General features: G+C 52.5%; 40 protein-coding genes. 18 read left to right on the top strand and 22 right to left on the bottom strand.

What is annotated here, in order from left to right:
- Window positions 1-84: 84 nt before the first annotated feature.
- Window positions 85-1,620: a YjjI family glycine radical enzyme gene (locus tag PsW74_RS01725; RefSeq protein ID WP_063287472.1), complete on the bottom strand. Its 1,536-nt coding sequence runs from the start codon at window positions 1,618-1,620 to the stop codon at window positions 85-87.
- 236 nt (window positions 1,621-1,856) lie between these two features.
- Between PsW74_RS01725 and PsW74_RS01720 the strand changes: the two genes are divergently transcribed.
- The gene (locus PsW74_RS01720) at window positions 1,857-2,339 is read left to right on the top strand and encodes a hypothetical protein (protein ID WP_063287473.1); all 483 of its coding nucleotides are present in this window, start codon (window positions 1,857-1,859) and stop codon (window positions 2,337-2,339) included.
- Window positions 2,340-2,424: 85 nt separating this feature from the next.
- Here PsW74_RS01720 and yghU read toward each other — a convergent pair whose 3' ends face one another.
- Entirely contained in the window at window positions 2,425-3,291 is an 867-nt protein-coding gene (gene yghU / locus PsW74_RS01715) for a glutathione-dependent disulfide-bond oxidoreductase (protein ID WP_063287474.1), read from the bottom strand.
- Window positions 3,292-3,560: 269 nt separating this feature from the next.
- On the opposite strand from yghU, the gene PsW74_RS01710 reads away from it, so the two are divergent.
- The 4 genes from PsW74_RS01710 (at window position 3,561) to PsW74_RS01695 (ending at window position 6,175) form a co-directional block, all read left to right on the top strand.
- The gene (locus PsW74_RS01710; protein WP_082830445.1) at window positions 3,561-4,064 is read left to right on the top strand and encodes a GNAT family N-acetyltransferase; all 504 of its coding nucleotides are present in this window, start codon (window positions 3,561-3,563) and stop codon (window positions 4,062-4,064) included.
- A gap of 105 nt (window positions 4,065-4,169) precedes the next feature.
- Entirely contained in the window at window positions 4,170-4,601 is a 432-nt protein-coding gene (locus tag PsW74_RS01705; RefSeq protein WP_063287713.1) for a carboxymuconolactone decarboxylase family protein, read from the top strand.
- Window positions 4,601-5,476, top strand: coding sequence for an RNA polymerase sigma factor SigJ (sigJ, locus tag PsW74_RS01700; RefSeq protein WP_063287476.1), 876 nt, complete (start codon window positions 4,601-4,603; stop codon window positions 5,474-5,476). The genes PsW74_RS01705 and sigJ overlap by 1 nt, the downstream gene beginning before the upstream one ends.
- A gap of 84 nt (window positions 5,477-5,560) precedes the next feature.
- Complete coding sequence (locus tag PsW74_RS01695) at window positions 5,561-6,175, top strand: LysE family translocator (RefSeq protein ID WP_063287477.1); 615 nt, start codon at window positions 5,561-5,563, stop codon at window positions 6,173-6,175.
- 2 nt (window positions 6,176-6,177) lie between these two features.
- Here PsW74_RS01695 and PsW74_RS01690 read toward each other — a convergent pair whose 3' ends face one another.
- On the bottom strand, window positions 6,178-6,918 hold the full coding sequence (locus PsW74_RS01690) for a class I SAM-dependent methyltransferase (protein WP_063287478.1): 741 nt from the start codon (window positions 6,916-6,918) through the stop codon (window positions 6,178-6,180).
- Between the two features lie 203 nt (window positions 6,919-7,121).
- Between PsW74_RS01690 and PsW74_RS01685 the strand changes: the two genes are divergently transcribed.
- On the top strand, window positions 7,122-8,630 hold the full coding sequence (locus tag PsW74_RS01685) for a malonyl-CoA synthase (RefSeq protein WP_063287479.1): 1,509 nt from the start codon (window positions 7,122-7,124) through the stop codon (window positions 8,628-8,630).
- 225 nt (window positions 8,631-8,855) lie between these two features.
- Here PsW74_RS01685 and PsW74_RS01680 read toward each other — a convergent pair whose 3' ends face one another.
- Complete coding sequence (locus PsW74_RS01680; RefSeq protein ID WP_063287714.1) at window positions 8,856-9,635, bottom strand: glycosyltransferase family 2 protein; 780 nt, start codon at window positions 9,633-9,635, stop codon at window positions 8,856-8,858.
- Window positions 9,636-9,744: 109 nt separating this feature from the next.
- Between PsW74_RS01680 and PsW74_RS01675 the strand changes: the two genes are divergently transcribed.
- Window positions 9,745-10,512, top strand: a complete 768-nt coding sequence (locus tag PsW74_RS01675) for a hypothetical protein (protein ID WP_063287480.1) — start codon at window positions 9,745-9,747, stop codon at window positions 10,510-10,512.
- A gap of 87 nt (window positions 10,513-10,599) precedes the next feature.
- Here PsW74_RS01675 and PsW74_RS01670 read toward each other — a convergent pair whose 3' ends face one another.
- From PsW74_RS01670 to PsW74_RS01650, 5 genes are all read right to left on the bottom strand, one after another.
- Window positions 10,600-11,103, bottom strand: a complete 504-nt coding sequence (locus PsW74_RS01670) for a GNAT family N-acetyltransferase (protein WP_063287481.1) — start codon at window positions 11,101-11,103, stop codon at window positions 10,600-10,602.
- A gap of 29 nt (window positions 11,104-11,132) precedes the next feature.
- A complete protein-coding gene (locus tag PsW74_RS01665) occupies window positions 11,133-11,507 on the bottom strand; it encodes a hypothetical protein (RefSeq protein ID WP_063287482.1) in 375 nt (124 codons plus the stop codon).
- A 167-nt stretch (window positions 11,508-11,674) separates the two neighbouring features.
- The gene (locus PsW74_RS01660; RefSeq protein ID WP_063287483.1) at window positions 11,675-12,007 is read right to left on the bottom strand and encodes a DUF962 domain-containing protein; all 333 of its coding nucleotides are present in this window, start codon (window positions 12,005-12,007) and stop codon (window positions 11,675-11,677) included.
- Between the two features lie 4 nt (window positions 12,008-12,011).
- The gene (locus tag PsW74_RS01655) at window positions 12,012-12,917 is read right to left on the bottom strand and encodes a phytanoyl-CoA dioxygenase family protein (RefSeq protein ID WP_063287484.1); all 906 of its coding nucleotides are present in this window, start codon (window positions 12,915-12,917) and stop codon (window positions 12,012-12,014) included.
- Window positions 12,914-13,276, bottom strand: a complete 363-nt coding sequence (locus tag PsW74_RS01650; protein WP_063287485.1) for a hypothetical protein — start codon at window positions 13,274-13,276, stop codon at window positions 12,914-12,916. The genes PsW74_RS01655 and PsW74_RS01650 overlap by 4 nt, the downstream gene beginning before the upstream one ends.
- A 168-nt stretch (window positions 13,277-13,444) precedes the next feature.
- On the opposite strand from PsW74_RS01650, the gene PsW74_RS01645 reads away from it, so the two are divergent.
- The gene (locus PsW74_RS01645; RefSeq protein WP_063287486.1) at window positions 13,445-14,038 is read left to right on the top strand and encodes a TetR/AcrR family transcriptional regulator; all 594 of its coding nucleotides are present in this window, start codon (window positions 13,445-13,447) and stop codon (window positions 14,036-14,038) included.
- Between the two features lie 16 nt (window positions 14,039-14,054).
- Here the strand turns inward: PsW74_RS01645 and PsW74_RS01640 are convergent, their stop codons facing one another.
- On the bottom strand, window positions 14,055-15,686 hold the full coding sequence (locus PsW74_RS01640; RefSeq protein WP_063287487.1) for a hypothetical protein: 1,632 nt from the start codon (window positions 15,684-15,686) through the stop codon (window positions 14,055-14,057).
- Between the two features lie 345 nt (window positions 15,687-16,031).
- On the opposite strand from PsW74_RS01640, the gene PsW74_RS01635 reads away from it, so the two are divergent.
- Window positions 16,032-17,249, top strand: a complete 1,218-nt coding sequence (locus PsW74_RS01635) for an MBL fold metallo-hydrolase (protein WP_063287488.1) — start codon at window positions 16,032-16,034, stop codon at window positions 17,247-17,249.
- Between the two features lie 48 nt (window positions 17,250-17,297).
- Here PsW74_RS01635 and PsW74_RS01630 read toward each other — a convergent pair whose 3' ends face one another.
- The 7 genes from PsW74_RS01630 to PsW74_RS01600 form a co-directional block, all read right to left on the bottom strand.
- A complete protein-coding gene (locus PsW74_RS01630; RefSeq protein WP_208987782.1) occupies window positions 17,298-18,074 on the bottom strand; it encodes a cyclase family protein in 777 nt (258 codons plus the stop codon).
- 273 nt (window positions 18,075-18,347) lie between these two features.
- Entirely contained in the window at window positions 18,348-20,057 is a 1,710-nt protein-coding gene (gene ptsG, locus PsW74_RS01625) for a PTS glucose transporter subunit IIBC (RefSeq protein ID WP_063287489.1), read from the bottom strand.
- 100 nt (window positions 20,058-20,157) lie between these two features.
- Window positions 20,158-22,710, bottom strand: coding sequence for a phosphoenolpyruvate--protein phosphotransferase (gene ptsP, locus PsW74_RS01620; protein WP_063287490.1), 2,553 nt, complete (start codon window positions 22,708-22,710; stop codon window positions 20,158-20,160).
- Between the two features lie 579 nt (window positions 22,711-23,289).
- The gene (locus PsW74_RS01615) at window positions 23,290-24,330 is read right to left on the bottom strand and encodes an oxidoreductase (RefSeq protein WP_063287491.1); all 1,041 of its coding nucleotides are present in this window, start codon (window positions 24,328-24,330) and stop codon (window positions 23,290-23,292) included.
- Between the two features lies 1 nt (window position 24,331).
- The gene (locus PsW74_RS01610) at window positions 24,332-25,228 is read right to left on the bottom strand and encodes a sugar kinase (protein WP_057464591.1); all 897 of its coding nucleotides are present in this window, start codon (window positions 25,226-25,228) and stop codon (window positions 24,332-24,334) included.
- 319 nt (window positions 25,229-25,547) lie between these two features.
- Window positions 25,548-26,960: an ATP-binding protein gene (locus tag PsW74_RS01605; RefSeq protein WP_063287492.1), complete on the bottom strand. Its 1,413-nt coding sequence runs from the start codon at window positions 26,958-26,960 to the stop codon at window positions 25,548-25,550.
- A gap of 27 nt (window positions 26,961-26,987) precedes the next feature.
- Complete coding sequence (locus tag PsW74_RS01600) at window positions 26,988-27,707, bottom strand: response regulator (protein ID WP_063287493.1); 720 nt, start codon at window positions 27,705-27,707, stop codon at window positions 26,988-26,990.
- Between the two features lie 201 nt (window positions 27,708-27,908).
- Between PsW74_RS01600 and PsW74_RS01595 the strand changes: the two genes are divergently transcribed.
- The 4 genes from PsW74_RS01595 (at window position 27,909) to PsW74_RS01580 (ending at window position 32,140) form a co-directional block, all read left to right on the top strand.
- Complete coding sequence (locus tag PsW74_RS01595; protein ID WP_063287494.1) at window positions 27,909-29,156, top strand: ABC transporter substrate-binding protein; 1,248 nt, start codon at window positions 27,909-27,911, stop codon at window positions 29,154-29,156.
- Between the two features lie 72 nt (window positions 29,157-29,228).
- Window positions 29,229-30,137 (top strand): sugar ABC transporter permease, encoded by a 909-nt coding sequence (locus tag PsW74_RS01590; RefSeq protein WP_057464584.1) that lies wholly within the window; start codon window positions 29,229-29,231, stop codon window positions 30,135-30,137.
- Complete coding sequence (locus PsW74_RS01585) at window positions 30,130-31,017, top strand: carbohydrate ABC transporter permease (RefSeq protein WP_063287495.1); 888 nt, start codon at window positions 30,130-30,132, stop codon at window positions 31,015-31,017. The genes PsW74_RS01590 and PsW74_RS01585 overlap by 8 nt, the downstream gene beginning before the upstream one ends.
- 10 nt (window positions 31,018-31,027) lie before the next feature.
- Window positions 31,028-32,140: an ABC transporter ATP-binding protein gene (locus PsW74_RS01580; protein ID WP_063287496.1), complete on the top strand. Its 1,113-nt coding sequence runs from the start codon at window positions 31,028-31,030 to the stop codon at window positions 32,138-32,140.
- Between the two features lie 159 nt (window positions 32,141-32,299).
- Here PsW74_RS01580 and PsW74_RS01575 read toward each other — a convergent pair whose 3' ends face one another.
- The 5 genes from PsW74_RS01575 to PsW74_RS01555 form a co-directional block, all read right to left on the bottom strand.
- Entirely contained in the window at window positions 32,300-33,532 is a 1,233-nt protein-coding gene (locus PsW74_RS01575) for an MFS transporter (RefSeq protein WP_063287497.1), read from the bottom strand.
- A gap of 213 nt (window positions 33,533-33,745) precedes the next feature.
- Window positions 33,746-34,219 carry a GNAT family N-acetyltransferase gene (locus PsW74_RS01570; protein WP_063287498.1) on the bottom strand — a complete coding sequence of 158 codons (474 nt, stop codon included), beginning with the start codon at window positions 34,217-34,219 and terminating at the stop codon, window positions 33,746-33,748.
- 108 nt (window positions 34,220-34,327) lie between these two features.
- Window positions 34,328-35,365, bottom strand: a complete 1,038-nt coding sequence (locus PsW74_RS01565) for an ABC transporter substrate-binding protein (protein WP_063287499.1) — start codon at window positions 35,363-35,365, stop codon at window positions 34,328-34,330.
- Window positions 35,335-36,720 (bottom strand): sensor histidine kinase, encoded by a 1,386-nt coding sequence (locus tag PsW74_RS01560; RefSeq protein WP_063287500.1) that lies wholly within the window; start codon window positions 36,718-36,720, stop codon window positions 35,335-35,337. Before PsW74_RS01560 ends, PsW74_RS01565 begins: the two co-directional genes overlap by 31 nt.
- A complete protein-coding gene (locus PsW74_RS01555; RefSeq protein ID WP_057461447.1) occupies window positions 36,717-37,382 on the bottom strand; it encodes a response regulator transcription factor in 666 nt (221 codons plus the stop codon). Before PsW74_RS01555 ends, PsW74_RS01560 begins: the two co-directional genes overlap by 4 nt.
- A gap of 108 nt (window positions 37,383-37,490) precedes the next feature.
- On the opposite strand from PsW74_RS01555, the gene PsW74_RS01550 reads away from it, so the two are divergent.
- The 5 genes from PsW74_RS01550 to PsW74_RS01530 form a co-directional block, all read left to right on the top strand.
- Window positions 37,491-38,474, top strand: a complete 984-nt coding sequence (locus PsW74_RS01550; protein WP_063287501.1) for a tripartite tricarboxylate transporter substrate-binding protein — start codon at window positions 37,491-37,493, stop codon at window positions 38,472-38,474.
- 66 nt (window positions 38,475-38,540) lie between these two features.
- Window positions 38,541-39,026, top strand: a complete 486-nt coding sequence (locus PsW74_RS01545) for a tripartite tricarboxylate transporter TctB family protein (protein ID WP_063287502.1) — start codon at window positions 38,541-38,543, stop codon at window positions 39,024-39,026.
- A 9-nt stretch (window positions 39,027-39,035) separates the two neighbouring features.
- Entirely contained in the window at window positions 39,036-40,553 is a 1,518-nt protein-coding gene (locus tag PsW74_RS01540; RefSeq protein ID WP_063287503.1) for a tripartite tricarboxylate transporter permease, read from the top strand.
- A gap of 26 nt (window positions 40,554-40,579) precedes the next feature.
- Entirely contained in the window at window positions 40,580-41,635 is a 1,056-nt protein-coding gene (locus PsW74_RS01535; protein ID WP_063287504.1) for an AbrB family transcriptional regulator, read from the top strand.
- Window positions 41,636-41,827: 192 nt separating this feature from the next.
- The coding region (locus PsW74_RS01530; RefSeq protein WP_244277841.1) for a transketolase at window positions 41,828-43,731 on the top strand (1,904 nt) is incomplete at its 3' end.

Here is a 43,731-nt window from a genome sequence, read left to right as displayed (position 1 = left end):
CAGGTCGGGCAAGCGAAGTTGCAGCCTTGCAGAAACAGGACAAGCCGGTTGCCCGGCCCATCCACGCAAGAGAACTTTAAAACCTTACTGACTGTAGCGAGGGGCAAGTTCATGGCTCATCACCCGTGGTGCGCGCTCCAGTATTTTACCGGTCTCAGCCGCTTCTGCACCCAGCACAGTTGTGTTGATGCGAGACCCACCGCATTCTTTGAACTTCGCAATGTCTGACAAGCGCACCATGTAACCGGTGATGCGCACCAGATCATTGTTGGAGACGTTGGCGGAAAACTCTCGGAAGCCCAGTTGGAACGCACCTTTCACGAGCTGCTCCAGCGCGGCTGGATTGTTCTCGATGGTTTCATCCAGTGTCAGAATCTCCGAGACACCGGATGGATAGAACGCATGGTGCTCTGCCAATGCCTGAACGTGCGTGACAGGATCGGGCTCACTGCCGTAAGGGATACGAACACCTGGCGTACAGCCATCGTCATCGCTGAGACCTGCTTGCGAATGCAGCATCGCCTTGCCTTGCCAACAGTTTTCCATTGAGCGTGCTTCAACAGCCTCGAAAAGCACTTTAGAGATGCGATGGCCAAGCTGGTTGGCGGTCTCATCATGTCCGTACTTGCCGGAGCGGCCATCCTTGGCCTGCAACTCATCCACGCACTGCGCCATGGCAAAGATGCCGTACATGGCGGTGAAGCGGTCTTTACGGATCCAGCCTTCCTTCACAAGGAAGCTTTCAAAGAAGCCGGATTTGTTGAAGAGATGGTCAATCCGCGCTTCTGTCAGGCGGAAGTTAAGGGTAATGTATTTCGGTAGAACATTCTCGAAGAAGTCTGCCGTGTCTTTAGAGCGACGCGCTACTTCTCGCAGGTTGATGCGGGTCAGAGTAGACGCGCCACCGCATAGAGGCAGCACGTTGTAACAACTGGCGACACCATAGCCGTAGTCATCAAACAGAGGCTGATGCAGCGGATTGTTCGCGATGTGGGGTTTGGAGCATTCGATAATGCTTTCGCAAGCCTGTGAGAAAATCGCATCAGAGCTGACATCTGGATCCCAGATAAACGTCAGGTTGGGTGCAATCTGCTTCAGCTCTGCATCAATGCGCATGATGGTACGGGCAACGCGGTTGTCGGTTGGCCCCACATTGGCATGCATGAAGGCATCTGGCAGCACGCGGTCCAGATAGCGCCAGAACAGCTTCAGCTTTTTGTAAAGCTCTTCATCGCTGACCTCATCGCAATACGGCAGCAACAGATTGTCGAGGCGACCAATGAACACCGGCATGTTGGTGACAGACGGCACGTGATGATAAGCAATCATGAGGGAGTTGATAGCTTCATCCAAGGTGGTTGCCGGTTCCAACTCAAGGAAGGTACTCCCCTTTTCCAGAACCACGGAGTAGTCGGGCATCACATAGCGCGGCTTGAACGGCGCATGCCCCTCATACATGTCGCAGATGACACGCTCTTCCAGTGCCTTGGCGGTTTCTTCATCAAGCTCAGGATAAGGCAGAGAGTTTTCCGCCTCCAGTGAGAGATAACGTGCCTTTTGCGTAAAGGAGAGGGCTGGGTCTTCCGTAATGCCCTTAAACCGTTTGAGAAGCTCCGACATGGGTTCGTTCCTTTTTGCTCTTTGGAACAAATCTTAAACCCGAGAGACAGGCGAGGAATTGAACTACCGCAATTTCCGATTGGAAAAGAGGGATGGTGCACAGGGCTATTGTTTCTGCAAAGTGTTTATTGCAGAAGTTCGGTTTGAGGTCTCCTTTGCATTAGGTGCGGTTCTGCTGCAAACTGGCTGAGTTCGTTGGTAAATAAGGCGGGGAATATGTCAAAGGATATTAGTTTGTGAATTTTAAGAGCTGCAAAACTGCGTTGTTTAAGGAGTATCTAGCGGGAGCCCAACTCCGCAGCATTGGACGTTTGAGAGATATCGTAAACGAAGAAGAGATCGATAACTTTCTAAGGATTGAAACTGATAAGGGAGTGATCAACCTTTATGCTCTGGGTGTTAATCCAATAACGAATAGCGATGAGGATTATTTGAAGTTCGATCACTTCAACTTATTCTCTCTCTATGATGGCCTCGCTGTTATCGACACAATTACTCTCACAGGCGAATACATGAATGATATCGAAGCCTGTTTTGAAACTGATGGGGAAGTACTTGTAGGCTTAGGCTTTTCGGCTGCGAATACACTTTATCAAGCTGTGTTCGCCTATGACGAAATACTAATGATCACAGACCCGAGAGCTTCACTCATTGAAAATGTCGTCGCACAGCTACAGCACTTGCCTCTGTCGAAACTGGACCTGATTTTTGTTGCTTAGATTGGCCAAGGCAGTTGACTTGATGCGAGAAAAACCCAGCCTCATCGAAGCCGGGTTTTGTATACTTGCGTGCTGATAGCGCGTATTATGCGGTTTCAGAGGCTGGCTTTGGGTCTAGGTCGCTTGCGTCGTGGCGTTCTGGGACTTGCTGGTCCTCATCACCCCATGTGCGGTTTACGCGTTTGCCGCGTTTCACGGCAGGGCGCTCTGCGATTTCTTCTGCCCAACGCTTGACGTTTTTGTAATCGTCAACGGAGAGGAATTCGGCTGCGCTGTAGAGCGAACCAAGCACCAGCGCGCCGTACCATGGGAAGATCGCGATGTCTGCGATGGAGTACTCATCACTAGCCATAAAGCGGCGCTCGGCCAGATTGCGGTCCAAAACGTCGAGCTGGCGTTTTGCTTCCATGGCAAAACGGTTGATCGGGTATTCAAACTTCTCTGGCGCATAAGCGTAGAAATGACCGAAACCACCACCCAGATATGGGGCAGACCCCATTTGCCAGAACAGCCAGTTCATGGCTTCTGTGCGTGCTGCCGGATCTTTCGGAAGGAAGGCGCCGAACTTTTCTGCCAGATACAGCAGGATAGAGCCAGATTCGAATACACGGGTTGGTGTCTCGGTGCTGTGATCAACCAGTGCCGGGATTTTGGAGTTAGGGTTTGCGCCAACAAAACCGCTGGAGAACTGGTCGCCTTCACCAATCTTGATCAGCCATGCATCATACTCAGCTTCGCTGAAACCTGCTGCCAGAAGTTCTTCCAGCATAATGGTGACTTTCACACCATTTGGCGTTGCCAGCGAGTAAAGCTGCAGCGGATGCTTGCCCACCTGCAGGTCTTTGTCATGAGTAGAACCAGCAATAGGACGGTTGATGTTTGCGAACTGGCCGCCGTTTTCCTGTTCCCACACCCAAACCTTTGGTGGGGTATATTCTTGTTTATCACTCATAAAATTGTGGCTCCGTATTGATTATGTGCAAATGGGAACGAGCAGTTTTTCGGGCTGCCTTTTTCATCTCAACAGATGGGTGAATCCTTAGTGAAATCAAGTGTGCAATCAAAAACAAGATCTTGGACATCACTCCTGAACGCTTAGTCCATCTCGAAAGTTCCCTGTGTGCCAGATTAAAATTTGCTTTTTACAAAGCAGCTCCCGGAATATTGTTCGTCAATGACACTACGCTCAGAGATTCCTTTTTTCATTGCTGGACTGATCAAATGACTGTGATACCAACACTCGAAACAGAAAGATTGCGCTTAAGGCCGATGACAATTGAAGATTGGCCTGCCTATGAGCAGTTGATGCAATCCGAGCGTTCGCAGTTTATGGGCGGCCCAACACCCAAGCATGTGACCTGGGGTATCTTTAGTCATGATATTGCGCATTGGGTCTTGTTTGGTCACGGTGCTTTGATGATTGACGATAAGACCACGGGCAAAACCGTTGGTCAGGTGGGCCTTAATCACGGGCCGCTTTTTCCAGAGCACGAGTTGGGCTGGTTCCTCTATGAGGGTTTTGAAGGACACGGATATGCATTGGAAGCGGCTCAAACCATGCGTAAATGGGCCTTTGATAGGTTGGGTTTAAAAACGCTCGTCAGCTACATCGACCCTAAAAATGATCGCTCCCGGAAGCTGGCTGAACGGATGGGAGCTGTGATCGATCCTGATGCACAACGTCATGATCCGGTCGATCTTGTCTACCGTCATCCGTCCTCCTGAACTTTTTGAGGTGTAGAGTTTGGTTTTTTCTCATCACCACGTCACATCTGAGAGAGCTGTCTCGTCGACCCTGTGAACGCAACAAAACAATCACTGGAGATGACGATGAACGTACACACCACCATCAATCACTACGAGAGCGGTGCGCAGATCATGACAGCCCTGCAGGGCGTGGAAGCAACCATCGCTGCGACTGGGTTTGACGAAAAACTGCATCACCTCATTCTGCTGCGGGCTTCCCAGATCAATGGCTGCGGGTTTTGTGTGAAGATGCATACCCGCGACGCTCGCAAAGCTGGTGAAACCAACGAGCGTCTGGACCACCTCATCATCTGGCGCCATTGCGATGACTTTTCGGAAAAAGAGAAGCTGGCATTTGAATGGACCGAAGCACTGACTGAACTCAACAAGGAAGATCAGTTGTCACGTCTTCGCCAGGAGTTGAAAAAGCACTACAGCGATCAGGAAATTTCCACCCTGACGGCGATGATTGGTATGATCAACCTTTGGAACCGGATTGCGATATCGAACCATTGATGAAGAACTCAGACAAATCACTTCGTGTATTTGAACAGGCCAGACCCATGTTGATGGGGCTGGCTTATCGTTTACTGGGCACAACGGCCGAGGCTGAAGATGTGGTGCAGGAAACCTATCTCAGCTGGTCAGCTGCCGCACAAGACGACATTGCCAACCCTGATGCCTGGCTAACAACGGTTTGCACCCGCAAAGCACTCGATCAACTCAAATCTGCCCGTAAAAAACGCGAAAATTACGTTGGTATGTGGTTGCCTGAGCCGCTTCACACCACCACACAGGACACGCCGGAAGACAGAGTGGAGCTTTCCGAAAGTCTCACAATGGCATTCCTATTGGTGATGGAACGCCTTGCTCCAAAAGAGCGGGCTGCGTTTTTGCTGCACGAGGTGTTTTCCTCCAGCTATGAAGACGTTGCAGATATATTGGAGGTTACTCCGGCCAGTTGCCGCAAGCTGGTCTCAAGGGCAAAGACTAATATTCAGCAGAAATCTCAACGCTTTGTCGCTCCGCCAGAAAAACAGCAGGCGATGGTGAGTGTATTCCAAAGCGCGCTGGAAACCGGAGAAACAGCTGAGCTCTCCAAGCTTCTGGCAGCTGATGTTGCGCTTATTTCCGACGGCGGCGGCAAGGTCAATGCCGTTCCAAAACCACTTGTTGGTCTGGAGCAAGTGCTTGGCTTTATCGAAAAGGCGATCTCCCCAGCCGCGAACAGTGGCAAAGCTTGGGTTGAAGAACTCAACTCCTGCCTGTCTCTCGTCACAGTTGACGGAAGCGGGATCACGACGACTTTCACCTTTGGCTATGATGATAACATGAAAGTCGACGCGATTTATGCGCAGCGAAACCCGGACAAGCTCGCTGCCTTCCATTAAGCACTTACAGTCCAATCAAAGGCATAGCTTGCAATGTGACAAAGAACCTCCCAAACTATCCTTTGATGTTTGGGAGGGGAACTCATGTCTGTTGAGATGATATTAGCGCTTGTGATTGCGACGACTGCTCTGGTGGCTATTCCAGGCCCCAACGTTGCGCTCATCGCAGCCAATACCATCAGCCATGGATTCCGCTTTGGAGCAGCTACGGTACTGGGAACAACACTTGGCGTTGCCATCCAGCTCAGCATTGTGGTGCTTGGGTTTTCTGCCCTGCTGGCACTCGTTGCAGATGCCTTTTTATGGGTGAAATGGGTTGGTGCCGCCTATCTGATCTATCTCGGCATCAAATCCTGGCGAGAGCGGACGGATATGTTGGAAAACGCTGAAGCCAGTAACACCCCTTTGCGCAAGCTGTTCTGGCAGGGCATGTTGCTTGCGATGATCAACCCGAAAACACTGGTGTTCAGCGCTGCTTTCCTCCCTCAGTTCGTTGGAGATCAAAGCACGAGTTACTCTCTTGCTCAGCCAGCGTTGATCTACCTTCTCGTTATTCTAGGTGGAGATCTGTGTTGGGCGGCTCTGGCTCGTTCTGCAACACCGTTCTTCAAGCGCATAGGTCATTTGCGACATAAACTCACCGGTACGCTCTTCATTGGTTCTGGCATTGGTCTCGCTCTGGCGCGTATTGAGCGATAGCTTCAGACTTTTCTGCCTATGGGAATGATCTCGCGTGAGGTTGCGTGGTAAGGTTCACCTGTCCACTCACCCAGCCATGTTTGAGCACATAAGCCAGCTTCTTCAAGGAGCTGGTCGACTTTGTCGTGTGCCGTATATTTAATCTCAGAAGGTGCGCTGAAAATCTCACCAGTCTCAAGCTGCCTGTAAGCATTGATGAAACTGAGCGTTTGAGTGGTCTCGTCATATTCTGAAATGTTCCAGCTCTCAATTGCACCTAGGGCAGGGTGCTGCGTCTGGCTCAGTGTTTCTTCTTTGCGACGCGTCTTCTGGCCCGGAAAATTCGGGTTGCGGGTATCAAAGACAAACAGGCCTTTGGGGCTTAGATGCGCTGCGATCATTTTCAGAGCTGCAAGCTGGTCCTCTTCCGTCAGGAAAAACTGAAAGGAATGTCCAGTCAGGCAGATCAGGTCAAACGTCTCTCCCAGATCAAATGAACGGGCATCCGCCTGTACCCAGCGAACTTGTTCTCCATTGGGGCGCTTGCGTGCAATCTCCAGCATCGCTTCAGCCGGGTCCAGACCAACCACACGGCGACCCTCAGCCAGCTGAACGGTAAGCTCTCCCGTGCCGCACCCCAGGTCGAAGACAGAGCGTGCCTCGCGGGCAAGCACTTTGCAATATGTGTGATCCGCGCGATCTCGTGGTGTCAGCTCATAAAATTGTGCCAGATCGGGATCAGTAAAAATTGTGCGATGAGTCATTTGAAAATTGCATCCTTGGTCAATTCTTGCAGCATAGAACGTCAAAGCCTTTTGGACAATTCCGCGCTTTGCTTGCTAAAACCGAGGAAGACGTGGCTGTTCAGAGCCTCGGGTTCGCACTAGTCTTGTCTGGATGAATCAGTCCCGGCACGCTCACATTGAGATGCGGGAGAACGTCTGTTGAAACAGTGAAAGGCAGTCTCATGGCAAACCCGCTTTATGATCGTTTATTTGGGATCCATGCGTCCAAAGCCAAGCCGTTCCTGTTTCTTCAAGATAGAACTTCTATCTCATATGCGCAGTTTTTGGCGACAACCGCGCAGCTGGCGCATACGTTGGTTGCGAATGGCTTGAAACCGGGCGACCGAGTTGCTGCACAGGTTAAAAAATCACCGGAGGCTTTGGCTCTTTATGCCGCCTGTGTGCAGGCAGGCCTCATCTTCCTGCCATTGAATACGGCCTACACCAGTGATGAACTCTCTTACTTTCTCGACAATAGCGGAGCATCTCTTCTTGCCTGTGATGGCGCAAAGGCAGAGTCATTGCAGCCCTTAGCTGATCAACTAGGTGTCCTCCTCAAAACCTTGAATGGAGACGGTTCCGGGTCTTTGATGGCAGAAGCCAAGGCGCATCCAACTGCTTTTGAGACTGTAGAACGAGATCTGCAGGATTTGGCAGCGTTTCTTTACACATCAGGCACAACAGGCCGCTCCAAAGGCGCGATGCTGACACAAGACAATCTGTTGTCCAATGCAGATGTTCTGGTTGATTACTGGCGCTTCACAAAAGATGATGTTCTGCTACATGCGCTGCCGATCTTTCATACGCATGGCCTGTTTGTAGCAACCAATGTCATCCTCGCGGTTGGTGGCTCTATGATCTTCCTGCCAAAGTTCAATCAGGATGCCATCGTGCAGTTTCTGCCGCAGGCCACTTCCATGATGGGTGTGCCAACGTTCTATACCCGTTTGTTGGGTGATGAGCGTTTTACCAAGGAGCTGGCAGAGCATATGCGCCTGTTCACCTCCGGCAGTGCGCCATTACTGGCAGAAACTCATCGCCAGTTTGAAGAGTGTACGGGACACCGCATTTTAGAACGTTACGGCATGACTGAGACCAACATGAGCACATCGAACCCGTACGATGGGGAGCGACGCGCAGGCACTGTAGGCTTTCCGCTTCCCGGCGTTGAACTCAAGATCACCAATCCTGAAACGGGTGCTGAACTGCACCAGGACAGCATCGGCGTCATTGAAGTTCGTGGTCGCAACGTGTTCAAAGGCTACTGGCAGATGCCGGAGAAGACAGCCGCCGAACTACGAGAAGATGGTTTCTTTATCACCGGTGATATGGGGAAGGTGGATATAGATGGTTATGTTCACATTGTTGGACGCAACAAAGACCTCATCATTTCAGGCGGCTTCAATATCTACCCAAAAGAGATTGAACTCCTGTTGGATGAACAACCGGGTGTTCATGAAAGTGCGGTGATCGGCATCCCCCACGCTGACTTCGGTGAAGCCCCGCTTGGATTAATTGTTGCCGAAAAGGGTGAGACCCCTGACCTCGAGCAGATCATGACCACCGTCAAAAAACACCTCGCCCGCTTCAAACACCCCCAAAAACTCCTAATCATCAACGAACTCCCCCGCAACACCATGGGCAAAGTCCAAAAAAACATCCTGCGTGATAAGTATGGTGAAGCTGGTTAGGTAGTTGGAGTTATCTCGCGAAAGGCCTGCGAACTTCGTAGTTTCAACCTTGGCTTACTATGGTGTCTTACACAACGAGTAGCCTCAAAACTAAAGTTTTGAAGGAGCTTGTTGATCGATGTTACGCAGTTGATATGAATGTTCTGTCGTATGTGCGCGTATTCTGAATTCGCTAACCATTTTTGGAGGGCATAAAAGACAGATTAAATAACGGAGGAAACATTCTTAATGTTGAACATTCTGCTTTTTTTCGAGCATTTTAAGGATGCGGGAGAAACGGGAGAATGACTGGGTTGCTGCGAAGGCAAAGCCCTTCCAGCCAGCGAAAATAAAGCGTCGCACGAACAGGTACTTGAACATTTCAACCGGCAGCTCGGTCACCAACCGAAGGCGTAACAACCAAACAGGCTTTTGCTTCTGTGTTTCTGCCGCAAGCTCAGAGGTGTAGTTCAACTTGCTCAACGCATGAGCCCAGGTGCGGAACGAGTAATGGTACTGGCGATTATGCAGAGTTCCCATCTTGTAGCCGTCATCAAGCTGCATCCGATCGTAGGATGGGTCAAGTTTTATACGAGCATGCTTAAGGTTATAAAGGCGGGGAACTTTTCTGAAATCAGCAAAGAGGCGCGGTTTACTGTCGCCAGGAAGAACCATAGTGTTGCGGACCAGATAACAGGCACACTCCGGTTCTCCAGCCGCAAACATCTGTGTCAATTCTTGTCGCAGCTCAGGTGTTACAACTTCATCCGCGTCAATATAAAACACCCAGTCAAAGCTGCACTGCGTCTCTCCAAAGCTTCGCTGTGGTCCGAACCCTTTCCAAGGGTTGTAAACCACCTTTGCGCCATGAGATTTTGCAATGGCCACAGTGTCATCAGTGGAACCTGAATCGATTACGATGATTTCTTGCCCAAGTTCTTTGACGCTTTCCAGTGTTCTTCCAATTCGGTCAGCTTCATTAAAGCAACGAATTAGGATAGAAATCGGTGGCAATACCTGTGACATCTGCGGGGCCATATTTACTAGTTACGCTTCAGCTGTAATTAAGGGTTCACGTGGATTTAATCAAGCCTGCTGCATAAGGTATGAGTGCGGCAAAAAAAGGAAACGAGACTTGAAACAAGTAAATACAGCGCTCGGAGCCGACAAAGATGTCACTTCTTGTATCACCAGTTGTGGGCGGCTTGATTTGTTATCGCGCACACTGGACAGTTTCATGCCAGCCCATCAAGGGGATTTTGCCAAGTCTATAATTATTGATGATGCAAACACACAGGAAGTCCAAGAGTGGGTGGCTTCCAATTATCCTGAAACGGAAGTTCTACTTAACCAACCTCAACTTGGGCAAATGAAGTCTATTGATAAAATGTATGCCCACGTCAATACACCATTCATATTTCACGGTGAAGACGATTGGTTGTTTGAGAGGGGGAGTACTGTTCAGACTTGTAAGAAAATTATGGATGCAGAGCCAAAAGTCAGCGTTGTTTGTGTTCGCAAACTTAGTGACTTACAGCAACGGTTTCAGGACAACTGCATTAAGAAAGAAATTGACGGCGTACAATACGCTCTCATGCCGACTGATATCCATCCTGAGTGGTTGAGTTTCTCATTTAATCCGGGGCTTGTAAGAAAGAGCTTGTGGGATAAATACGGACCTTATGACCAGTATGGAACGGAAGAGCGCATTTCTATGGTCATGAAGAAAGATGGCTGGATGGTTGCTTTCCTTAATCCTGGTGCATGCCATCATATTGGCGGTGAAGCTCATGTTGATGATCCTTTCCAACCAAAACGCGCGAACACCATTGCCTCGCGCTTAAAACGTTCAATTCGCAAACGTTGGTATCGGTTTCTGCGCAAATTTGGGTATGACGTATAAAAATGCGTTTTAAGAAGTAACAGGTGAAGTTCACGGTTTCTGACTTTCTGGGTCGAGTGACACAACCTGTGCAAATGATTTCCTCATTTATACTCGCTTCATCAAATCAATCTTCTCTAAGCTTATTTTCAAGACGCGATCATATCGCGTTTCTTTGCGGATCACTTTGTAGCCTAGATGGGTGTAAAGCTGGTGAGCTCTGGTGTTTTGGGCGGTGACTGTGATGAGGGCGGTGGTATAGCCAGCGTTTTGGATTTCTGCTTCTAGGGCCATGAGCAAAGTTGTGGCGACGCCTTTGCCTTCAAAGAGGGGATAGACCCAGAGATCGGTGATGCGGTTATCGTTGAACTCTCTTGCTGCAAAGCCAGCAATGTTATCACCGAGTTGAGCAACTAAAATATGCTCAATGCAGGCATGAACGAAGGACTGGAAGGGGTTGTTGGCTTCCACCTCCTCTATTGAGCAAGCGGGGAGGAGAGGTTTTATACCTTTTCGCCAAGCATCCAGTCCGATTGCAGCCAACAGATCAACCTCTGTGGCTTTGGCTGGGCGTATGGTGATGGCTAGTGAAGATTGTTGAGTAAGTTCCATGATAAACGGTGAGTGGATCTTGGGCTTGCTTATTTTGTGCGTTTGAAGCTTTGGAAGCCTTTGCAGGCTGGTGGGCTTGGGGCGTTGGGTTGGCTGAGTTCGCTACAGGTCTTTTTTGTGACTGAGGATACGCAGGCAATCGCCTTTCTTTTCTGGGTGTTCGTTGTCGCCGCACTGGTGAAATCTGCTTTGATCAGCGCACAGGCCTGATTGACGCTGTTGTTGATGGCGGTTGCTGTCGGGGTTTGTTTTGAAGACGCGTTGATGCCCATTTGCTGGAATGCGCAGGTTTTTAGTTTCTCGCACATATTGGCAATGGCAGAGTTAAGATTGGCGTTCATCCCGGCGGAGGTGAGGCTGGATGAGGCAATGAGAAGTAAAACTGCCAGGCTGAGGCATTTCATGGGACACTCAGATTTGCATTGGTCACATAAGCATTGTGAGTTGCTGACATGACCAATACAAGCACCAAGATCTGTGGGCTTTACCTTCAGCGTTCGAACATCTTTGTGCTTCTATTGCTCTGAAATTCTGCCCTGCTTGACCGTCCTTGCAAGTCAGTTCGATCACCCTATTTCAGGATAGAAACCTTACCGCGCAGAATATCGAAGAACATCACAAAGTCACCAAGCAGGCTGTAGAATGGAAACTTGAACGTGGCTGGTTTGTTCTTTTCAAAGAAGAAATGCCCAATCCACGCAAAGCCGTAGCCAACGACAGGAACTGCGAGCAGTAAAGTCCAAAGACCGAACGTGATGATGTAAGTGAGAAGTGTGAGCACCAGCGCTGTTCCGATAAAATGCAATCGGCGGCTGACGACATTCCCATGTTCTGCCAGATAAAATGGATAGAATTCTTTGAAACTGCCAAATTGCTGGTTATGGCTATTGTTAGCTTCACTCATTGCATTATCCCCCCTTGATTTGCCGGTAGTACGTTAGCATTACTCCGGCTTGACGCGTGATGAACAGTCTTGCGCGTTCTCCCAATCCTGCCCCTTTTTCCGGAAGAAGCATAGACCTGACCAAATTGCGCATGGCGCGGGCGTGTTCGCGATAGCGCTGTGTTGGGTTCAAGTCCTTCGCGCGCTTCTCCACGCTGATGCTCGTATGGTTTTGCCCGCGCACCAGGAGCGCGGATTGGTTATCGGCACGCACATTGCTCTTTGCAGCCACATACCGGATTGCAAAGCCAATGCGGCGATCATTGGTGGTGTTTGCATCAGACCCATGCACCAGTTTGAAATGATGCAGCGACATCTCACCGGGCTTCAGTTCCATATAGATCTGGTTTTCCGGTTCCAGCTCTTCCTCTGGGATTTCTTGACCACGGGTGAGGAGATTATCTTTAGCGTAGGTGTTGACTTGCGTGCGGATGGTTTTGTGACTGCCCGGCTCCACCTTCATGACGCCTGATTGAGCCGTGGCCGGACTTAATGCGACCCAAGCGGTGACCACATCATCGGCATCCACCCCCCAGTAAGCAGCGTCCTGATGCATGGAAACGTAGGATTTGCTGCCTGCTTCCTTGGTGAACAGGTTGGTCATCAGACATAGGATATCCGGGCCGATCAGTTGCTCGACTGCATCAAGAATAACGGGATGATGGACGAGTTCATCTGCCCAGTTATACAGAAGGTACGACTTGTTGCACTGTGCTTTGTCCATGTGATGTCCTTGAAGCTTCTCAATAGCCTCAAGTTCTGCGCGCATACGGATGGCATCGTCTTTTTCGAGCACTTTGATTGGGCACAGGAAGCCATCCTTCTGGTAGGCTCCTGTGTCTATTGAGTTGGCGGTATCTATCAGTGTCATGCTGAAACCATCCTTGAAATGAGCGTTGCGAAGGTTGCCACAAGACCGATTGAGGCTGCGCCAAGTAAAATTGAAAGAGCAGGTATGCGTTCGCGTGTTCCCGTTTGTGGATCGAGCCGTGTAAACAGCATTGCGTAAAGATTGCCAGACATGAATGCCCAGGCACAAAGCATAAGAGCGACACCCACTGCGCTTTCAAAAATCAAAGCAGAAAAGATGAGTAAGCCGCATGCGAGATAGTCATCGATAGATAGCGGCCAATATTTATCGGTTTTTATCAAAATGAGTGTTTCGCCGACAATGAGTATAACGGCGAGAACCACTGCATAAATTGGCAGATAAGTTTGAAACTCCCCCAAAGTTCTCCCTCCTGAATATATGGAAACAACGTTACCGAGTTTTGTTGATGTGTCAAGTTAATTGATCTTGATCAAATCTGGAGTGTTTTTCGGTACATGTTCAAACAAGGCGGCTAGGAGACACTAAAAAAACGGATACAATGGTGAAAATTGGGGGAGTCAATCGGAATGACCGTGGATGTAGACCGCAGAACAATAAAGCCGGAAGCACTTGAAACACTTCGCAGAACCATTCTGGAGATCTTCTCCTCCGGGATGTATCAGGATGTGGGGATACGGCAGATCTGCCAGCAGGCGCGGGTGAGTCCACAAACAGTCTACAAGTACTTTGGCAATAAAGAAGAGATGCTCTACGCATGCATCAAAGGGGATCTTGAAAACCTCTATGCAGAAGCAATGCAAGCAGCGCGTGCTGCTGATAACACGGTCGATAAATGCCTCGTTTTCCTGGATATCTGGTGCGAGTTTTATTTCGCCAATCCAAGCATAGCGCGCATTGTATTTCTGAACATCCCGCAAGCTTATTGGTTAGGGCAAACCCAGTTCACACACGTCGCATTGCATGATGAAACCACCCGTACAATAGCACATGGCCAGAGCGAAGGTTTAGTCTGGGATGAGGCGTCTGCCGAATTGTTGGGGCAGGCGATTATGGGTATGGCGCATAGGCTGCTGACCCGCTGGCTCATGACGGACAATGCGGACAGCGCGGAAACGAAACACGCGCTGGCGAAGAGCATCAGAAAGCTGTTGCAGCCTTAAAATGTGGAGCAGGGGGCTAGTCCAGTTCAATATCTGAAGCATGGGCAATCAGCCGTTTAAGGCTGTGCATGCCTTCATCGACTGATTTTTGAGCCTGAATCGCTTTGCCGTTTTCAATATGGCTTGCTGCGTTGTTGAAGTGGCTTTTCACGTTCTCCGCTTCTTTTTCATAGGCGTCAAAGCTTTGTTTGGCGTCTTCGTCTGACTGGCTTATGAGCTTAAGGTCCTTGTGGCGATCAAGCCAGGATTTGGCATCGCCTTGCAGCTGAACAAGTTGCCTCTCAACCCACTCAACCTGTTCTTTTGCCTTATGGGTCAGGCTGTAAAGCTGGAAGCGGATTTTCCGGAGTGGCAGAACCTTTTCTTCGGCGTCTTCAACCTTGCCAGAAATCAGATCTGATTGAGCTGATGTAAGCAATGTCTTCAGTGACTTGCATTCAGCTTCATACTGGTGAGCATTCGGCAAGCTGGCTTTGATGAAGGGAAGCCGTTCATAGGCTTGTTCTAATGCACGGCGCAGGTTTTGTATCTTTTTGTGCGTTGGAATTGGTTTGCCTTTTTCGATGGGTTCGTCCGTTTGGTCATCTGCCGCAGTCGCATTGCTAAACCATAGCTGTTGCATCTGAAACAAGGCGCCTTCGTTGTCGTGCAAAATGGCTGTCGCACCCTGATAATCACCACGGCCTAAAGCCTGCTGTCCTTTTGGCGTCGCAGCAGCAACCTTCTCAAAAGAAGCTGTAAACTGTGTAAGTTTATCGGGAGTGTGTTCCAGTTCTGATGAGCGTTTGTTTAAGGCGGTGGCATCGGCAAGGGTTTTGTCCAACCGCTGTTGCGCATCTTCCCGGTTCCTATCAATCTGCTCCTTGGCGTCATCATAGGCTTTGACGAAGGCTTCCTTCTTGCCTGCAATCTTACCCAACATGAACTTCAGGCCTGGATAGCTGTGATCTGCAATCGCCTTTTGCATGCGCAGGAGTGGCAGATTTGCGATGCGGTGAGCCTTGTCGAAGTCAGCCGTATCAACGCCCCATTGCGTTAACTCATCGCGGTGCTTGTAAGTGTCTTCAACGGTGTTTTGGTAGGCCTCAACAACAGGCATCTCCTTGGCAATCATCGCATCCGCGTGCTTGCATCCCTGCTGCAGAACCTTCTTTCCTTCACCGATATGATACTGAACTTTATCCAGCAATGTTTTGAGTAGGCTGATGGTTCCGGCATCTGGGCGCTGCTGGCCGGAAAAGTTCTTATTGAACTGTTTGAAAGTGTTGCTGATCTTCTCAACTTGCACCTTGAATGCCTCGATATGCTCCTTGGTGACCAGCTGCTTGCGAGCCTGCGCATCCAGCTTCTGGGCGTTCGTGGCCAATGTCTGATACCTGTTGGAGAGCTGAGTGATCTCGGCCTTGAACTGTTCTGCCGCTTGCGCTGCTTGCTGCTGATGTGCAGCCGGGCTGTCTTTGGAAACCAGCACGCGTGCTCGCCGCGTTGCAGGCCGTCCCGGATTCACTTCATTGGGACGATTGCTGTGTTCGGTAGTATCCGAATGCCTCTCGTCCAGCTGCACCTCATCCACATTCTTTAAATTCAAGTGCTTAAGGACCTGCTCAGTCCATTTTTCCTGCTCGGGGGTGAGGTCTGACTTCGGCATCGAGATGCTCCAATCGAATGCACATATTTTTGGTTCTTGCTTACCTATAAGACCAAAATACTGAGCAATCTTAAGGGAGATGACTTGAAAATCATCGTTGAGTTAATCGAAGATTGAAGGGGGTAAAATATTTTTTAGCAAATTGCAGGGAAGAGAGGAGAGGCGCGCGCTGAGCTTCGGAGTGCCCGCAAATGTGATGGTCGTCACAGAACTGTGGCTCGCGCACATAATTTACAGCTTGCGTCTGGTATGTACACTCACTGGTTCCTAGTTTAAGCAGCGAGAAACGGGCAAGGCGAGCAGGCTAGGTTCTTCAAACTCGCAACTAAGAGATTGCAAAAAAGAATGATTAAGAAGATCGCGGGTGGCGTGCTGGGTGTTGTGGTAATCGGTGTTGGTGCGATTTACGCCAGCGCCTATACGAACATGGGGCAAAAGCCGAATGATGAGCACAAAGCGCAGCTGACGCAATCCAACCAATGGGGTGAGGATAGTTTTGCAAACGAGCTGCCGATGGTGCGTGGCCCGCTAAGTGAGATTTTCCGTCAGTTTGTTCTGGAGCCGACCGACCACAACAGGCCGCAGCAAGACATTCCTGTCGAGACGATTGGTGACCGCCTCAACAAACCACCGGAATCCGGCGCTCGCGTTACATGGTTCGGACATTCCACGCTTTTGGTTGAGATGGATGAAACGCGTATTCTGATCGATCCGGTTTGGAGCAAACGCGCTTCGCCTTTGCCATGGGCAGGCGTTGAGCGCTTCTATGATCCCGTAATTGCATTGGAAGAACTCCCTGAGCTTGATGCCGTTGTGATCTCTCATGACCATTATGACCACCTGGATATGGAAACGGTTCAGAGACTGGCTCAACAGCAGGTTCAATGGATCGTTCCACTCGGAGTTGGGTCTCATCTGGAATATTGGGGTGTTTCCAAGTCCAGCATTACTGAACTCGACTGGTGGCAATCAATGCAAATTGAGGAGACGACGGTTACAGCCACCCCGTCACGACATAGGTCAGGCCGCTCCGTCACCTTTAGTGATGTGAATGCAACTCTTTGGGCTGGTTGGGCCTTTAATGGGCCAGAGCATTCAGTGTACTACTCCGGCGATACTGGCATGCATGATCGTTTTGAGGAGATTGGCGACCGCCTTGGTCCGTTTGATCTGACCGTGATTGAAACAGGGGCTTACAATCCGCTCTGGAAAGACACCCATTTAGGACCAGAGCAGGCCGTTTTGGTGCACAAATTGGTAAAGGGCAAAACAATACTCCCGGTCCATTGGGGTCTGTTTGATCTATCTTCTCACAACTGGACCGAGCCTGTTGAGCGCGTCAAGGTTGCCGCAGAAAAGTACGGCGTGGATTTAGCCATTCCGCTGCCGGGTGGTTCTGTTGAACCGGGACAGGTTATCTCTACAAAAGCCTGGTGGCCAAAAGTGCCTTGGAATAACGCCGAGGAACGCCCGATCTGGGCAACGCAGGTGGAAGACGCGGTAAAGCGCGCCAAGGAGATGAAGGACACTCCCCCTCATGGCGTTGCAACACCTTCCAGCTAACGAGTGGACGACAGGGAGAGCCGTTGAACTCAGCTCTCCTTCACATCTTTAATAAACCGCGAGGACGCGTCCTGGCCCGCCGGTTCCACCTTTGAACTTTGGGGCACCAGCGATGATTGTTGCCCCTGCCAACGGTACCTGATCCAGATTGGTCAGGTTCTCGATGCCATAGCGCCCAGACCCCAGCCACAGATAGTGCACGGGAAAGTCTTTTGTTGGCCCGTAATCGATGGAGAGCGTGTCCACACCAAGTCCGTAAACACTGCGCTCGTTGATTAAGAACTGCGCCGTATCCTCATGGAAACCGGGGAAGTGCAGAACACCCTTGTCGTCTTCCCCACGGTATTTATCGGTGCCCACATATTGCGGCCAGCCAGAAAGCATTGCGACACAGGCTCTGTCCGGAATACGCCCATGTTGCTGCTCGTACTGCAGAATATCTTCCGGTATGACACGGTAATCGGGATTATCCGCCGCTTGATCACGCACATCAATCACGGCTAACGGACAGACGAACTTCTCGACCGGAATTTCATCAATTGACTGCCCGTCCTTGCTGAAATGGATCGGAGCATCGAAATGAGTTCCCACATGTTCGTGATAGTGGAGAGTCTTCAGGTTCAACCCATCCTTGGCAAAGGTATATTCGTAGCTCTCTTCAAATGCAGGACCACCCTCAAACGTCGGGAAATCAGGTGTCAGTGTCTGGGTGAGGTCAATCACGTTTGAAAACGAAACACTCTCCGGTAGAACATTTGCCGTCGCCGCCAAAGCAGATGCACTCAGCACAGCCCCGCCCGCAACCGAGGCAACTGCCCCACACATAAACCCTCTCCGGGACAACCGCTCCCTCACCATCCGCACAACACACGCATCACACATATCCGTTCCTCTGTGGTTCAGCTGAAAAGCGTATGTGAGAAGGGTTAAGGAGGGTTGAGCAGCGTTGGCATGAGGAAAAAGCACTTACCTTTAACTTTGCAACACTGACACAAAAAAGCAGCACTCGCCGGGCGGGGAGTGCTGCTTTTGGTGGTGGGTGCCCCTGAAGGTTCGGGAGGAGGGTAAACCTTCAAAGGCACCTTATGTCTCTGTCAGTTAAATCTGAGCAGAGAGATCCTTGGCGAGTTTGGTGTACTTTTCGCCAACGATGAGGTGGAGTGCTTTGTCTCCCGCTTTCATGACCTGAATGCCAGCCTGTGACAGCTCTGGCATGGACACGCCGGCGATATCGCGCAGTTCCACGCGTACGCGGGTATTTGCAACAGCTTCAACAGCTACCACGTTATCCTTGCCGCCAAGCTGACCAAAGATGGCTGCTGCATCAAGGCTTTGCTCGGCAGCAGGTTGTGCAGAGGCACCGCCGCCTTGCAGGTAGATCTCCATATCGGTCTTCAGGTTCTCCGAAGCCGTTCCGAAAATGGCCTGAGCACCATTACCAACGCGGATCACACCTCGAGCACCGAGGGCTTTCAACGCAGCATCATCAACCTTGGAGACATCAGCGGTGCTGACACGCAGACGGGTGATACATGCATCCAGATTGGTGATGTTGTCTGCGCCGCCGAAGGCTTTCACAAGCGCTGCGGACATTGCATCTTCATCGCCGCTGGCAACAGCTGCGGAGGCTTCAGTTGCAGCTTCGCGGCCTGGAGTTTTCAGGTTCAGGGCTACAATGAGAACACGGAATACAGCGTAGTACAGAGCTGCGTAACCCAGACCGAACACGACCAGTATCCAGCCGTTGGAGGAGAGTGGGTAAAGCAGAACGTAATCGATGAAACCATGTGAGAAGGTCATGCCGTGCTTGATGCCGAGCATGATCATCAGGGAGTAGCCAACACCTGCCAGAATGGCGTGTGCGATGTAAAGAACTGGCGCAACGAAGAGGAACGCAAATTCGATTGGTTCGGTGATACCGGTCAGGAAGGAGGTCAGCGCAGCTGAGATCATGATACCGCCAACCATGGTGCGGTTTTCAGGCTTCGCGCAGTGCCAGATTGCCAGAGCAGCAGCAGGCAGACCCCACATTTTGAAGAGGTAGCCACCAGCCATGTTACCAGCAGTTGGGTCACCAGCAAGGTAACGCTGGATTTCGCCGGTCACGGCCTGACCTGTTGCCGGATCAATGTAGGAGCCAGCTTCAAAGAAGAATGGAACGTTCCAGATGTGGTGCAGGCCGAATGGGATCAACGCACGCTCGATCACACCGTAGATGAAGAACGCAACTTCCGGGTTTTCTTCCGCTGCCCAACGGGAGAACGCGTTGATGGCACCACCGATTGGAGGCCATACGAATGACAGGATAACACCGAGGAAAATACAGGCAAACGCGGTGATGATCGGCACAAATCGCTTACCCGCGAAGAAACCTAGATAATCCGGTAACTTGATGCGGTAGAACTTGTTGAACATGAACGCAGCCAGCGCGCCCACGAGGATGCCGCCGAACACGCCTGTATCAATGGAGGTGATCCCGAGGATCGGCTTGGTTTCGATCGCAAGTGTCTCAGCAACAACGCCCATTGTTGCAAGAAGAACACCGTAACCAACCACGGCTGCAAGGCCGGCAACACCGTCGTTTTTGGCGAAGCCGAGTGCAACGGCAACTGCGAAGATGATTGGCAGGTTACCGAAAATCGAGCCACCAGCCTGAGCCATCAGGTGGTTGATGAATTCCGGAATGAACGGCAGGTCAGCTGCGCCGACGCCGAGAAGGATACCAGCAGCTGGAAGAACCGACACTGGCAGCATCAGGGACTTACCAACCTTCTGTAAGGCTCCAAATGCGTTTGAGAATGTACTCATTGTTTTTCCCCCAGAGTTGCATGGTGTGCGAGCACGCCATGCCCCCTGATTTTGTTAGGTATTCCCGACTGGAACACCAACTCCCACATTTACTCCTGCATCACTGCTGTGATTTGAGGAGATCTTTCACGTCACTGGTATCCGCGCAGTCTAAAGCTGCTTGCGCGAGCTTGCGGGACTCCTCCATGGATACAGTGCGAACTGTGTGTTTCACTTCCGGCAAAGCAGGTACGCTGACGGAAAGTTCTTTGATGCCGAGGCCGATCAAGATCGGGACGGCTTCAATCTGACTGGCAAGACCACCGCAGACGCCAACCCATTTGCCTGCATCTTCTGCGGCGCGAACGGTGAGTTCGATCATGCGCAGAACGGCTGGGTGCAGCGCATCCGCACGGGATGCGAGGCCCGGATGGCCACGGTCGATGGCCATGACGTACTGGGTGAGGTCGTTGGTGCCGATGGAGAAGAAGTCCACTTCCTGTGCCAGCTTGTCAGCCATGAGGGCGGCAGACGGCACCTCGATCATGATGCCGACTTCAACGTGCTCAACACCAAGGTTCTTCTGCTCTTCACGCACCAGCGTGTTGACAGCACGCAGCTCGTCCAATGCACTGATCATTGGGTACATGATGCGTGCATGACCCTTGTGTGCCTGAGAAAGAATGGCGCGGACCTGTCGGCGCAGGATGCTTGGACGCTCGATGCCTATACGCACACCGCGAACACCGAGGAACGGGTTTTCTTCATGCGGCATAGGCATGTAAGGCAAAGGCTTGTCGCCGCCCACGTCCAGAGTGCGGATGATGACAGGGCGTTCCTTGCCCATAACCTCAAGAATTGCGCCAACTTTTTCGGCCTGTTCTTCTTCTGTCGGCTCGTTGAGGCGCTCCATGTAGAGGAACTCGGACCGCAGCAGACCAACAGCTTCAGCACCAGCTGCAACAGCCTTTTCAGCATCTTCTACGCTGCCGATGTTGGCTGCAATTTCCACCCGAAAACCGTCTTTGGTGATGGCTGGTTTATGCGCATCGCGCTGGTATTCTTCGGCTTGTTTAGCTGCGTTTTCGATCTTCTTGGTGAAGGCAGCTTGCTCGGCGTCAGTCGGAGAAACTTTGATTTTACCGCGCTTTGCATCCAGAAGAAGGACAGTGCCGTCTTCCAGGTCCTTCATGGCGTCTTCGACATTGACGAGGTAAGGCAAGTCGTTAGAGCGGGCGATGATGGCCGCGTGAGAAGAAGACCCGCCATGGGTGGTACACAGACCGACGATCTTGGTGAGGTCCAGAGCAACGATCTCGGAAGGTGTAACGTCTTCCTGAAGAAGGATGGTGCCTTCCTCTAAAATTTCACCACCGTCATCAACGCCAAGCAGTTTCTTCAAAACGCGCAGGCCGATGTCGCGGACGTCAACGGCGCGGCCAGCGAGCAGCGGGTCGTCCATTTTGGCTAGGGTTTCAGCCTGAGCTTCGTAAGCCAGCTTCCAGCTCCAGGCTGCGCCTTGGCCCTTGGCGATATCTGCCAGTGGCTTTTCGGAGAGTTCCGGATCGGAGAGCAGCTCGATGTGGGCGTTGAAGACCTCGGCCAGCTCTTCCTGACTGTTGTTGTTCAGGCGGTCGATGATGCTTTGCAGGTCTGCGATGGAAGATTTGACGGAGGCTTTGAACGCGGCACGCTCTTCAGCAGGGCCAATGCTTTCGCGAGTGACTTCCGGTAGAGCCTTGTTGTGTTTGACCAATTTGCCGATAGCGCGGCCCGGAGAGGCGGTGAAGCCGATGAGAACGCCATCTTCGCCGGACTTGACCTGAAGCAGAGGTGCTTCCTCGATCACGTCTTCCTGCGGAGCCTCGGAGAAGCTGGTGATTTCTTCGCCAAGACCAGCTTTCACAGCAGCGATAACATCTGCCACAACTTGCTGTGCGTCTGGTCCGACTGCTTCGATCTCCAGCTCGTCAGCCAGCTTTGTTTTCAATGACATAATGCCGGTGACAGAAGAGCCGCTGCAGGTCTTGCCGTTGACGGTAAAGGTGACTTTCGCATTTGCCTTGCGCACTTCAACAGCCAAACGGGCGGCTGGACGGGCGTGGAGGCCGGTGGCGTTGGGGATCTTGATGGAGCCGATGATGGCAGGACCAGTTGGCTCAGTGGCAGTTTCCTGCGCCAGAGCAGTGGTGCCTTGAGGATCGTTGCTGCTTGGAACAGTGAAGACGACCTGATTGAGGTCTGTCTGAACGGTGCCGAGAGGAGCGAGGGTCGTGATTTCCTGACCGCTGGTGATGACGATAGCGGATTGAACGGAAACACATTCGCGGGCGATGAGGTCGGCATCGAAGGTGATGAGGGGTTGACCTTGCTCGACCTGATCTCCCTCAGCGACGTGCAATTCGAAGCCGCGGCCTTTCAGGGCGACGGTGTCGAGGCCGATATGCATCAGCAGTTCAACGTCGCCTTGCTGCAACGTAACTGCATGATGTGAATTATGAATTTGAGTAATCTTGCCAGCGAACGGGGCGTAAAGAACATTGTCTGTCGGGTCGATGGAAACGCCATCACCCATCATCTTTTCGGCAAACACCGGATCGGGCAGGTCGGTGACAGCCTGAACAATGCCCTTCAAAGGCAAATTGATGGAAAATTTGTTTTTTGGATCCTTCACCGTTTTATCTCCCGATTATATTAGGTGAATGCGCGCCTTCTTAAGCTTCGGCTAAGTCTTGAAGAGACAAGAGGCGATTTTTACGCGAGGATCATTTGCGTAAGGCCGCACAACAATACGTAAAAAGACTAGTGTTACGGGGTGTTACGAATTGTTACAAAGGGAAATATTTTTCATTACATAGAGAATGACTTACTGATGGATATCAGTGCTAATCGATTTGATGTATAGATAAGATTAACTCGAATTATATACTAATATACATCATGCAATTACATGCAGTCGGAAGCGTCCTCCCATACATTTGCAACAATGCTGTAACAACAGCTTGATACATTACAGAGCCGCCAATCCGGGCTGTTTCATCCGTAATGAGGATCAGCACACGCTCCAGCTGCCCGAAATCTCAAAAACGTCCATGCCTGAAGGGAACGCGGGACCAGATTCCGCCTTGCGTTTTTATTTGCGTTGTTTTGTGAATTTTGCGTTCAAAGCGTGTTTTGGTGCGCGCTTATGTGCTGAACTGCGGGGAGAGGAACCTGCGCCAGAAAAGAGCCGCCGCAGGTCAAAATTCGATCTTCAGAGCAAGACAGTTCTGGCTTCTTTTTCGCTCAGATATGCAGCCTCAATAATCCGGATGGTCTGCATCGCGTCACGTGAGGAGACTGGGACTGCGGTGTCATTGCGAACGGCGTCCCGCATACCTGCGTAGAACCGTTCGTATCCACCTTTCTGGCTTGGTACCGGCGTACCTTCACCTGTCTCATCATAAAGCGTGCCCCAGTCGTCTTCAGCTTCAACGCCCCAGGTTGGGCTCGCAGGTCCGCCGCCAGCCTTCAGCATGTCCTCTTGCGGGTCCATGCCATAGGTGATGTAGGTGGCTTTATCTCCGCTCACCTGAAAGCGTGGACCTTGCTCTGTGCTGAGGCAGTTGCCGTGCAGGATGACATCACAGTCGTCATAGCCGAGTACGAGGTGGAAGTGATCCACCGCTGCCGCTTCTTTACGCTGAACGCGAAGTTTTGCCTGAACGGATTTTGGCGTACCAAACAAACTCAGCGCCTGATCGATGCCGTGGGCACCCAGATCATACAGGATGCCCGCACCGGGGATATCCTGCTCCCGCCAGCGGCCTTTGATGTCCGGGCGATAGCGATTGTAGTTGCACAGGTACGAGTGCACTTTACCAAGGCGACCTGTTTCCAGCAGGTCCTGAACCGTCAGGAAATCACAGTCGAAGCGTCGGTTGTGATAGACGGAGAGCTTCAGGTCTTTCTGCTCTGCAATGTCGATCAGCTCTTCCGCTTCTGCGCTGGTGATGGTGAAGGGCTTTTCAACCACCACATGCTTGCCAGCTTGCAGAGCCTTTTTAGCGTGATCGTAATGCAGCGTGTTGGGCAGGCTGAGAACGACAAGTTCAATGTCCGGCTGTGCCAACAGCTCATCAAAGGAGGTGTACGGCGTGCAGTCGGGCAACTTGCTTTTGACGAGGTCTGGCTTGCTGGACACAACGGCGGCAAGGTCGATGCCTTCAACAAAGGTCAGCAGGGGTGCGTGGAAGCTTTGGCCGGAAACACCAAAGCCCACGAGAGCCGTTTTAACAGGCTGAACAGAACTCATATTACGCATCACTCGCTGGAAAATTCTTCTGCACGTTGTCGAGGTCAAGAACGGTTGGCAGGGAGGCCTCGTTGCCGAGGAACTGAATGGCGTGGGCAGAAGCTGCGCGCGCTGTTTTGAAGTGATCTTCCCAAGAGCCTTTTGGGTCTGCCAGATATGCATAGACATAGGCACCGTGGAAAGTATCACCCGCACCGTTGGTGTCGATGACCCGTTCTTTTGGTACCTTCAAAGCGGCTTGGCGCTTGATCGGGCACTTGTCTTCGTACCACAGCAGACCTTTTTCACCCTGAGTGACACCACCGACCTTCACGCCTTTAGCACGCAAATATTCCAGTGTGTCTTCCGGTGATTTGCCAAGCTGCTCACAGAACAACTCAGAAACGATCGCCACATCAATGTAGTCGAGCAGTTCCTCGGTGTTCTCGCGAACGGCACCACCATCCAGAGATGTCAGGATGCCGTGTTTGCGGCAAAGTTTGGCGTAGTGCAAAGCGGCATGAGGGATGTGACCGTCTACGTGCAGCGCCTGACAGCCAGCCAGATTAAGCTCAGGAACCGGATGCAGGAAGTCATTGTCGCGACAACGCACGATGGCGCGTTTGCCGTCTTTTGGCATGATGAAGGACAAAGAACTTTCCTTCACTTTGCAGCTGTGGATCGGAATGGAGTATTTCGCGGCCATATCGCGGAACATGCGAGACAGCCAGTCATCTGCCATGGAGCACAGCAGGTCAGGTGAGATGCCCAGTTTTGCGCAGACGAAAGCCGCGGTGACGGCGTTGCCGCCAAAGCTGACAGCGTAATCCTGCGCAATTGCCTTCTCATCACCTTCCGGCATGGTCTCTGACAAAAAGGTCACGTCGATGTAGGACTGGCCAATAAATAGCGCTTTCATCCTGTACTCCATTAAAGTCCGGGTCACACTGCGCAAATGCAGCGATGGTACCTTCCGCTTTTAACGACGGATTTCTAAATGATGTCCTAGAGCACGTCGCGTTCATTTGCATTCACGCATCCGGCTCTAGATATTTATTTTGAAGCGTATTCTTATCCGAAAACCGGGAACCACTTTTCGGAAATACGCTCTAGGGAAATCATGAAAGTGTCTGGCTCGCAAACCTGATGTATCAACTTGTTACATTACAGGTTGTTTTTGCGGGTCTTTCCCCAAAATGGCGCGGAGGGTAGGGGGAATTGCGTACAACAATATTCCCTTATAATTCGCGGGGTAGTTTCACAAAAATGCAGAACCTGCCTTCAGCCGTTTCGCCAAGGCTGATCTCTCCGCCATGGGCGTTGATGATCTGTTTGACGATGGAAAGGCCGAGGCCAACACTGGAAGAACGAGTGCGTTCTACGCTGTCATTGCGAAAGAAGGGTTCAAACACCTTTTCGTGCAGATGGTCCGGAATGCCGGGACCGGGATCACTGATGGAAACAAGCAGCTGATCATTCTCAAGGTTTTGCATCTCAACAATGGCCGCACCACCATATTTGAGCGCATTATCAATGAGATTGCTGAAGGCACGGCGCAAAGCGGTTGGCTGGCCGCTCATGACTGCGCGGCCCTCAACCTCCAACTCAACTTCGCCGCCGCCACCAAAAATATTGCGGCTTTGGTCCGTCAGCTTATGGCGCTGGGGGACGAAGACAACATCGTTGCCCGTGTCCATATAGTCATCACAAAGAGATTGCAGCAGCGCTGCGAGGGAGAGGTGCTGAGGCTCTTCCAGCAAGGCGTTGAACCGGAGGAAATCAAGGGAGGCTGCGATGAGGCGGGTCATCTCTTCCACATCATGCAGCATGCGATTGCGCAGGGTGGTGGATTCGATCTGTTCCAGCCGCAGGCGTAGACGGGTGGCAGGGGTGCGCAAATCATGACTGATGGAGGCCAGCATGCGCTTTTGCTCTTCCAGCAACTGCGCGCGGGCTTCCTGCTCTCGTACCAGCGTATCCTGAAGGGCAACGGCTTCCTCGGTGTCCCACGGTTTCAGCTCGGCACGTTCATACTTTGCGAGGGACCGGAACGGAGCGGCGGTGTAGTGAATGAGGCTGCGGGCCAGCACAAACACCAGAGTGATGCAAAGCGCGGCGATGATGAACAGCACTGGCTCCGTCATCCGGTCCTGCCAGAGCTTCGGGAATGTGATCAGGCGGTTGCCTTGCTGGTTTGGAAGCGTCAGATAGAGCTGAACAGCCTTGTCCTGCCGTGTGACGGCTTGAGCAAAAGCGCCCAGCTTATCAAGTTGATAGGCTGGATTGAGTTGGTCGTCCGAGATCAAATCTGCTCGAGGCAAAGCACCGGTAAACACCAGTTTGGCTGCGAGCTTGAGACCATCGTTATTGAAGGTCAAAGGAAGAGAAGAGACATCACCTGAAAGCACTGGTTTGCCAGCTTCAACAACCTGCAGATACTTACCCGCAAAAGGAGCGGGTGCAGTGCCGCGCATGTATTGGCTCAGTTCCGCACCGGCCTCAAAAGAGTTCGCCAGTGCTAACTCGCGCGTGTTGTAGGCGTTGAGCGTGAGCCCCAAAACCACGAAGACCGAGAGCACGGCGGTGATGAGAACCACAACCATACGGCGTTCAAGGGATCTGGGCAGGAGACTCAGGATCAGTCCTGACATGGCCACGCTCTTTTCAGTGCCATGGACCTACACCCGCGTTACGCTTTGAGAAAACAGATAGCCCTGATGGCGCACAGTGGTGATGAAGTCCGTATTCGGGTCCGTCTGTGCCAGCTTTTTGCGCAGGCGGCTGATCAGAATATCAATGCTGCGATCATGGGAATCCACCTTGGCGCCGCGCAGCACGCGGCCCAGTGTATCGCGAGAGATCGGCTTTTGCGGTGCCTTCACAAAGGTCAGTAAAGCGTCGAACTCGGAAGAGCTCAAATGCACCAGCACACCATCTGGTGCGGTCAGGTGGCGGGTTGCCTCATCCAGCTTCCAACCGGCGAACTCAAAGCGCTGCGCTTTGGGCGCTGCCGCTGTTTCAACGTCTTCTGTACGGCGGAAAATAGCGAAGATGCGAGCCTGTAACTCTCTCGGATTGAACGGCTTTTCCAGATAATCATCAGCGCCCAGTTCCAGCCCGACAATACGCTCCGTATCACCTGTAATCGCGGAGATGATGATGATTGGCATCCTGGAGGTCTGGCGCACGCGCTGGCACAGGGTCAGCCCGTTTTCTCCCGGCAGCATGATGTCCAGAACCATCAGATCAATGTGGTTGGTGTCCAGAAGCTCAATGGCTTCCTCTGCAGAGTTTGCAGTGAACACGGTGTACCCACGATCTTTCAGGAAGTCTGCCGTCAGGCTGGCGATTTCCTCATCATCGTCAACAATCAGCAGTGTTTTGTTCGAGAGCATCATACCTCGGTGTACCCATTTCAGTCCCAACCAGCTCACTCTGGCCCAGTGCTGTATAACAAAACATTTGGCCGCTGCGAGAGGAATGTGTATGCGTCAGGTTGTCTTGCACGTGCAAGTTCATTGGATTGTGTGTTTATACGCGATAAATTGAAGAAAGAGTTTGCTAGAAGCGTCCTTGAGAATACCCATCGGGAGAATGTAATGGGCAGCCCGCGTCTCAGCTTGGTCGCACTTGCTGTTTTATTTGGTAGCATAACGGCACAAGCCGCACCAACCGCTGAAGTTCTGCATTTCTGGACATCAGGCGGAGAAGCACGTGCAGCCCTTTCGCTCAAGCAAGCGTTTGAGGCCCGTGGCGGTGTGTGGGATGACGCGCCCGTTGCTGGCGGAGGCGGCGACGCCATGGCAGCCGTTTTACGTGCCCGTGCGCTGGCCCGAGTGCCGCCATCCGTTGCCCAGATCAAAGGTCAGAACATTCAGGAATGGGCAGAAATCGGCTCGCTTCAAGGGCTTAACACCATAGCGCAGCAGCAAAACTGGGATGAGCTGCTGCCAGACCTTTTAAAAGAAACCGTTCAGTATCAGGGTAAATATGTTGCCGTGCCTTTGAACATCCACCGTGTGGACTGGATCTGGGCCAATCCCAAAGTGCTGGATAAGGTTGGCGTCACACCTCCGCAAACATGGGATGAGTTCAACGAGGTTGCAGACAAGATCAAAGCCGCTGGCATTATCCCGCTCGCCCACGGCGGTCAGCCCTGGCAAGACGTGACCCTGTTTGAGGTGGTGCTGCTGGGGATCGGCGGCGCAGATTTTTACAAAAAGGTCTATCTGGATCTGGATCAGGACGCTTTGCGCTCGGAGACCATGATCAAGGTGTTCGACCAGATGCGCAAACTCAGCACCTATGTGGACCCGGGCGCTCCGGGCCGTGAGTGGAACCTTGCCACCGCCATGGTGATGCGCGGTGAGGCGGCCATGCAGATTATGGGCGACTGGGCCAAGGCCGAATTTCTGACAGCGGGCCTCAAATACGGTGAAGACTTCATCTGTGTCTCGTCTCCGTCCAAAGGCGGTTACATCATTAACTCCGACAGTTTCGCCATGTTCAAAGTCTCAGACCCTGAGCAGAAAGCTGGACAGCAACTGATGGCCTCCATGCTGCTGGATGAAGAGGTGCAAAAGGACTTCAATCTGCTGAAGGGCTCTATTCCCGCCAGACTTGGCGTGAGCCTTGATGGCTTTGACGAGTGCGCCATGAAATCAAGCGAAGACCTTCTTCTCAATGAAGCGCGCAACACCGTGGTTGGCTCCATCGCCCACGAGCTTGTGCAGTCCGGCGCCGTGCGTGGGGCTTTTCTGGATGTGGTCACAGAGCATTTCAATACGGATATGTCTTCGCAAGAGGCTGTCAATCAACTTGCCGAGACCGTAATCCTAGCAGATTGATTTCCCTCGGGCAGTCAGAGTAAAGCGTAGATCCTGATAAGACCGCAGCACCCAGTGAGCAAAGAGAACCTTATGTCCAACCCCCAGCAGCGCAAGCAGATGTCTGTTCTTGACAGATTGCAGCGATATTTGCCGCAGCTGGTGGTCGCACCGCCGTTCTTGCTCCTGGTGTTCTTTGTGTACGGCTTCATTGCATGGACGGGCTTCATCTCGCTCACCAACTCCCGCATGCTGCCCACCTTTGATTTTCAGGGCATTCAGCAATATGTGCGCCTGCTGGCCATGGACCGCTGGAATGTAGCTTTCCATAACCTCCTGATTTTCGGCAGTCTTTACATCCTGTTCTCAATCACTATCGGCTGCGTGCTGGCCGTTCTGCTGGATCAACGCATCCGGGCAGAGGGTGCGCTGCGCACGATCTATCTGTATCCCATGGCGATCAGCTTCATTGTGACGGGCACAGCGTGGAAATGGATCCTGAACCCGTCCCTTGGCATTGAAAGCTACATGCAAAAACTGGGGTGGGAGAGCTTCCAGTTCGACTGGATCGTCAACCGCGATATGGCGATCTATGTGGTGGTCCTCGCCGCCGTCTGGCAGGCTTCGGGCTTTGTGATGGCCTTGTTCCTCTCCGCTCTGCGTACTGTTGATGAGGATATCATCCGCGCCGCACATCTGGATGGTGCCAGCACCACACGCATCTATTTCGGCATCATCCTGCCATCACTGCGGCCCGTGTTCCTCTCCGCCTTCGTCATTCTCGCGCATCTGTCCATCAAGAGCTTCGACCTTGTGGTGGCGCTGACAAACGGCGGGCCGGGCTACTCCTCCACGCTGCCAGCCAACTTCATGTACGAGATGGCCTTCCGCCGCAACCAGATCGGCCTTGGAGCGGCTTCTGCCATGATGATGCTGGCCACCGTGGCCGCAATCATCGTGCCCTATCTGTATTCCGAGTTGAGGGCAAAGCGCCATGGCTGAACCCAAAACACTCCCCGGCGCCAACGGCAAACGCCACCTGCTTGGCCGCCTGTTCATCTGGACCTTGCTGCTCGCCGCCGCCGTGCTCTATCTGGGCCCAATCTACGTGGTGCTCTCTACATCGCTGAAGGATCTTGCCGAGATCCGCGCCGGAGCTCTGCTGGATTTGCCGCACGAGCTCAACTTTGCCGCATGGCGTGAGGCATGGTCCAGCGCCTGCATCGGCGTACGCTGCGAGGGCCTGCGCCCGTACTTCCTCAACTCGGTGATCATGTCCGTGCCGTCGGTCGTGATCTCAACCCTGATCGGCGCCTTAAGCGGCTACGCGCTGTCGCTCTTCCGCTTCCGCGGAGCCAACATCATCTTCGCCCTGATGCTGTTCGGCTGCTTCATTCCGTTCCAGATCGTCATCCTGCCCATGGCTCAAACCCTCGGCTATCTGGGCATCGCCAACTCCATCACTGGCTTGATCGTCGTGCACACCATCTACGGCATCAGTTTCACCACGCTGTTTTTCCGCAACTACTACGTCTCCGTTCCGCAAGAGCTGGTGCGGGCCGCCACCATGGATGGGGCAGGGTTCTTCCGCATCTTCTGGCACATCATGCTGCCGCTCTCTGTTCCCATCATCGTGGTCTCGGTCATCTGGCAGTTCACGCAGGTGTGGAACGAGTTCCTCTTCGGCGCCAGCTTCACGTCAGGCGGATCTCAGCCCGTGACAGTGGCGCTCAACAATCTCATCAACTCCACCACCAGCGTAAAGCAGTACAACGTGGACATGGCAGCCGCGCTCATAGCCGCCGCGCCAACCCTCGTTGTCTACATCATCGCAGGACGGTTCTTCGTACGCGGGCTCACCGCAGGCGCAGTCAAAGGCTAAAGGCTCATTTATGGCGACCATATCCATCGAACATGCCTCAAAATCCTTTGGCTCAACAGACGTCCTCCAGGACATTTCCCTTGATGTAAAAGATGGCGAATTCCTTGTCCTGCTTGGTGCGTCCGGCTGCGGAAAGTCGACGCTGCTCAACATCATTGCGGGACTGGAACCCATCGCAGACGGCACCATCCGACTGGATGGCGAAGTGGTCAACGACGTCCACCCCAAAAACCGCGACATCGCCATGGTGTTCCAGAGCTATGCGCTCTACCCAAACATGACGGTGGAACGCAACATCGCGTTCGGACTGGAAATGCGCAGGATCAGCAAGGCAGAGCGCAAAGCCACTGTCCGCGAAGTCGCCAGCATGCTGCAAATTGAGCACCTGCTTGCCCGTAAACCAGCGCAACTTTCCGGCGGACAGCGCCAGCGCGTCGCCATGGGTCGCGCCCTTGTGCGTCGCCCCAAGATCTTTCTGTTCGACGAACCACTCTCCAATCTGGACGCCAAACTGCGCGGCGAAATGCGCACAGAGATCAAGAAGCTCCACCAATCTCTCAAGGCCACCATGGTCTATGTGACCCATGACCAGATCGAGGCCATGACGCTGGCAGACCGCATCGCCATCATGAAAGACGGCGTGATCCAGCAAATCGGCACCCCGCAAGAGATCTACAGCAAACCAGCGAACATGTACGTCGCCGGCTTCGTCGGTGCACCACCAATGAACTTTGTGGAAGTGGATCTGGTGAAACGGGATACTCAGCTCGGCGTCATTCTGCCAGCCGTCCTGAAAGGCGAGCCCAAGAACTACTTCCTCCCGCTGCCAAACTCAAAACAACTCGAAACACGCGAGAACACAAAAATCATCCTCGGCCTGCGCCCAGAAATGATCACCCACAACGCCTTCACGCAATCCACCAACCCGGAAATCGAATGCGACGTAGACCTCCTGGAACCCACCGGCGCCGACACCCTCTGCCTCATCCGCCTAGCCAACCACCCCGCCAAAGCCCGCGTCTCCCCCTTATTTGCGTGTGACCCGGGAGAGAGCATGACCTTCTCTGTAGACATGGGAAGGGTGTGTTTATTTGACGGGGAGAGTGAGGAGTTGATTGGGTAGGTTTAGTGTGGCGAATGATGTTTGAAGGGAGAGAGGTACATTCGTTCAATAAGCTCTCCCGAACTGAGTGTTGGTTAATCAAAATGAGCCTTCACTCAAAAATGCGAGCTGATAGTATTTTTTCGCAGAATGTGAATTATGGAACTTCAGGGTTGTGCTTCAAATCTCAAGTGTCCCTCTTACCCAAAGCAGTGAGTTTATTGTTAGGAGGGCGATGAAGGTGGTGAAGAGGAGGGTGGGGTTGTTTTGTTCTAGGAGGATTCCGGTGAGGAAGAGGCCTAGGGGGACGCCGGTGTAGCGCAGGGAGGAGAAGGCGGAGAAGACAGTGCCGCGTTTGTCTTCTGGGACGAGCTTTTGAAGCACAATCGCATCCACGACGCTACCAACGCCCAAGTTCACACCATACACAAACATTCCCAGTGAAATGACGATTGCTGGGGTCTCGACATTGCCGCTTGTCCAATCCGTACTGGACATCCAGAGCAGCAAGGCTAGGCCGAGTGCTTGTCCGATGGGTGTGAGTTGCAGGAGCCGGAGTGAGGACACTCGGTGGCCCAGAAACGTGTAGGCCAGTGTTGTGAGTGTGGTTCCGCAGGCAAAGCATGTGAGCCAGATTCCAAGCCAGACTGCTTGCTTGTCATTTGAATTTGCCAGAACTGGCAAGGTCAATGAAAGCAAGGAGACCGCCACTGTATTGATGATCAAGTCATAAAGGCCGAGCTTTAAGATGCCCGGAGTTGAGAGTATCCATTTCCAGACTTCTTTCACTGGCTGTTTATTTGTATTAGCTGCATCTTGCTGACGAGTGGCTTTGATGCCTATGGATACAATCATAAGCGCCATCAGGAAACTCAGTGAGTCTAAGATCAGGACTGTGGTCGCGCCAAAGGCGGCGATCAGGATGCCAGCCATCGATGGGGTTAGAAGGTCAGCCACAGTCTCAAGAAGCGAGTTCATTCCGTTCACCCGTTCGCGAGGCAATCCTTCCCGATCAATCAACGCCGGGATCATGACGCTTTTTGCGGTTTGTCCGGGAACATCGATGACCTGCGAGAGGAAGACGAGAAATCCAAGAAGGGCAAGATCCAGCAGATCAACAGCGTATAGCAGCGGTATCAAAAGTACGGCGAAGGCGTTCACAGTATCGCAGAAAATGCTGGTGGTTCTGGCAGAGAACTTGTCGATCAACGGCCCGCTGAAGAGACCGACAACGATGTTTGGAAGCTGTCCGGCAATGGCGATTGTTGCTGTGATGACAGCGTTGCCCGTCAGGTCATAGACAAACCACGGTATTGCGATGGCAGACAGGCCATTTCCCAATAAAGACAAAAAGTTGGCTGAAAACAGGAGGCTGATCTGTCCCCATTTAGCCTTTAAGGTAACATCAGACAAAACAACCCCACTCAGAGAAATGCAGCATAAATTCAATGGCTTGAGTGCACACAATCATGGCTATCGGAAACAAGTTCAAATATCATTCTTATCTTATACTGATAAAAGCGAGTACTTGGGAGTGCAACTCAAAGTCGGTCATTTATTCGTTGAGGGCCTGCGGGCATGACACCATGTGCATATCGCAGGAACTCTGGTGGGCGTCATGAAATGTTACGCGGACAAGGTCTTTGTCATGAGAAAGTTTGTGAGCGTGACTCCTCGAATAACGGGTGCTTGCTCGCGCTCAACTTGCCAGCCTTGGTGAAGGAAGAAAGCTTTTGCAGCCACGCTAATATCTGCTGAAAGGGTTGAGATGTTGCGCTGTTCTGCCCAGTTCTGCAACTGATCATATATGGCGGTGCCGACACCTTGGCGGGTGTGGTAAGGGCTGGTGAATGCGAACTCGATGTAACCTTTTGCATCGATGGTCATGAAACCGATTACTGAGTTGTCTTTGACAGCAACAAAGCCAGTCATATCGTGGAGTTTAGCAGACCAACGCTCAGGTGCGGGTGCAGGCCCAGCCCATGCAGCGAGTTGCTCCTCGGAGTAATACTCCTTTGCTCCGATCGTGACGGCCTCATAAAACACGCGTGCGCAGTCTGGGGCATCTGAATTCTTCAGTGGGCGGATCTCTACAGGCATTGGTAGCTTTCACTCAGCTGGGTTTGGAGGCAGCCTCTTGCCACAAACTCTGACAAGGTGAAAGAGGATTGAGCGACAAAATCCTTCCACCTTCTGACTTGGTTTATCTCACTGCTGAATAATCGCGTTTTGCCATTCCTGCAGGAAGTGTTGCCGTTTCAGGTTGTCTTGATAAACCAACAGACCTGGTCCAAGGCGGATGGCTCGTAGGGATAGGTTTGGGGCAATCTCGTTGCGGTTGAGTTTTGGATAGGGGTAGTAGTCAGCCCCCTCCTCGCTCCAGGATGCAGTGATCAAATGATCTATGAAGGCGCCCGCGATTTCGGGTTGTTCGGCCCCCGCTGGAATGATGGCAGAGCGCAGCATGAGTGTGGTGAAATCCTCCAGTTCCAGAATGCCGATATCAGGATCACTGGCGGCCCGTGCAGAGGCATAGGAGCCGAGCACGTTGTAGGCAACGGCCAGATCGCCTTTTGTGATGTCAGAAATCATATCAGCAGAGCAGCAGTAGAGACGGGCGTTCAGAGAGCCCATCACCTCGTTCAGACGCCAGAAAGTGTCTGATGTGCGGGCATCTTGCGTGGCAAACAGAAAGCCAAGGCCGCTCTGGCGGATGTCATAGGTACCGACTTTGTCGAGGAAGCGTTCTGGATTGTTGCGCAGAGTTGAAATCAGATTTTGCCGTGATGTTGGCACTTCCAACCCTGCAAAGGCGGATTTGGAATAGACCACCGAAGCTGGTTCCTGTGTGAAGGCGAATACATGATTGCGCCAGCGGGCCCAGTCCGGCATCAAACCGGCGGCTGAGGAGTTGTGCGGCAGGGTGAACCCGTCGTTCGCCAACTTCACCTGCAGGTCCATGGCAGATGAGATGGCAACGTCAAAAACCTGTTTTTCATCATAAAGAGCTGTCATCAACTCGGTGCTGCTGACAACAGTGTAGTCTATAGAAACACTCGGATATTTGCGTTGAAACGCTACCACCATGGGCGAGAAAATGTCGATGTCTGAGTTGGAGATAATACGCAGGTTCGCGCCCTCTTGCGGAGCGGGAAACACTTTGTGCTGTTCAATCTCGTAGGCACCTGCGGAAAGCAATGAGGCCAGCAACACGATCAGGACTGAGGGAAATAGAAGGATACGCATGCGCCTCTGACGTTTGTTCTGTTTGAAAGTTTCAGGTGTCCACCATGAGCTTGCGTCACCTCTTCGGCAATTGTAAGCCCAAGCCCGGAACCGACCGTATCTTCGGCGTTTTTGCCGCGAGAGAACCGTTCCGTCAACTGGTCTATGTCTTCCGGAGCAAAGCCCGGGCCTTGGTCATAAACCGATAACACAACCCAGTTGTCTTCGGAGGTAACGATAACCTGTACGTCCTCGCCTTGCGGGGCGTACTTGATCACATTGTCCAAAATGTTGCTCAGCGCATTTTGGATAAGGATCGCATCTCCGGAGATCTGCGGCGGTTCCTCACCATGCGAGCTCAGGGTTTTATCTTGCATCTCTGCCAGTGGGCGCAGCCGTTCAAGAGTTTCCTCTGCCAGATCCAGCAGGTTGATGTCCTTGACCTCCAGATGGTCCGTGCGGAAGGAAACCATGGCGTGATCCAGCAACTGGCCTGCTGCGCGTGAGCTCTCATCAATGGCCCGGATCATCTCTTTCAAAGCCGCTCTGTTTTCTGGTCGCTCCACGCGGCGCAAGGCAATTTCCGCTTGTGTTCGCAGCACTGCAAGCGGCGTGCGGATGCGGTGAGCAGCTTCTGCGATGAACTCTTCGGAGCGCGTGAGTGACTTCTTAAGCCGTGCCATGAACCGGTTGAGCGCCACCACAAGCGGTGCCATCTCACCCGGTACAGGAGCTTGTACTGCCCTCAGATCCTGCGGCCCTCTTTTGGAAACCGAGTTTGCCAGTGTCTGCACAGGGCGCACGGCTGATTGAGCTGTCAGAACACCCAGCACGGCAGCGGCGATGAAAAACCCAAACCCGAGATAGGCGGCATTCGCGGAGATGCGCTCCAGTGTCTCTCGCTGACGCTTCAGTGTTTGAGCCACAGATACAGTGACTTCAACAGGGCCGGATGCGTTAGAAAGACGGCGTGTGGCGGAGACCATACGAATGCTCTCACCCAGATAATGAGAGGTGATGAACCTGTGACTGTCCTGCCCTTTTGATGCCTTGGCAATGGGCAAGCTTTCATATCCGGTGAGGTACTTTCCATTGACGACAACGCGGTAGAACACGCGGTCATCACTCACATTGCCAAGCATGGAGAGTGCGGAGTAAGGAATATCGACCGTCACCTCCCCGCTCTGAATTGCTGCACTGTCCAAAATAGACGTGGCGGAGGCTGACAGGATGTTGTCCTGAGATTCTTCTGCGACTTGCTTGGCATAAGTCATCACCATCACAAACAGCAGCGCTGCAAGCACGGCAGCAATGCCGAGGAGCTGTAGGGTCAGGCGGCGGCGGATTGAGCCGGATATGTTGGCACCAGAGTTCATGTCAGGCTTAACCGATACCCCAGTCCACGCACGGTGATAATCTGGACTGAGGAAGATGAAATATGCCTGCGCAAACGGGCAACATAGACCTCAATGGCATTTTCCGAGACGTCTTCGTCATAAGAAAATAATCTGTCTACAAGCTTTGTTTTTGAGAAAATAACGTCTGGAGCGCCGAAAAATATCTCCAATAGGCGTAGCTCTTTGTTACGCAGGCTCACTGTTTTGCTGCCAATTTTGAGTGTGCCAGCCAGTGAATCAAACACCAGATCGCCGAATCGCTTCGCATTTGTCACGCCGCCGGATCTCCGCCTTATGACTGCACGGCATCTTGCCTCTAACTCCGAGAAATCAAAGGGTTTTGTGATGTAATCATCAGCCCCGAGATCGAGCACCCCTACTCTGTCTGAGACCTCTGAACGTGCTGTCAAAACGATCACCGGAGTGTCATCCTGACGGCCTCGATGTTCATTTAGAAAATCTCGCCCATCGCCATCCGGAAGCATGATGTCGAGCAAAATCATGTCGTAATCTGCTGTCGAGATGTAGTCCTCGGCAGTAGAAATTTCAGCAGCGTGATCAACGACATGACCATCCAGTGTCAATCTTTCGACAATGGATGTCGCCAGCTTGGCGTTATCTTCAACGAGAAGAAATCTCATCTTTTGCTTCCCCAAAAAATCAAGGAGGTGACAGGTTTGTGTCAGGTTTCCGTGTTTTCACGTAAGTCATGGGTGACAAATGCTGCCCTTGTCAAATGGGAGGACACAATGAGTTTTATTCGGGCGCGCCGCGTGGTTGCGGCAGCGGCTTTGGCTGCGATGACATTTTCCATGCCAACGGCTTCAATTGCGGAGCCTGTGGTTGATAGCATTCACTTCCTCATTCCAGGCGGTGCTGGCGGTGGCTGGGACGGTACTGCACGCGGTACAGGTGAAGCACTGACCAAGTCCGGCCTCGCAGGCACGGCCTCTTTCGAAAATATGTCCGGCGGTGGCGGTGGTAAGGCCATCGGTTATCTGATCGAGAACGCTGCAAGCCAGCACGGTACGTTGATGGTGAATTCTACGCCAATCGTGATCCGCTCACTGACTGGCGTATTCCCACACAACTTCCGTGATCTGACATTGGTTGCCGGCACCATTGGTGATTATGCAGCCATCGTGGTTGGCAAGGACAGCCCAATCAACTCCATGAGTGACCTGCTTGCAGCCTATAAAGCTGACAAACGCGGCACCGCAATTGGTGGCGGTTCTGTACCGGGCGGTATGGATCACCTTGTTGCGGCCATGGTGATGGAAGCAGCTGGCGAAGATGCAACCATGGTGAAGTACATTCCGTATGATGCGGGTGGTAAGGCCATGGCAGCGCTGCTTTCCGGCGAAATCTCCGCGCTTTCCACCGGCTTCTCCGAGGCAATTGATCTTGCAAATGCGGGTGAAGTGAAAATCATCGGTGTGACTGCTGATGAGCGCGTTGCAGCCTACAAAGATGCGCCAACCATGAAGGAACAGGGCATCGACACCACGTTCGTCAACTGGCGTGGTTTCTTCGGCGCACCGGGCCTGCCGGAGGCACAGGTGTCTGCCTATCAGGAAGCTCTTGCGAAGATGTACGACACCCCTGAGTGGGAAGAAGTGCGGGCACGCAATGGCTGGGTCAATATCCATAACTCTGGTGAAGACTTCCACGCGTTCCTTGAAGGTCAGGAAAAGACCATCGGCGATCTCATGAAGAAGCTGGGCTTCCTCTAAATCAATAAGAATAAATGGGTGCGCTCTTGGCAGCGCATCCACTTGTCACGCCAACGGGAGGGGATGATGGCACTGGACCGATGGATTGCACTTGTCATTCTGGCAGTGAGTTTAAGCTACGGATACACCGCGTTTTTTTTGATGGACGCTGGTTTGCCACCGTTTATGCGGTTTAACCCAATCTGGCCGAGCACGTTTCCAAAAGTCATTGCGGTGCTGGCTGCAATCACAAGCCTCGCCATTTTGCTCGGGTTTGAGAAAAAGCCTGCAGATTCAGATACAGACGAGATCGATTTCAGCAGATTATGGGACTACAACATTGGTCAGGCCGTGTTCCTGCTGGTTCTGATGGCGGGCTACGCTCTGTTGCTGCGTCCTGCTGGCTTCCTGCTCTCCACATTGCTCTTTCTGGTGATCTCGGCAGCTCTGCTTGGAGAGCGGCGTTTTGTGATCCTTGTGCCTGTTGCAGCCATTGCTGCTGGCGGTGTCTGGTATTTGGTTCAGCAAACACTGGGCATTTATCTCAGCCCTCTTCCAACATTTTTCAACTAGGAGGCCACGATGTTAGACGGTATTTGGGTTGGCCTCTCGACGGCCTTCTCGTTTTCTAATCTTTTAATGGTGATTGGCGGTTGTCTGATTGGCACGTTTATCGGCATGTTGCCGGGTCTTGGACCTATGTCCATCATCGCCATCATGATCCCTGTTGCGATCTCCATCGGTGATCCTTCCGCGGCCTTGATCCTGCTTGCAGGTGTTTATTATGGAGCGATTTTTGGTGGCTCCACGTCCTCCATCCTCATCAACGCGCCGGGTGTCGCATCCACTGTTGCAACAAGCTTTGATGGTTATCCGCTGGCACGCCAGGGCAAGGCAGGCAAAGCGCTGACAGTTGCGGCGATTGCTTCTTTTGCGGGTGGCAGTATCGGGGCAATCCTGCTGATGATTTTTGCACCTGCGCTCGCATCCGTGGCGCTGCTCTTCCACTCTGCTGAATACTTCGCATTGATGGTGGTCGGCCTTTCCGCAATCGCTGCTTTCGCGGGCAGCGGACAGGTCGGCAAAGCCCTGCTCATGACGCTGGTGGGCTTAATGATGGCAACTGTAGGTGAAGGGGCGTTGTTCAACCAACCACGCTTCACCATGGGTATTCTGGATCTGCAATCCGGATTCGGGTTCATCACACTCGCTATGGCCATGTTCGCTTTGCCCGAAGCATTGTTCCTCGTGTTGGATCCATCCCGCTCCAATTCTGGTGGAAGTAGTGGAGACATCAAGGATCTGCGCATCACAAAAGCAGAGGCCAAGAAAATTGCACCAGTGATTGGTCGCCAGTCTATCCAAGGCTTCCTGATTGGGGTTCTTCCGGGAGCTGGCGCAACAATCGCCTCCTTCCTCGGCTATGCGGTAGAACGCAACATCGCGCCGAAAGAAGAACAGGCTGAGTTCGGCAAGGGCTCTGTCAAAGGCCTTGCTGCTCCAGAATCTGCGAACAACGCGGCATGTACTGGTTCCTTCGTTCCTCTGCTGACACTCGGCATTCCGGGATCCGGGACAACGGCGATCCTGCTCGGTGCCCTGATCGCTTTGAACGTTTCACCGGGGCCACGCCTGATGATCGATCAGCCAGAGATTTTCTGGTCCGTGATCATCTCCATGTATGTGGGCAATGTGATCTTGTTGATCCTGAACCTGCCGCTCATCCCCTACATCGCCAAAGTGCTGGCTGTGCCGCGCAACTACCTCATTCCGTTCATTTTGTTCTTCACCCTCATGGGTGCCTATATTGGACAAAACAATGCAACGGAACTGCTGATGCTCGTGGGCTTTGGTGTATGTGCAACGCTCCTGCGCTTTGCCAACTATCCGCTCGCGCCACTGCTGATTGGCTTCATTCTGGGCAGCATGCTGGAAGATAATTTCTCCCGGTCTATGCAGCTTTATGATGGGATTAGCTTTATCATGGAACGCCCGATGACCATGGGCTTGCTGGCTCTGGCTGTTATTCTGGTCGTTTTACCAACCATCCGTGCCCGCCGTGTGCGCAAGCAGGAATTGGAAGCCGCCGAAAGCGACTGATCAAACCGCAGCTGGGAAACTGAGTTTTGGCAATTGAGAAGAAAGACTGGTCCAATCTGTCCATAACGCTTGCCATTGCAGGCGCAGGGGCTGGTCTTTTTTCTCTCCTTGGGTTCCCGGCAGCTCCCCTCACCGGTTCCGCTCTTGCCGTTTCGCTCGGTGGCTTGCTGGGCGCGCCCGTCATCGTTCCGCTCTGGTTGCGCACGCTCTGCTTCATTGTTCTGGGTACGAGCATTGGTTCTGGTGTGTCGCCTGCCGTTATCGATGCCGCGATTACATGGCCTGCGAGCTTCTTGGCACTGGGGATCAGTCTTATCCTGAGCATGCTGATCAGCCGTGCGATCCTGGTACGGTTTTTCGGGTTTGATGCCTATAACGCCTCACTTGCATCTTCACCGGGGCACTTGAGCTACATCCTCAGCATGGCGGCAGATAGCAAGGCGGACGTCACCCGCATCGGGCTTGCACAAAGCACGCGGGTCTTGTTTCTCACCATCTGTGTTCCGCTCTTTGTCTCGCTGCTTTTTGAGGAAACAGGCGCTTCCTTCCTGCCCGTGCAAAACATCAGTCTACTCTCAGCTGTCTATCTGTTGCTCGGAGCGGCTGTCGTTGGAACCATCTTCCTGAAGATGAAACTCCCCGCCGCCTATCTGCTCGGTGGGATGCTGGTGTCGTCTTTAGGGCACGTAAGTACACTGACACCCGGCAAAATGCCGGATTGGGCGACGCTCAGCTCATTTCTGGTGATGGGGGCTTTGATTGGAACCCGCTTCAAAGGTGTCAGTCTTGACCTTTTCGCCAAAGCCATAGGCGCGGGCATTGTGGTTACGCTCATCACAGTTGGTATGGCAATCCTCGGGGTCGTGCTGGTGATGCCACTGGTTGGACTGGACCCAAGCCTGTTGTTCGTTGCGTTCGCTCCAGGCGGTGTTGAGGCTATGGCTGCCATCGCCGTGCAAAGCGGTCTCGACCCCACCTTCGTCGCCGCCCACCACGTCTTCCGCCTGCTGCTGCTGACCTTCGTTGTGCCTTTGTTGTTGAGGCGCTCAAAGACCGCACTCCCCGCAAAAGGTCAGCCGTGAATCTACGTAGCATATGAGCTGAAAAGTGCATTACGAATAGGTTAGTCGGAAGTATTTTCCTTAAATTCGATCAAAGCTCAAAAATTTCCCTTATTCATGAAGGTATATCAGTTGGCTCAAGAGATTAATTCTCAAGGCAATCTGATAGCCTCGCGGAATAAAAATATTCCAATGAAACCGACGGGGAGTTTAATGAGCGCAGCTTCACTGGATACTTTGGGTACGCTGGAAAGCCGAGTGCGATGGCTTGCCTCCTGGACCATTCACAATGCCAACCATCTCCGCGGTTCTGACGTTGGTGATGTGAAAGTTGGCGGCCATCAGGCATCTTGTGCTTCTATCAGCACCATCATGACTGCGCTCTATTTCCATAGTTTGAGCCCGCAAGACCGGGTGGCGGTGAAGCCTCATGCCGGGCCTATCTTCCACGCGATCCAGTATCTGGCCGGGAACCAGTCGCTGGAGAAGTTGCAGAACTTTCGTGGGTTTCATGGTGCTCAATCATACCCCTCTCGCACCAAGGATATTGATGACGTTGATTTTTCAACCGGTTCCGTTGGCCTTGGGGTCGCGCAGACGCTGTTTTCATCACTGGTGCAAGACTATGTGAAAGCGCATGGCGGGCTCAACAAAGCGCCTGAAGGCCGGATGATCTCACTGGTTGGCGATGCGGAAATGGATGAGGGGAACATCTATGAGGCACTGCTAGAAGGCTGGAAACATGGCCTGCGAAATTGCTGGTGGATCGTGGATTATAACCGTCAGTCATTGGATGCTGTGATCCGTGAAGGCCTTTGGGAGAAGTTTGAAAGCATCTTCCGCAATTTCGGCTGGGAAGTCGTCACGCTAAAAAACGGGAGCCTACAGGAAGAAGCCTTCAAAGAACCAGGTGGCAGCAAACTGCGCGATTGGATCGATCTGTGCCCCAATCAGCTTTACTGCGCCCTGGCCTATCAAGGCGGGGCAGCATGGCGTAAGCGGTTGCTGGATGATTTGGGAGATCAGGGCGAGGTCAACGAGCTGATCAATCGGCGCAGTGATGCTGAGCTGTCCAAGCTCATGTGCAATCTGGGTGGCCATGATTTACCGTCCCTGATTGAGGCATTTGAGAATGCCAAGACCCATGATCGCCCTGTCTTGTTCCTGTGCTACACCGTGAAAGGCTTTGGCTTGCCGTTGGCAGGGCACAAAGATAATCATGCAGGCCTGATGACCTCCAGGCAGATGGAAGAATACCGCAAGCTGGAAGGCATTCGTGAAGGACATGAGTGGGACAAGTGGGAAAGCACATCTGACCCGCAAAACCTTCAGACTTTCGTGACCGAAGCTCCGTTCTTCTCAAAAGGCAACCGTCGCTATTCTGCGAAAACGGTGCCTGTACCTGTAAAATTGCCGGCACCCAATGCAGCAGAGAAGATGCTTTCCACGCAGATGGGGTTCGGTCAGATTCTGCATGAAATTTCCAAGCAGGATGAAGAGCTTGCCAAACATATTGTGACGACCGCGCCAGACGTGACGGTCTCCACCAATCTTGGCCCATGGGTCAACCAACGTGGATTGTTTGCCAAGGAAGAACTGGCGGATACATTTAAAGCAGAACGGATACCATCTACCTTCAAATGGGCGTTTTCTCCGCAAGGGCAACACATTGAGCTGGGCATTGCAGAATCCAACCTGTTCCTCCTCCTTTCTGCACTTGGGTTGTCTCACAGCATCAACGGTCAGCGCTTGCTGCCCATTGGCACAGTTTATGATCCGTTCATTCTTCGTGCGGCTGACCAGCTCAACTACGCTTGTTATCAGGATGCCCGCTTCATGTTGGTGGCAACACCATCCGGTGTGACGTTGGCACCGGAGGGTGGGGCGCACCAGTCCATCAGCACACCGTTGATTGGTATGGCTCAGGATGGGCTTGCCGCGTTTGAGCCTGCCTTCGTCGATGAGCTGGCAACCATCATGCGCTTTGGGTTTGATTACATGCAGCGCGATGGAGAGGGAGACCCTGATGAACGCACTTGGTTGCGGGATCAGACAGGAGGTTCCATCTACCTGCGTCTGTCCACCCGCCCGCTGGAGCAGCCTCAACGGACGATCTT

Origin of the sequence: Pseudovibrio sp. W74, assembly GCF_001623085.1 — a bacterium.
Classification (GTDB): Bacteria; Pseudomonadota; Alphaproteobacteria; order Rhizobiales; family Stappiaceae; genus Pseudovibrio.
The sequence above is the reverse complement of the archived record's forward strand: the minus strand, read 5'-3'. Positions and strand labels throughout refer to the sequence as shown.

Excerpts from the sequence above, each read along its gene's own strand:
- PsW74_RS01615 (WP_063287491.1), bottom strand. The coding sequence starts at position 24,330 with ATGAGTTCTGTTCAGCCTGTTAAAACGGCTCTCGTGGGCTTTGGTGTT.
- PsW74_RS01560 (WP_063287500.1), bottom strand. The coding sequence starts at position 36,720 with ATGAACTCTGGTGCCAACATATCCGGCTCAATCCGCCGCCGCCTGACC.
- PsW74_RS01705 (WP_063287713.1), top strand. The coding sequence starts at position 4,170 with ATGAACGTACACACCACCATCAATCACTACGAGAGCGGTGCGCAGATC.
- PsW74_RS01660 (WP_063287483.1), bottom strand. The coding sequence starts at position 12,007 with ATGAGTGAAGCTAACAATAGCCATAACCAGCAATTTGGCAGTTTCAAA.
- PsW74_RS01580 (WP_063287496.1), top strand. The coding sequence starts at position 31,028 with ATGGCGACCATATCCATCGAACATGCCTCAAAATCCTTTGGCTCAACA.
- PsW74_RS01570 (WP_063287498.1), bottom strand. The coding sequence starts at position 34,219 with ATGCCTGTAGAGATCCGCCCACTGAAGAATTCAGATGCCCCAGACTGC.
- PsW74_RS01665 (WP_063287482.1), bottom strand. The coding sequence starts at position 11,507 with ATGAAATGCCTCAGCCTGGCAGTTTTACTTCTCATTGCCTCATCCAGC.
- PsW74_RS01630 (WP_208987782.1), bottom strand. The coding sequence starts at position 18,074 with ATGTGTGGGGCAGTTGCCTCGGTTGCGGGCGGGGCTGTGCTGAGTGCA.
- PsW74_RS01725 (WP_063287472.1), bottom strand. The coding sequence starts at position 1,620 with ATGTCGGAGCTTCTCAAACGGTTTAAGGGCATTACGGAAGACCCAGCC.
- PsW74_RS01545 (WP_063287502.1), top strand. The coding sequence starts at position 38,541 with ATGGCACTGGACCGATGGATTGCACTTGTCATTCTGGCAGTGAGTTTA.
- PsW74_RS01690 (WP_063287478.1), bottom strand. The coding sequence starts at position 6,918 with ATGACTCATCGCACAATTTTTACTGATCCCGATCTGGCACAATTTTAT.
- PsW74_RS01595 (WP_063287494.1), top strand. The coding sequence starts at position 27,909 with ATGGGCAGCCCGCGTCTCAGCTTGGTCGCACTTGCTGTTTTATTTGGT.
- PsW74_RS01605 (WP_063287492.1), bottom strand. The coding sequence starts at position 26,960 with ATGTCAGGACTGATCCTGAGTCTCCTGCCCAGATCCCTTGAACGCCGT.
- PsW74_RS01610 (WP_057464591.1), bottom strand. The coding sequence starts at position 25,228 with ATGAAAGCGCTATTTATTGGCCAGTCCTACATCGACGTGACCTTTTTG.
- PsW74_RS01550 (WP_063287501.1), top strand. The coding sequence starts at position 37,491 with ATGAGTTTTATTCGGGCGCGCCGCGTGGTTGCGGCAGCGGCTTTGGCT.
- PsW74_RS01670 (WP_063287481.1), bottom strand. The coding sequence starts at position 11,103 with ATGGAACTTACTCAACAATCTTCACTAGCCATCACCATACGCCCAGCC.
- PsW74_RS01565 (WP_063287499.1), bottom strand. The coding sequence starts at position 35,365 with ATGCGTATCCTTCTATTTCCCTCAGTCCTGATCGTGTTGCTGGCCTCA.
- PsW74_RS01540 (WP_063287503.1), top strand. The coding sequence starts at position 39,036 with ATGTTAGACGGTATTTGGGTTGGCCTCTCGACGGCCTTCTCGTTTTCT.
- PsW74_RS01695 (WP_063287477.1), top strand. The coding sequence starts at position 5,561 with ATGTCTGTTGAGATGATATTAGCGCTTGTGATTGCGACGACTGCTCTG.
- yghU (WP_063287474.1), bottom strand. The coding sequence starts at position 3,291 with ATGAGTGATAAACAAGAATATACCCCACCAAAGGTTTGGGTGTGGGAA.
- PsW74_RS01555 (WP_057461447.1), bottom strand. The coding sequence starts at position 37,382 with ATGAGATTTCTTCTCGTTGAAGATAACGCCAAGCTGGCGACATCCATT.
- PsW74_RS01640 (WP_063287487.1), bottom strand. The coding sequence starts at position 15,686 with ATGCCGAAGTCAGACCTCACCCCCGAGCAGGAAAAATGGACTGAGCAG.
- PsW74_RS01600 (WP_063287493.1), bottom strand. The coding sequence starts at position 27,707 with ATGATGCTCTCGAACAAAACACTGCTGATTGTTGACGATGATGAGGAA.
- PsW74_RS01685 (WP_063287479.1), top strand. The coding sequence starts at position 7,122 with ATGGCAAACCCGCTTTATGATCGTTTATTTGGGATCCATGCGTCCAAA.
- PsW74_RS01655 (WP_063287484.1), bottom strand. The coding sequence starts at position 12,917 with ATGACACTGATAGATACCGCCAACTCAATAGACACAGGAGCCTACCAG.
- sigJ (WP_063287476.1), top strand. The coding sequence starts at position 4,601 with ATGAAGAACTCAGACAAATCACTTCGTGTATTTGAACAGGCCAGACCC.
- PsW74_RS01710 (WP_082830445.1), top strand. The coding sequence starts at position 3,561 with ATGACTGTGATACCAACACTCGAAACAGAAAGATTGCGCTTAAGGCCG.
- PsW74_RS01680 (WP_063287714.1), bottom strand. The coding sequence starts at position 9,635 with ATGTCACAGGTATTGCCACCGATTTCTATCCTAATTCGTTGCTTTAAT.
- PsW74_RS01645 (WP_063287486.1), top strand. The coding sequence starts at position 13,445 with ATGACCGTGGATGTAGACCGCAGAACAATAAAGCCGGAAGCACTTGAA.
- PsW74_RS01585 (WP_063287495.1), top strand. The coding sequence starts at position 30,130 with ATGGCTGAACCCAAAACACTCCCCGGCGCCAACGGCAAACGCCACCTG.
- ptsG (WP_063287489.1), bottom strand. The coding sequence starts at position 20,057 with ATGAGTACATTCTCAAACGCATTTGGAGCCTTACAGAAGGTTGGTAAG.
- PsW74_RS01590 (WP_057464584.1), top strand. The coding sequence starts at position 29,229 with ATGTCCAACCCCCAGCAGCGCAAGCAGATGTCTGTTCTTGACAGATTG.
- PsW74_RS01635 (WP_063287488.1), top strand. The coding sequence starts at position 16,032 with ATGATTAAGAAGATCGCGGGTGGCGTGCTGGGTGTTGTGGTAATCGGT.